This window comes from Thiopseudomonas sp. SA1F2-1K, from assembly GCF_057443035.1.
On the sequence record NZ_CM172014.1, the window covers coordinates 1576530 to 1633834 of the forward strand.

Genomic DNA, 57305 nt, shown 5'->3' on the forward strand with positions numbered 1-57305 from the left:
ACTTTCCCCAATGCCTCCACTCCGCTTCTGCTCCATCGCCTCAGCCGCTGCCTTGCGCACTAGCTGCTCTTTCGCCGCCTTACTTAACTTCTTAATTGCTAATTCACGCTTGAGCGCCGTGGATTTATCAGCACAAGCTTCTAGATAGACCATAGCCACTGCCGGACTTAACGCAAAAAAACGGGCGCCCTTGCCAGCTTGATGCTTAGCTAAGCGTGCCTGTGGATTATTACTGATACCGCAATACAGCGCATTGTTTTCTGCCCTAATTAAATACACCCACCACTGCTCTTGAATTGAAGCGGGCGCGGGTGAGCTTGTGCTAGGGGCTGATTGTTTAATTTCCATAAAGCTCTAAACTACGACTTTGGCTGAATTCTATGACAGAATGCCTATTCTTCTTGATTTGAATGCAATAACTGATGGCTATACAGATTATTACTACCGGTGGCACCTTTGATAAGGTTTACTTTGATGCCTTATCTGAGTTTTCTATTGGCGAGCCACAAGCCGCCAACATCTTACAGCAAGCTAAGGTCAACTGCCGTTACCAGCTGACCAGTCTGCTCAAAAAAGACAGCTTAGAGCTTACGGCTACTGATCGCGCCTTATTGAGCCAAACCATTGAGCAAGCGGATGCCCAACAGATTGTGATTATCCACGGCACCGATACCATGAGCTTAAGCGCCAACTACCTTAATCAAGCCAGAACCGCTTACCCCGATAAAACCATCGTCTTGACCGGGGCGATGCAGCCTGCTCTGATGCAACACAGTGATGCCCCCTTTAATCTAGGCTTTGCCCTAGGGGCCGCACAATGCTTAGCCGCAGGCATTTATATCGCGATGAATGGACAAATTTTTGCTGCTGGCGCAGTACAAAAAAACCGCGCGGCGCAATGCTTTGAAGCTTTGGAGCACCTGACACCATGTTAGACGCATTGATTGTTGAACCCCTGCAAACAGCTGACTCGGCAGTAATTTGGCTCCATGGCCTTGGTGCTAGCCAAACCGACTTTGAGCCGGTAGCACAAATGCTGCAGCCTAAGCTGCGCAGCACGCGCTTTATTTTACCCCAAGCCCCAACCCGGCCAGTCACGGTCAATGGCGGCTATGCTATGCCGAGCTGGTACGACATTTTAGAAATGAGCGCCAATAAACGCGCGATTAATCAACAACAACTAGAGCAATCGGCCGAAGGCGTAATGCAGCTGATTGAGCAGCAACGCGATGCTGGCATTGACCCTAAACGAATTTTCTTAGCCGGTTTTTCCCAAGGTGGCGCGGTAGTCTTACACACTGCCTACTTACGCTGGTCAGGCTCCCTCGGTGGCGTACTGGCGCTGTCCACCTATGCACCTACCTTTAGCCCTGAGTTGCAGCCCATTTCCACGCAGCGCCCTGCCTTTGTTATGCACGGCTTATTCGATGGCGTCGTCCCCCCTGCCATGGGACAAGCTGCCTTTCAGCAGCTGCAAGCCTGGCAAGTTGAAAGCCGCTGGGCAGACTACCCTATGCAGCATGAAGTGCACCCCCAGCAAATTAAAGATATTGAGTCTTGGCTCGAACAACACCTCAATTAAGCTACTTACTTTGGCATTAATTGATATTTCATCAACCTAGGGACTGACGTAAAATCCAGCTACCTTTCACACTATAATGAGAACGCCGTGCTCAAAGCACTTAAAAAACTATTTGGCATGCCCACCGATCCTGCCGCTAAGCAAGCGCCATCGACTGCTGCAAGCCATACCGAAACTAGCGCTGCTGCAAATAACAGCAAGCCGCGCTCGCGTCATGCTACGCAAAGCGAGCCAAACAAATCCACTGCCCCACGTAAAGCCCGTCCAGCTAAAGCTGCCCCAAAAAAAGCGGCTTGGTCACTCAGTGACTTTCAGGTTGAACCTGCAGCAGGCAAGACTCGCTTCCATGATTTCCCCTTGTCCGAACCATTGATGCACGCCATCCATGACCTTGGCTTTCCTTACTGCACACCGATTCAAGCGGGTGTATTGGGGCACACAATCGCCGGTCGCGATGCCATTGGTCGCGCCCAAACTGGTACTGGTAAAACTGCGGCCTTTTTAATTTCAACCATTACCCAATTACAGCAAGTGCCTCCCCCCAAAGAACGCTACATGGGGGAGCCACGCGCCCTAATCATTGCGCCTACTCGCGAACTCGTAGCACAAATTGCCCAAGATGCGATTAACTTAACCCGCTACACTGAGCTCAACGTCATGAGTTTTGTCGGCGGCATGGACTTTGACAAACAACTCAAAGCACTAGAAAAAAACTACTGCGACATTTTGGTAGCCACCCCAGGCCGTCTGCTAGATTTTCAACAACGTGGCGAAGTCTACCTGGATATGGTCGAAGTCTTGGTGCTTGATGAAGCAGACCGCATGTTAGATATGGGCTTTATTCCTCAAGTACGCCAAATTATTCGCCACACGCCACCCAAGTCCGAGCGACAAACCCTGCTATTTTCAGCGACCTTCACCGATGACGTGATGCGCTTAGCAGAACAGTGGACGGTTAACCCAGCCATTGTGGAAATTGAACCTGAACAAGTCGCTAGCGATCACGTAGCGCAACAAGTCTATGCCGTGGCTAACAGTGATAAATACCGCCTACTGCGCAACCTAATTCAGCAAAATGACTGGTCACGGGTGATGGTTTTTGCCAACCGTAAGGACGAAGTACGACGCATTGAAGAGCGTTTACGTAAAGATGGCATTAAAGCTGCGCAAATGTCCGGCGATGTTCCACAAAACAAACGGATGCGCGTACTTGAAGACTTTAAGCAAGGCAAACTACAGGTCTTAGTCGCCACTGATGTCGCTGGTCGTGGGATTCATATTGATGGCATCAGCCATGTAATTAATTACACCCTGCCAGAAACCCCAGATGATTACGTGCACCGGATTGGTCGTACTGGACGCGCTGGCACTGAAGGTGCTTCGATCAGCTTTGCCGGTGAAGATGATGCCTTTGCCCTGCCGCCGATTGAAGCTTTACTGGGCAAAAAAATCGACTGCGAGATTCCGCCCGAGCATTTATTAAAACGCTAACCCGTTAACTGGTGTTTGACACCCAAGAACGCTATGCACGACTGCAGCTCGGCATAGCGTTTTTTATGGCTTATTTTTGTCTGACGATTTTTTCTAGACTTAAGCTGAGCGCTCAGCCACAGCTTACTATTTAGCCGGCACGGCAACTAGCAAAAGTGCGCTAAGCGTGGCCCAATCAGGGCTAGAAAAACAATCCACACATTCTGTGGATAACTCTGTTTATATCAGTTTAAGAAATTGCTACAACCCACTAAACATGCCGCCTCTCTACAAATTGTTGTTTTTTTCACCAGAAAATATTTCTTTAATTTTCAACAACTTACAACGAGTAGTGAGTCAACTCCATTCTACCCAAGGGCAAAAAAGGTTTTTTAGTTGTCAAGCCTTTATGTTAATAACTTAGAAAATAAACAGGTAAAAAATGCAAATTTCGACTTGCTTCTTTACCTGTTTTTGTTTAGCTAGGGCTAATGCCAAGCTAATTAGCACTCACCAAATAAACGCAGCGCCGCTTCACGGTATTTTTCTGCGGTCTTAGTGATGACTTCCTCGGGAATAATCGGCGCCGGTGCTTGCTTATTCCAGCCACTGGCTTCTAACCAGTCGCGCACAAACTGCTTATCAAAGCTCGGCGGGTTAGTGCCTTCTTGATAGCTTTCTTGCGGCCAAAAACGGCTCGAATCAGGCGTTAATACCTCATCCATTAAGGTTAAGTTACCCGCTTCATCTAAGCCAAATTCAAACTTGGTATCGGCGATAATAATGCCGCGACTGGCTGCATACTCAACCGCTGCCTTATACAACTGGATTGAGACATCCCGCACTTGCTCGGCCAGCTGCTCACCAATAATGGCTTGGCACTGGGCAAAGGAAATGTTCTCGTCGTGATCACCTACTTCAGCTTTAGTTGATGGGGTAAAAATTGGCTCAGGTAGTTTAGCCGCCTCTTTTAAACCCGCTGGCAGAGCAATACCGCACACCGTGCCGTGCTGCTGATACTCTTTCCAACCTGAACCCACTAAATAGCCACGCACAATGGCCTCAACCGCCACCGGCGTTAAGCGCTTAGCCACTACCGAGCGCCCTTCCACTAAAGGCAATTCTTCAGCGCTCACCACATCCGCCACCTGATCCCCAGTAAAATGATTCGGAATCAGATCTTTTAGTTTTTCAAACCAGAAGTTAGAAATACTGGTTAAAATTTTGCCTTTATCCGGAATCGGCTGCTCTAAAATCACATCGAAGGCCGAAAGACGATCACTGGCCACCATCAGCATGCGCTGCTGGTCAATCTCATACAGATCACGAACTTTTCCAGAATATAGTTTTTTTAAGCTTAAAGCGTTTGAATCAGTCATCGCTTGCTTAGCTCCACACTGGCTACAGAATAAAAATAAAACAGGCGAAACCGTGGTTTCGCCTGGATAAACAATCGGCCGAGTTTAACTTAAACTGGCTTTTAAACGCTGTAAGATCGACTTCGCTTTGACCTCTGTTGCAGGCTCTGCACCATCCATCACCCGCACTTCAACTTGGCGACCCACTGGCTGCAGCTGAATTTGATACAGCTCGGGCTTTACTTTAGCGGGATCTTTAGTAAAGGTGCGCTTAAACCAGCCGCGTTTTTGCGTTTTAGGCGCAACGGCTAAGTTAATCTCATACTGACTAGCGCTGCGATTAAGGTCTTCAATGGCAATATTGGCTTGCTCTAAAGCACGCCCAACACTCGACCAAGCTCGATCAAAGCTGGTATCTAAGACTAAAACTGGCAGACCATTGACCTCGCGCAAATTAACCTTATCTGGCGTATCAAACTGACGATTCGCTGCCAATAAGGAAACACTTTGCTGCTGATCTTGGTTCTGCACTAAATAGGTACGCAGTGCATCCAGCAATGTTTTCTCAAAAGAGCCGTGGGTCGTTTCAACGGAGGCATTTCCCTCAAGTTGACGCAGCTGCGGCTCTAGAAAAATCTCACTGGTGTTACGTTGCACACCTGGCTCAATCCGCACTAGCACCTGAGCTTGCATCTGCGCAGCGGCCTCGCCAAAGCGTGCAGCCAAAGGTGCTGAGGTATTCGCCAAGGTTTGCCACTCGGTGACAAACTGTCCAACCTGAGGCGACTCAGACTGAATCTGAAAGCCCTGGGCCATAAAATAACCCATCACGTTGGACCATACCTGCGCTGGAATTTGCTGAGCCACAATCCACTGCGACTGCCCACTCTGATGCAAGCTGTAGTCATCCACCAGTTTTTTCTCAGTGGCGACGGTTGCCCGTGGGACAGCAAACTCTGTTTGCTCAATATTACTGACATGCGTGGGAATCGGCATCAAAGGATCTAAACGCTTGGTTTGTACCCCTTGTGGTAGCTGCATTGGCGAGCCCTGATCGGCCTGCAAATAATCACTGCCACGATCACGAAAATAACCTTTATCGCCACCAATCCAACTGCAGCCACTTAAGGCGGCAAGCGAAAGAGCAATCAGGGTAAAACTTGGCAACTGTTTCATGCTGTTAACCTTTAGTAAACGCATTACAAATTAGGCTATCAGTTTGCACTGACGCAAAGTGGCCACTAAAGGCGCACGTAAAGCTTCGCTCAGTGGCGTTAAAGGTAAACGAATGCCGGTATTTATTAGCCCCATTTCATGTAAGGCCCACTTCACCGGAATGGGGTTAGCTTCAACAAACATCGCGTTATGCAGCGGCATTAAGGCATCATTTAAAGCCCGTGCTTCTTCAGCTTTACCCTCTAAAGCCAGACGGCACAGCTCTGCCATGGCTTTTGGCGCAACGTTAGCGGTAACTGAAATATTACCTTTACCACCCAGCAAAATTAGCTCCGCAGCCGTGGCATCATCGCCCGACAACACAATAAAATCAGTGTCCACTAAATCCAGCACTTGCTGGGCGCGCTCAAGGCAGCCAGTGGCTTCTTTGATTCCAATAATATTCGGAACTTTCGACAAGCGCGCCACTGTTTCTGGCAGCATGTCACACACCGTACGCCCCGGCACGTTATATAGAATTTGTGGAATATCTACCGCTTCAGCAATGTGCTTGAAGTGCTGATACAGGCCTTCTTGGGTTGGCTTATTGTAATAAGGCGTCACTAATAAGCAGGCATCAGCCCCGACTTTTTTTGCATTCTGGGTCAGGGCCACCGCCTCACGGGTGCAGTTAGCACCGGTTCCGGCAATTACCGGAATACGGCCATTGACTTGCTCAACCACACGGCGAATAACTTCTACGTGCTCTTCAACATTGAGGGTTGCAGACTCACCAGAGGTACCTACAGCCACCAGTGCGTTAGTGCCTTCGGCCAAATGGAAGTCGACCAGCTTGGTCAGCGCCTGCCAATCCAAATTGCCCTGCTCGTCCATTGGTGTGACTAACGCCACCATACTGCCTGAAATCATGCAACTGCTCCTGCTAGGATAGAAAAACGAAATACCGCTAATGGTACTAATCAGCCTTATTTAGCACAAGCACTCTGCTATTAAAGCCTAAGTTTTGTGCAATTTAGCTGGCTTTTTTCATTCTTTTAGATTTTATGCGTATATTAGGCTCTGACATTTAACGCGCACTGTTACTTTCGATTGTAGGAAGCCTGTATGAAAACCCCTTATTCTCCACGCAATCAGTATTTAGTGATTAGTGCCATTGGCCAAAATCCGATTGAGCTGACCAACGCGCTGTGCCGCGCCTGCTTAGAAAGCCGCTGCTCGGTTGTCAATAGTCGCCTAACCCGCCATGAACAACACAGCGCCTTAGTGGTGCAAGCAGGAGGCAGCTGGGATGCGTTAGCGCGGCTTGAAGTCAGCCTGCCTAATATTGCCAAACGGGAAAATATTCACCTAACGGTGGTGCGCACTGAGCAACAAGACAGCACCGAGCAAGCGTTACCCTACATTGTTTATGTGAACGCGCTGTATCGACCCGATATTTTGGCGGAGCTCTGTCAGTTTTTTAGCGATCAGCAGATCAATCTAGAAAATATCGCCTATGAGTCATATATCGCGCCGCAAACTCAAACCATGATGCTTAACGCAACCATTACCGTGACCTTGCCGATCACTGCGCAAATTAGTTGGATTCGTGACCAGTTTTTAGACTTTGCCGACTCGCTTAATTTGGATGCGCTGATTGAGCCTTGGCGCCCTCAGTTAATTTAATCTTGCTTGAAAGGAGAATCGATATGAGCCTTGAATTGCAAAAAGCCGTACCTAATTTTATTGCCCAAGCGACCGCCGATACTCAGGTAGAACTTGCTCAACTACAAGGTAAACAAGTGGTGATTTACTTTTACCCAAAAGACAACACGCCAGGTTGTACCACCGAAGGCCAAGAGTTTCGAGATGCCTACCCTGAGTTTCAAGCGGCTAACACGGTGGTGTTTGGTGTTTCACGGGACAGCTTACGCACCCACGAAAACTTTAAAGCCAAACATGGTTTTCCATTTGAACTTATTAGCGATCCCGAAGAAACCCTTTGCCAGCAATTTGCGGTCATTAAGCTTAAAAAGCTCTATGGCAAAGAGTACCTTGGCATAGAGCGCAGCACCTTTTTAATCGATGCCAACGGTGTATTGCAACACGAGTGGCGTAAAGTCAAAGTTAAAGGCCACGTCGCTGAAGTTCTCGCCGCAGCCCAACAGCTTAATCAAGCATCCTAATCCTTTGACTAAGCCTTAGCTAACCAGTAGCTGAAGACACCGTCCTGTTGCTGCTGGTTAACTAAGCGATGCCCTGCCAACTTAGCAAAACTCACCACATCGCGCTGTGAGCCGGCATCGGTGGCCAGTAATTGAATAACTTCACCGGAAGCCAACTGATTTAACCCCAGCTTTAATTTGAGTAGCGGTAACGGGCAAGCCAATCCCGTAGCATCCACTACCTGCACTGCATTAAATTGATTATTCATCTTGTTCTTCTGTCTATTGTTGTTCTAATTAAAGGTGGGCATTTTTATAGCATACGCCGTTGAAGATTCAAGTTTTATCGAACTAAAAAGGCTGGTTCAGGGTCTGGCTTAGCGTTCTAGGCGCAGCGCCTGAACCCCCACTAAACAACGCTGCAATAACTGTAGGACTAGCTGCCAGTCTCAGCCAGTTAAGCTACACTCAATATCTCTTTGATTGACCATTAAGGACTGACTCCATGGGGCTACTTCGCGTCTCTTTACTGTCTTTATCACTGCTCTGGGCACTGCCGAGCACTGCCTACGAGCTGCCGGCTTTAGGTGATGCAAGCTCGGCGCTTATTTCACCCGAGCAAGAGCACCGTCTAGGCCGTGCCTGGTTAAGTATTTTGCGCGGCCAAGTCAAACAGCTGTCAGATCCTTTAATTAAGCACTACGTTGAAACCAGCGTGGCGCGTCTAGCAGAAACCAGTCAGTTAAGAGATCGGCGCTTAGAATTTATTTTACTAGCCAGTCCCGAACTGAATGCCTTTGCCGCTCCTGGCGGCATTATCGGAGTCAATGCGGGGTTAATTCTAAACGCCCAAACTGAAGCAGAATATATTTCGGTGATGGCCCACGAACTGGCGCACTTATCCCAGCGCCACTTTGCCCGTGGGCTTGAAGCACAAAAGCAAATGCAAGTGCCAATGATGGCCGCCATGTTAGCCGGGATTGTCGCCGCGGCAGCCGGCGGCGGCGCCGACTTAACCATGGCAGCGATTGCTGGCTCGCAAGCTGCTGCTTTTCAGGAGCGCCAGCGTTTCTCGCGGCAAAACGAGCAAGAGGCCGATCGCATTGGACTAGCTAATATGGAAAAAGCCGGCTTCGATCCACGGGCCATGCCGCAAATGTTTGAGCGCCTGACGCGCCAGTATCGTTACGATAAGATGCCACCGGAGTTTTTACTGACTCACCCAATCACCGAGTCACGGATTGCCGATACCCGCAACCGCGCCGAACGTGCAGCTCAACACGGCAAAATTGATAGCTTAACCTATCAGTTATTACGGGCGCGGTTACAACTCACCTTTGAAGAAACCCCGGGGATTGCACTCAAGCGTTTTCGCGCGCAACTACAAGAGCAGCCCAATAATGACGTAGCGCGCTATGGCTTAGCGCTGGCGCAAATCCGCGCCCAGACGCTCAAAGAAGCCCAACAAAATCTCGATTTACTGATTAACAGCGCTCCGCAAAATAGCATTTATCAACTGGCTTATGTCGATTTAGAAATCAGCCTAAAACACTACGCAGCTGCAGAGCAGCGCTTAAAGCGCTTATTACAACAGCAGCCTGAGTACTTTCCAGCTCAGCAAGTATTGGCCAACTTTTACTTACAACAAAGCCGCGCCCAAGATGCCGAGCAGCTGCTCAATAAGCTGGTCCGCAAACGCCCTTATGATCCCGATATTTGGTTTCAGCTGGCTGAAGTTCAGGGCCTGACCAACAATATTATTGGCTTGCACCAAGCCCGTGCAGAATACTTCGCCTTAGTTGGCGAGTATCAGCAGTCCTACGAGCAACTGATTTATGCCAAGCAACGTGCGGCTAATAATTACCCCTTAGCCGCTAAAATTGATGCCCGACACCGCGCGCTACAAGAAGAAGAGCGCAGCATTAAAGAGTTACTAAACTAGCCAGCGCGCCTAGCAGCATCAGCTGCAAGGTTAAGGCAGCGGCTAGTAATAACGGTTTAATTCCGGCCTGCTTAAGGTCGCGCCAACGGGTACCTAAACCTAAAGCGGCCATCGCAGTGGCAAGTAATAAATCATCCAGCCAATAGGCCCATTTAGCTTGCGCTAGCGACAATGGAAACCAGGTATTTAGCAGCATGCAGGCGATAAAGCCAAAGACAAAGACAGGCATGGGCACCTGTACTTTTTCGCTGCTAGTGACCCCAGCGTCTGCGTGACGGCGCAGCCACCACCAACCCAGTAATAAAATAAAGGGCGCCAGCAACAACACACGAATTAACTTACTGACTAAAGCAGCTTGGGCGGTGGCCTCTGGTAAAGCGGTGCCAATCGCCACTACCTGCGCCACCTCATGCACCGTTGCCCCAGTAAATACGCCAAAAGCGTGATCATCAGCAAAAAAGCCAAGCTGTAGCTGATACAACCACGGGTACAGCAGCATACTCAGGGTGCCAAAAATCACCACGCAAGCCACGGCAATCGCCACCTGATTATCTTTCGCTTTAACCATACCGCTGCAGGCCAACACCGCCGCGGCACCACACACTGCGTGACCACTGCCAATCAGCAAGGCATCAACCGTTGATAAACGCAGTAGTTTGGTCCCCAGCCAAATCGCTAACACAATGGTGCTCAGCATCATCAGCGCATCCACCACTAGCGCGCCAATTCCTACTTGCAGCACCTCACTTAAGGATAAGCGCAAGCCAAATAAAGCCACGCCAATCCGTAATAAACGTTGCTTACTAAAGTTCAGCCCTGGCGCTAACTGGCTATGCCAGTGGTTGGGCAATAGATTGCCCAGCAGCATGCCTAAAATTACTGCTACCGTTAAAACCCCCAAGCCATTCGCGGCTAACACTGGCCATTGACTCAGCAGCGATGCAGCGATGGCTAACGCTCCAGCTAATAAAATACCGCTGAGCATTGACCCTTTTGCCCAAACTGCTGTCACTTTAACCCCCATCTATCATGCCCCTGTTATGCCATGCTGGCAGTAGCTTATATTGATCCAAGCAGCATATTACCTGAGGAACTATCGAAGTGACATTTTGCTATCGATAACTCGCTAAACGGGTTAACCTAGCAACAATTAAGAATGATTCACATTTAATTCACCTGAGAGATTCAATGACCCACGTCAGACCTGCTACTCGCCTCAATTGGCAATTGATTATTTTACTGGCATCGCTCAGTGCCATTGTCGCTACCGCCATTGATATGTACTTACCGGCATTTCCTGCGGTTGGCGATAGCTTTAATATTTCTGCCGGCCAAATACAACAAACACTGACGGTGTTTTTAATTGGCCTAGGTGTCGGTCAAGGCCTGTATGGCCCTCTGTTGGATCGTTTTGGGCGTAAGCTGCCACTGCTTCTAGGCATTAGTATTTTTACCCTAAGCTCAATCTTTGCCGCCACCACAAACAGCTTTGAAGGCTTGCTACTAGCGCGTTTCTTTCAAGCCATTGGCGCTGCAGCCGGTGCAGTAACGCCACGGGCCGTGGTGGCCGACACCTGTGATGTGCAAGACTCGGCACGAATTTTTTCGATGCTGATGCAAGTAATGATGATTGCCCCCATTACTGCCCCCTTAATTGGTGGCCTGATTTTACGCTTTGGCGAGTGGCACAGTATTTTCTGGACTTTAGCCGCCGTCGGGGTAATTTGCTTCGCCTTCAGCTGGCGCTTACTGCCGGAAACCTTGGCCCCGGAAAACCGCTTACCCTTAGCTTTCTCCAAGGTTTTGAAAAGTTATGGCGAGCTGCTGGGTAACCCTAAATTTTTGCTCTTTACCCTCGCCACTGGCGGCACCTTAGGTGCACTTTTTAGTTACATCAGTAATTCGCCGTTTGTCTTTATTAGCCATTTTGATTTCACTCCCGAGCAATTTAGCTACTTATTTGCTGCCAACGCTGGAGTGATGATTGTTATCAGCCAAATGAACCTGCGCTTACTTAAAGTCATGCAGGTGCATCGGATTTTTTACCTAGGCATTGGCTTATTTATAGCGCTTGCCATTAGCTTAACGGCCACTGCGCTGCTGAGTGAGATTTCTGCCCTCAGCTACGCACTGTTGTTGGGCTTGGCCATGGCCATGCTGGGTTTAGTCACAGGTAACCTTACTGCTTTAACGATGGCCCAAGCCCAGCAACATGCCGGCATTGCTTCTTCTTTAATGGGTATGATGCAGTTTGTAATTGCTGGGATTGTTGGGCTGATTGTCAGTCTCTTTCCGCAAACCTTAAGCACCCTGCCGATCGCCCTAACCGCCTGCGGCAGCGTGGCCTTAATGCTCAGTAAAGCAGCGCTTAGCTTTTCTTCTACCCGAGCAAATTAAAGCGATCGACCTTGGCTAAGGGCTCGAGTCAGTTGTGCGCCCTTAGCTAAGGGCTTATTTCTTATGGCTTTTTTAGCCTCAATCAGTAAAATACGGCGCGCACGGAAGCACTTAATGATTTTACCTTGAGGCTTTCGTGAACCAAATTTTCCAACTGTTAAAAGACCTAGTCACCGGCAGTGGCTTGCCACGCCCGATTAACTATCTATATCAAGCGGCCTTAATCGGCCTCTTGACGCTGGCGCTGTTAATTCAACCTAATTTTTCAAATTCGCGGTGGCTACAAACGGCACTGCATTATGCACACTGGCTTGAGCCGTATTTTCCTGATTTAGCAGAGTACTTACCGCGCGCACCTACCACTCCCTCTAAGCCAAGCCCAAGTATTCAACCAGGCAGTTACCCAGACTTTCCAGGGAATAAAGCGCCCCATCAACTGAGCAGTTTTGCCCAAGCCAAAAATCAAGCATGGAAAATCTACGCGGTTAACCCCTTCAATCCAGCACAACCGGTGAAAGACTTTTACTGTGGCTGCGATATCCATGGCAACCGTTTGGACTTAAAGTCCTGCGGTTACGTGCCACGCAAAAATGCTAACCGCGCACAACGGGTTGAGTGGGAACATATCGTGCCGGCTTGGACCATTGGCCATCAGCGGCAATGCTGGCAAGACGGCGGGCGTAAAAACTGCGCAGCCAATGACCCAGTATTTCGGGTCGCTGAAGCCGATCTACACAACCTGGTGCCGGTAGTGGGTGAGGTCAACGGTGATCGCAGTAATTTTGTCTTAACCGAGTGGCGGGAAGCCCCTAGTCAGTATGGTCGCTGTGAGTTCGTGGTGGATTTTAAACAGCGCAAAGCCATGCCACCTGAACATACCCGCGGCGCCATTGCCAGGTCTTATTTATATATGGCCGATACCTATCAGCTGCGTTTATCCAAGTCTGATCGGCGCATCTATGAAATCTGGCATAAAAAATACCCCGTTAACGCTTGGGAAAAGTGGCGAAATCAAGCCAATGCTTGTGTGCAAAAAAATGCCAACCCCTATGTTGGCCCTGTTGATTTACGCCGTTGCGAGTCCTAATCTAGGGCTTTCTTTACTTACCAACTAGGCCATTGTGATGCCGGCTCAGCCTCTCACCCCACGGATTCGGTTAGCCATTAGCAGCTGCTTAACTGGCGCTAAGGTGCGCTATAACGCGGCGCATAAATACAGTGCGCTGTGTATGGAACACTTGCAGCCATGGGTTGAGTGGTTGCCTCTTTGCCCAGAAATGGCCATCGGGTTAGGCACGCCACGTCCACCGATTCAACAGCAACAACCTAGCGCCAAGGCCATTACCGCCTTAGATGTAGTCAACGTCCAGCCCCCCAGCATTAGCCATGGCGTAGCCCTTCAGCACTATGCGCAGCAGGTGGCCCAACAGCTTCAACAGCACGCGGTGGCCGGCTATGTATTGATGCAAAAATCGCCTTCTTGCGCTCTCAACTCTAGCACCATCTTTTATCCTCAAGGCCAACTGTCTGCGCAACCTGGATTTTTTATCCGTTGCCTACAAAAACACCTGCCTTTACTGCCAATGATTGAGCAACAACAGCTAGCGCAGCCAGAGTTACAACTGCACTTTTTCTATCGGGTACAGTGTTATTACCAATGGCAACAATTAATCCAACAACCACTGCAACCTGCAGCGCTCTATCACTTTCATAGCTGCTACAAATATCTGCTGATGGCGCGGGATCCTGCCTGCTATAAACGGCTTGGCCAACAACTGGCAATGGCCGCTAAACAACCACTGAGCGGGGAGTTTTTAGCACACTATATTCACCAGCTGCTACAAGCCTTGGCTTTACCCGCCCAACGGGGGCGTGAATATAACGCACTGCTGCATATTAAAGGTTACTTAAAGCAACTCACAGCCAGCGAGACACAACAGCTTGATACAGCGCTGAGCGCCTTTCAGCAGCAACAGCAAACACTACCTCAGGTGCTGCTGTTGTTTCAGCAGCTATTGGCTCGCTACCCACAACCCTACCTCCAGCAACAGGTGCTGCTGTTTCCCTGGCTGCCGCTACTTAGTTAGCTGCACAATAAAGCCACTAGAGCACATAAATAAAGATGCTAATAAACTGCATGATGCTGCCGGCTAAAACAAATAAGTGCCAAATGCCATGTCCATGCTGAATTTTTTCATCTAGAACAAAGAAAACCACCCCCAAACTATAGGTCACTCCGCCGGCCACTAGCCACGCTAAACCCGCCACGGGCATGGCTGCAACCAAAGGTTTTAAAGCAATCACAATTAACCAGCCCATTACTAAATAAATAATGAGCGATAGCACGCGGGTTCGCTTTCCTAACCAGAACTCTTGAATAATGCCGATCACAGCAAGGCTCCAGTTAATCCCAAACAAGGTCCAGCCCCAGGCTCCTTCTAAGGTAATCAAGGTAAAGGGGGTGTAACTACCGGCAATTAACAGATAAATCGCACAGTGATCCAGTTTTTGAAAAATCTGTTTCAGCCGCCCACTGACCGAGTGATACAGCGTTGAAGTGGTGTAGAGAGTCACTAAGCTGCCACCATAAACACTGGCACTGACTATTTCTTTCACTGCGCCCTGCCAGGCACTACTAATCACCAAACATACACAACCAATCAGCGCCAGCACCGCCCCGACACAATGACTGATGGCATTAAAGCGCTCACCGTAATACATGGTTAACCTCCGGTCTCTGTCGCCGCTTGCTGCGCCGCATAAGCGGTTGGATTTAAGCTCGGCTCAGCAATTTTATACAAGTGATTATGATCCGTATGGGCAAAAGGCTCGGCTTGTCCAGGAATAATCAAGGTCGTTTCTTGACGGTAAGACCAGCTGCCATCAGCATGGGTTTGTACTTCAATTACATAGCGCTCAGTCCGAAAGGCATGCTCTAAAAATGGATTAGAAGAAATTCCATTGGTTAACGAGCCGCGCACCGCCTCTAAACGAAACTCTCGCGCCTGCGCATGGGTTTGCCCTACCGCCATCGCGGTTTGCCCACGGGGAATGGTTAAGGTTTGAATAATGCTGCCGCTAGCCGGTTCCCACAACCAATAGCCCACCTGATCATGGAAGGTTTGGTTGTCATCGGGTTTAAAAATACGAGTGTGATAGCGCAGGCCGTAATACAGTTGTGGGCCATTGGTTTGCCCATCAATTGGCTGTAACTCGATTTGCTCAATAAATGCTTGATGCTCGGCGCCTTGTGCTTTGGGACTTACATCCATCCCCAATTGGCCTTGCCAAATACCGGCCATAGCACGTAAAGGACCAAGGTTGGCTAAGGTGTCGCTGTCTGGCTGGGGTTCGGTATAGATATCTTTGGGAAATTTCTGCATACATCTCACCTGTTTTGATTCGCTTCTTCTGCAGTTACCACTCATGCAGTCACGCGTATCCTATTAGGGTATACCTATCGCCCACCACTGCTAAGCATTTTTGCCAAAATAGCTGCGCTTATAACACCGGACCAATAGTGGCAATCACGTTATGCCATACCCGCCGCTTATAGCTCCAACTTAATACTTGCTCCAGCGCCACTGGCTCTGAATCTGCTATATAGGCTAGCTGACGCTGTTCAATGGCTTGGGTGAGCGGTGCATCATAGAGCAAGATATTGTTCTCATAGTTCAAGTCAAAACTACGTAAATCCAAGTTAGACGAACCAATTAAACTGACCTTATCATCCACAGTTAATGTTTTGGCGTGCAGTAACCCTGGCCCATGCTCGTAAATTAAACACCCAGCGTCTAGTAAGCGGTGGTAATAACTGCGACTGGCAGCAGCAACAATCCAGCTGTCATTTTGCTTGGGAAAAATCAGTTTAACCTTAACCCCACGATGCGCTGCTGCACATAAGGCTTCAATCGTGGTGGTATCGGGCACAAAGTAGGGAGTGGATAAAATGATGCTGCGCTCGGCACTGGCAAACAAATTAGTAAACAGCTGCGGCGTGGCACCGCGCCGTTCGGTGGGGCCGCTGCCCATCACCTGCGCCGCAAAACCTGATTCGTAATGGGTAGCTTGCAAAGGAATCAACTCTAAGGGCTCTTGGGTGGCCTGCATCCAATCACTGGCAAATAACAACTGATTTTGCGCCACTATCGGCCCTTCAAAGCGCAACATAATATCCACCCACGGCCCGTATTGCTGTTTCACTAAAAATTCAGGGTCTGCCGCATTTTGGCTACCACAATAGGTAATCTTGCAATCAATCACGGTGATTTTACGGTGATTGCGCAGATCAATCCGGCTGGCAAATAAGGTGCGCACTAAGTTGCTATAGGGCAACGCCACTACTGCTTGCACTCCAGCTTGCTGCATCTGCCACCATAAGCCTGAGCCAATTAACGCCCGTGAGCCCATGCCATCAGCCAGTGCGCGGCACTTGACGCCACGCCGCGCCGCGCGCATTAACGCTTCCGCAATTGCGGTGCCGGTATGATCATTTAACCAGATGTAATACAACACATGCACGTGATCAGTGGCGGCATCAATATCGGCAATCATTTGCTGCAAGGTCGCAGCGCTATCACTAAATAAGTGCGCTCGGTTTCCGCCTTGGGTATGAAAACCATTAATTGAGCCGGCATAGTGAAAGGCTGGGCGATACACCCGCTCAACCAGTTGTTCTACCTGTTCTGGCTGGCCCATAAAAGCCGCAGCTTTACGCTGAATTTCGGCAAAAATTTGATCGTGACGCTTTTTTGCATGCTTACCAATATCCACCTCACCAAATAGAAAGTAAATCATACTCCCCAAGTACGGCAGCACGTTCAGCACAATAAACCAGGCCAGACGCCCCGAGGGCTGCAGATCATCACGTAATAAAATCCGCAGGGTAAACGACAGCACTAAGAGTGCGTGCAGTATAAAAATAATCGACATCAACCCACCTAGTAACTGCCTTAAGCGTGAAATAATCGCAAATAGTAAAGCTCTGAGTAAAATTATCCAGTCACAACGCCGCTGCTTTTACTCGATGACTACAAAATGCCGACTAATTTAGGTACCTTGCCCTTAACCTATCGTCATTTCATTAAAAAGGAAACTAACCTATGTCCCATGACCTGTACCAAAAAGGCATCCGTAAGATTCAAGAGCTGACCAATTCACCAGATGATGATCCTACTGGCTTTATGGATATTGGTGAGGCCTTTAGTGATATTGCCCCCGATCTGAAAAATTATGTGGTCGAGTACGCCTTCGGTGGCATTTACTCGCGCCCTGGGCTAGATAATAAACAAAAGGTCTTGACCACTATTACCGCGCTTGTGGCACAAGGCAAACCACAAATTGCGATGCACATTAAAACCGGCTTAAGCGTTGGCTTAACTGGCGAAGAAATTGTGGGCTGCATTATGCACCTGATTCCTTACGTGGGTTTTCCCAGCGTAATTAATGCACTAACCGTCGCCCAGCAAGTTTTTAACGAGCAAGGCATCAGTGTCGACACCTCTGCAGTCACTGCAGCCAAGTAAGTTTTTAACACTACACAAAAAAGCCCCAACAGCGGATCGCTATTGGGGCTTTATTTTAGCTAAGTGAAATCAGACTATTATTTTATCTTTAGCCATTACTGGCACGCTTTTGCGGCTTAGTTAGGGTCAGATTTAAAAAATGCTCTAGGGAGTCATCCAAAATCTCTAGCCACGGCTGTGGTAGCTCTGGGGCTAAGGTATTGGTTAAAGTTGAGCGATAGGATTTTTCACGAAAGCCCATAATGTTGTGCTTTTTATCCTGCTGCCACTGTTTAAAAATCTCGGCCTGCTTTTCTACCGCAAATTCTGGATAATCAGTAGGTTGCGTCAGATCACGAATGTATTTAGCCTGAAAATCAATTTCTTGATCGGCATTTTGTAACTGCTCAAACTCCGCTAGCCACTTTTGCTCGTCTGCTTCACGCTCAGCAAGCGCTGGTAAAGGCAACTTACCTAGCATTACATCGCGCGCATACCACGCTTGGGCGTCAAACATATTAAAGGTGAAGTATTGATCCTGCATACCCAGATAAATTAGCTGGGGATTGGGCTGCCAGAAAATACCCTTATATAAGTTAGCAGGATACAAACAGTTATGGGTTTGTAAGCGTAACTCATCCGGCAAAAACGGGAAATGAAACATATAGCCCGTGCACATAATCACTGCATCAAAGCGCTGGCTGGTTCCATCTGCAAAGTAGGCAATATCATCTTCAAAGCGTGTAATTAGCGGTACTTCTTTAATTGATTCTGGCCACGCATAACCCAGTGGCTTGCTGCGATAACTAATGGTGATCGAGTTAGCGCCGTATTTATAGCACTGAGTACCAATATCTTCGGCAGAAAAACTGCCACCGACCAATAGAATATCTTGGCCTTTAAACTCTAAGGCGTCACGAAAATCATGGGCATGCATCACCCGCCCAGTAAACTCTTCTAAACCTTCAAAGTACGGCATATTTGGGGTTGAAAAATGCCCTGTCGCTACCACCACATAATCAAACTCATCGGTTTCTTGCTCGCCGGTTTTATGGTTCATCACGGTGACGGTAAACTTTTTTGTGTCCTCATCAAAGGTCACCCAGCGTACAGGACACTCAAAACGGATGTACTTACGGATCTCTTGTTGGTTAATCCGCCCCATGATGTAGTCTTTCAACACTTCCCGCGGTGGGTAGGAAGGAATTGGCTCGCCAAAGTGTTCTTCAAACGAATAGTCAGCAAACTCTAAACATTCTTTGGGACCATTTGACCACAGATAACGATACATACTGCCATGCACTGGCTCACCATTACGGTCTAACCCCGTACGCCAGGTGTAATTCCACATGCCACCAATATCGTTTTGCTTTTCATAGCAGATAATTTCTGGAAGATTTTTTACACCGACTAAACGCGCCGCTTCAAAGGCACGTAACTGAGCTAATCCACTAGGACCGGCACCTAAAATTGCAATTTTTTTATTAGTCAAAACTTTCTCCATCAGTTAATCAACTGATGATTATAACATTTTTCGAAAATTGACGTTTTTACTGCAAATTAGCCGCTTCTTTACCACTTTTTGCTATTGTGTTTCACTGCAATTGACAGACCAAATACAGCTGATCAAAGTGCTGGATGCCCTGCTCAAACACAGGCTCGGCATAGTGTTCAAGAAAAAAGTTTTTTCTAATTTGTTCAACCCTAAACCCCTGACGCTGGTAAAAGCCAAGCTGATAACCAAAGCAACCGGTAGCCACTGCGAGCTGCTGTGCTCCTTGCTGGCGATAGTAATCCAGCAGCCAGCGCAATAATAAACTGCCATAACCTTGCTGCTGAGCCTCAGGCTGTACAGCAATCGCCATGATTTCATACTTACTGTCGCCCATGGGCTGAACTAAGGCAGCCCCCAGCAGTTGCTGTTCTAGCTGCAAACTAATGCCTTGGCAGGCGGGTAAATAACGCTGAATTTGCTTAGGCTCGGGGTCGGCCAGCAGCAATAACTCCAACGGTAAATGCTGGGCAGGACAAAGGATAACCATTGGTAATGCGCACATAACAACTGCTCGCTCGGCTAAAATCGCGCAGTGTACCCTAGCTGGGTTTAGCGCTGCATGCTAAACAATTCATCACCCACCACCATCTTGTATTCACTGTGCAGTGTTTGATCATCTAGCTTTAGCTCTCGGCTCAAAATCACTGCTTGTGGTCGATAAGCATATAAATAACCATAGCTGCTGCAAGTGAGGCTCTGGCCATCTTCAAACAAGATGGTGCGGCCTTTTTTACAGCCTTTAAAGGCGCTGTCTTGGCTGCCATCGGCATCTACCCAGCCTTTAATTTGCTTACGCTCAACAATGTGGTAGCCGGTAAGTTCGCCTAAGGTATCCACTAACTCTGCTTGGGCCTGCATACTTAATAAACCTAAGCCCATACCTAACCCTACCATCCAACGCTTGTTCATTCACTACCCACCTAGTTTCTCTAAATCACCAGTTGTATGGAGGGGCAAGCGCTGTATTAGTTCAAAGATACCCACTAACCATTTGATTTATAATAAAATTATTCAACCCAAAAGAATCCAACAGCAGTTAGGCACATGGGGATTTCGTATCTATTTCAGCGCACAACAGCCGAATCAGGTAGGATTTAGCTCTTTTACCACTGAGTGAACTAGGATAGTGGCCGCTGTGTTTGCGATTTTTCTCACCTGCGCTATAGCGCTGCTGCTTGATCTACTGTTAGGCGAGCCGAAAAAGTGGCACCCGCTGGTGGGTTTTGGCCGCCTTGCACAAGCCCTTGAGACCCGCCTTAATCTTGAGCGTTACTCTGCCAAGCAGCGTCTAATACGCGGCGGTATAGCGCTACTCCTGCTCACCTTACCGGTACTGGCCGGATTAATTTTTCTAAGTGCGCAGCTCAGTGGGTTCTGGCTAATGGCACTCAACTCGCTGATCCTTTGGTTGGCTATTGCTTTACGCAGTTTGCGTGAGCATGGCCTTGCCGTTGCTGTGCCTTTACAAAATAATGATCTGGCCCAAGCCCAGCAGCAAGTTAGCCGTATTGTCAGTCGTCAAACCAGCGCGCTAGATCAACCGGCAGTGGCCGCCGCAGCCACCGAGTCAATCTTAGAAAATGGCGCCGATGCCGTCTTTGCTAGCTTGTTTTGGTTTATTGTCGCTGGGGCGCCTGGAGTGGTGCTGCACCGCCTAGTCAACACCCTAGATGCGATGTGGGGTTACCGTACGCCACGCTTTTTATACTTTGGCCGCTGCGCAGCACGCCTTGATGATCTACTTGGCTGGCTCCCGGCTCGCCTAACGGCCCTCACCTATTGCCTGCTTGGTCAGCGGCGCAGCGCTTGGCACTGCTGGCAACAACAAGCCAAACAGTGGGATAGTCCAAATGCTGGCCCGGTCATGGCCAGCGGTGCGGGAGCGCTGCAAGTTCGGCTAGGCGGTCCAGCCCCTTACTTCGGAGGCATCAAGCAGCGCCCATGGTTAGGCACTCAACAGCCAGCCAGCGCGGCCAGCATTTATGCGGCCATTACCTTGATCCGGCGCGGCACTTGGCTGTGGCTGGCAGTCCTTGCTGGCCTATGCCTGCTGAGTACACTGGGAGGGAGCTAAGATGTTGCTCAAACACGGCGGCAGCCTCAATGCTGCAGCTACACGCTGGGGCATTGCCCGCGAACACTGGCTGGATCTTTCCACTGGAATTAATCCCCATGGTTGGCCAGTCCCTAAGATTCCTGGCGCAATCTGGCAGCGTTTACCTGAAGCCGATGATGGACTCGCAGCGCTGGTGCGCCAGCAGCTGCAGCTACCGCAAGCAGCAGGCTGTGAACTCTTAGCGGGTAGTCAGGCAGCCATCATGAATTTACCCCGCCTGCGGCCCCGCTGCCGAGTAGGCGTACCGCGCATCGGCTATCAAGAACATGCCTGGCAATGGCAACAAGCCGGCCACACAATTGTGTGGCTAGATAATGCGCTGTTTAGCGCAGAGGCGGCAGAGGAGACGACCTGGCTTGAGCAACTGGATGTCTTAATTTGGATTAATCCCAATAACCCAACCGGACAACGCGTACCCACCCAGCGTTTATTACACTGGTTACAATGCTTACAACAACGCAATGGCTGGCTGATTGTCGATGAGGCGTTTATCGATGCCACGCCCGAACACAGCCTATGCCCACAGGCTGATGCTACGGGACTGCTGATTTTACGCTCGCTAGGTAAATTTTATGGGCTTGCTGGCGTGCGCGCTGGTGCCATTGTCGGTGACCCAGCTATTTTAGCCGAACTGCCTTCACTGCTCGGCCCTTGGACGCTCAGCGGCCCCAGCCGTTATTTAATGGCGCGCGCCTTGTCTGATCAGCGCTGGCAACAGCAGATGCGCCAACTCCTTGCTAAAGACAGCCAGCGCTTACGGCAGTTACTGCAACAACATGGCCATTCCGTACTCGGGGGCTGCGCGCTATTTCAAACCATTCACTGCCCACAACCACAGCACTTAGCCGATGCCTTGGCTGCCCAAGGGGTTTTAGTGCGACAGTTTGGTCAGCAGCAGTTAGTCCGCTTTGGTCTGCCTGCAACTACCTCGGACTGGCAGCGCTTAGCCAAGGCGCTGGCCGACTACTCAGCAAATTAACGATTGACCCTCGCCAGTGCCCTTGTTAGCCTGCGCCAGGTTTTCAGGTGTTGCCTAAATTCGGTGTTGGGCAATGAAACTGGGAAGCTGGTGCAAATCCAGCACTGCCCCCGCAACGGTAACTAAGCCTCGCTTTAGTAGTCCGGAGACCGGCCTGTTAACACACCAAACGCTGCGGTGGGCAGTCGCGGTGGCACGCCTGCGTTTAGCAGCCAGTTTGCTACTGGCCAACCAGCCCCTGCCGCCCGTCTTAACCTGCGCAGTGATGCAGCTACCTTGCTGCCCCATACTGCGGAGTTCCTATGCGCTGGCTGTCTTTACTGTTTCGCTGTTGTTTGCTGAGTCTGTTTGGCTCAAATTCGCTGCTGGTGATCGCGGCTGAGCGTTGCGTAACCGACGATGCCCAGCAAACGCTGTGTTTAACTGCTCCTGCCCAACGCATAGCCACCCTCTCTCCGGGCGCCACCGAGTTAATGTTTGCTGCGGGTGCAGGCGACTCGGTAATTGCTGGCGTTAATCACAGCGACTATCCGCCAGCCGCACAAAAACTGCCGTTGGTTGGCAATCATACGCGGATTGATCTTGAAGCCTTGCTAGCCCTACAGCCTGATTTAATTATCACCTGGGTAAGCGGTAACCCGCCGGCGCAAATCAGTCGCCTGCAAGCTCTGGGCCTACCTATTTTTAGTATTGAGCCGCGTACCTTTGAAGGGGTGTCCAGCGCCATTGAACGCCTGTCGGTATTAGCTGGGACCGAACCCGCAGGTTTTGCTGAAGCCGAGCGCTTTCGCCAAGCCATGCAGCAACTAGCAGAGCAGTATCAAGCAGCTACGCCGGTTAGTGTGTTTTATCAAGTCTGGGAAACGCCCTTAATGACCATCAATAATCAGCACCTAATTGGCAAGGTATTAAAGCTCTGTGGCGGTGAGAATCTATTTGCCGATCAGCCGCGCCTAGTGCCACGCATTAGTCCAGAAGCAGTGCTGGAGAAAAACCCACAGGTGATTATTACCGGCGCCGTTGAGCAACTGCCGGCCAACCAACTGGATCATTGGCAGCGCTACCCTAAACTACGCGCGGTTGCTGAGCATAATCTGTTATATACCCCGGCCTCGCCAATTTCTCGCCCCACTCCCCGCTTGTTAGAGGCAGCCCGCGATATTTGTCAGCAATTAGATCAGGTGCGTAGCAAAACCCATGCTCCCACCCACTCAGCCAAGGGACACTAGCCGATGCTACGCACGCTTTTAGTACTGGGCTGCCTTGCCCTGCTTGCCCTCGGTTTAGCCCTCGCCATTGGCAGCGTGACTATTAATCCAGATGCGTTATGGCTAGCGTTACAAGGGCAAGGTAATCCACTGCATCAGACCTTGCTCTGGGAGTTACGTCTGCCTCGTGCCCTCGCGGCGTTTGCCACCGGAGGCTTATTGGCCGTGGCCGGGGCGTTAATGCAAATTTTACTGCGTAATCCCTTAGCCGATCCTTATGTACTGGGCTTATCTGGTGGCGCTGCGGTTGGTGCATTATTGGCTATGCTGGCTGGACTAGGCGCAGTCTTAATTTCAGGCCTGGCTTTTACTGGTGCGATGCTAGCGATGTTATTGGTGTTTGGCCTTGCCCAAGGTAGCGGCAGTTGGACCGCCTCGCGCTTGCTGCTGACCGGGGTGGTGGTGGCCGCCGGCTGGGGAGCAGTGATTACCCTGATCTTAGCCTTGACCCCCTCCTACAAATTACCCGGCATGCTGTATTGGTTAATGGGCGATGTCTCTTATGCGCGCTCCCCTTGGCCGGCCTTAGGCGTACTGGCAGTGGCCAGCCTGCTGATTTTACCGCTAGCACGCAATCTTAATGTGTTGGCACGCGGTCCCTTACAAGCCGCCGCCTTAGGCGTAGCCGTTCGCCCCTTGGAATGGAGTATTTATCTCATCGCCAGCCTACTCACCGCCACCGCCGTGACCACCGCTGGCAGCATTGGTTTTGTCGGACTGATCGTGCCGCATATGCTGCGTTTAGTGTTGGGCAATGACCAGCGCTTAATTTTACCAGCCAGCGCCCTTGCTGGCGGCAGCCTATTAGTCCTGGCCGATACCTTGGCGCGCACCGTGATTGCCCCCGAGCAATTACCGGTCGGCGTTATTACTGCCTTACTGGGCGTGCCGACTTTTTTGTATCTCTTGCACCGGAGTCGTTAATGAGTGCTTTAGCCTGCGTTGAGCTACAGCTAGATTTGCCACGCCCTGCTGGCACCGCCCTAGACCTAAACTTTGCTGCGGGTCAAAGCTGGGGCATTTTAGGTCCTAACGGCGTTGGCAAAACCACCTTGCTGCATACCTTAGCCGGTTTAAAGGCAACCCACAGCGGCCAGATTCTGCTGCAGCAGCAACCCCTTAAGCAGTTATCACGTAAGCAAATAGCACAGCAATTAGGTTTGGTGTTTCAAGAGCGCCAAGACAGCTTTCCCGCCACTGTCTTAGAAACTGCGCTGATGGGCCGGCACCCATGGCTGGCGCCTTGGCAACAAGAACAAGCACTTGATCTGCAACTGGCACAGCAGGCACTAGCTGCCCTAGACTGCCAACCATTAGCGCCTCGTTTGCTCAGCAGTTTATCTGGCGGTGAGCGGCAACGGGTCGCAATTGCTACACTAATGACGCAAAACCCTGCTATTTGGCTGCTCGATGAGCCAACGAATCACCTAGATTTACAGCATCAAGTGCAGGTGATGCGCTTATTAACCGCCCAAGCGCACTCCGGCAAAACGGTGATTATGTGTCTGCATGATCTTAACTTAGCCGCGCGCTGGTGCAGCCATGTGTTGTTACTGTATCCCGATGGCAGAGCCCGCTGGGGCGAGAGCCAGCAGCTGTTACAGGTCGACACCTTAACCGAACTCTATCAACAGCCTTTAACCTCAACCTTGGTAGAAGGCCATCACGTATTTATTCCGCTGGCCTAACTACCTGGCCTGCGTGACCCAAAGGAGCAGTCCATGTCTCGTAACAGCAACCCTGAACGCCATGCACAACGTATGGCGATTAAACAAAAAATTATGCAGCAACGGATTGCCCAAGCGCAAAAAGAACAAGGCATTCTCTTGGTCTTAACAGGGCCAGGCAAAGGCAAAAGTAGCTCGGGCTTTGGTATGGTCGCCAGAGCGCTGGGCCATGGCATGAAAGTAGGCATCGTACAATTTATTAAAGGGGCTTTTAGTACAGGCGAGCAGGCTTTTTTTAGTCAGTTAGCCAATGTCGATTACCATGTGATGGGCCAAGGCTATACCTGGGATACCCAAGATCGCGAACAAGATATGGCCGCCGCCAGCGCAGCTTGGGACGTGGTAGCCAAGATGCTGCAAGACCCAAGTTACGATTTACTACTGCTTGATGAGCTAAATATCGCCCTGAAATATCAGTATCTGGATCTTGATCGCGTGCTGGATGATCTGCAAGCGCGCCCAGCTATGCAGCATGTGATTGTTACCGGCCGTAATGCGCCACCCGAGCTGATCGAGTTAGCAGATACCGTGACCGATATGCGCGCCCTCAAGCATGCGTTTAAAGACCAAGGAATTAAGGCGCAAAAAGGGATTGAGCTGTAAATGACCACACTGATGGTGCAAGGCACCACCTCGGATGCGGGCAAAACTACAGTGGTCGCAGCCCTGTGCCGTTGGTTAGCTCGTCAAGGAATTTCGGTAGCGCCGTTTAAACCGCAAAATATGGCGCTCAATAGCGCCCCTACCTGTGATGGCGGTGAAATTGCGCGCTCGACAGCATTACAGGCGCTCGCCTGTGGGATCGAGCCGCACAGTGATATGAATCCAGTCTTGCTCAAGCCGCATACCGATTGTGGAGCTGAGGTGCTGATTCGCGGGCGACACTATGCCCAGCTAAATGCGGTGGATTATCACGCCTATAAAGCCCATGCCATGCAATCGGTGATGGTGGCTTGGCAGGCATTGAGTGAGCGCTATCAGGTGATTATTGCCGAAGGTGCTGGCAGTCCCGCCGAAATTAATTTACGCCACCATGATATTGCCAATATGGGCTTTGCCGAAGCCGCCGACTGCCCAGTATTATTGGTCGGCGATATTGATCGGGGCGGCGTATTGGCACAATTGGTTGGTACGTTAGCGCTACTTAGCCCCAGCGAACAAGCACGTACCCAAGGCTTACTGATTAACCGTTTTCGTGGTGATCTCGCTCTCTTACAGCCAGGCTTAGACTGGCTAAGCCAACATACCCATAAGCCGGTCATTGGCGTGCTGCCCTACTTAACCAATTTGTTATTGGATGCTGAAGACGGATTAGCCAGCAGCCAGCACTCTGCTAAGGCCACATTTAAGGTGCTGATTCCTTTAGTGCCACGCATGACCCAACACAATGAGTTCGATCCCCTGCGCTTACACCCAGCGCTGGATGTATGCTTTAGCCATCACCCAGCCGAAATACCTGCTGCGGATTTAATCATTGTGCCCGGCAGCCAAAACCCGATCGCTACCTTAGCTTGGCTTAAGCAACACAGTTGGCTAACGGCCATTCAGCGGCACCTGCGCTATGGCGGCAAGCTCTTGGCTTTAGGCAGCAGTTTTCCGCTCCTAGGCCAATCCCTTAGTTATGGCGCAGCAAGCCAACCACAGACCGAACCGGGCTTAGGCTTAGTCGCTTTGCATACGCAGCTTGCCCGTATCACCAGCCTAGAAAGCGTGCAGGGCAACCTCTGCTTACCCCAGCATGCAGGATTAGCCTGCAGCGGGTATCGCCTAATGCAAGGCAGTCTGCAGGGTAGCGCATTGGATACACCGCTGTTACAGCTGAATGGCCAAGCCGAGGGCGTCCTCAGTTTAGATCAGCAAGTAGCGGGCTGTGCAGTGCACGGTTTATTTGAACAGCCGCAGGTGGCAGAGGCTTTGTTAGACTGGGCCGGTTTAAGCCAACCGGGAGCCGCCGTGGATTATCAGCAACATCGTTTAAAGGAATTAGATCGCTTAGCCGATCTGATTGATCAGCACTTAGATACCCAGTGGTTGTATCAAGTCTTAAACCTTAACCCGCAAGGACTCCTGCATGTCTGAGGTTAATCGCCCCTTTACTGCCGAGCAATTAGCTGGGGTCTATCGCGCCATCTATGAGCGCCGTGATGTGCGCTCGCAGTTTTTAGCCGATCCAATTCCTCCTTCAGTTTTAGCGCGTTTACTTAAGGCGGCGCACCACGCACCTTCGGTTGGTTTTATGCAGCCGTGGGATTTTGTGGTAATTGAAAGCCCTGCCATTCGCCAGCAAGTCTTGGCTAGCTTTAATCAGGAAAATGCTAAAGCAGCCGCTAATTATCAAGGCGAGCGTCGACAACACTATCAAAGCTTAAAGCTGCAAGGGATTCTTGATAGCCCGATTAACCTGTGTATTACCTGTGATCGCAGCCGAGGCGGCCCCCATGTCTTAGGACGCAACTCGGTGATGGAGATGGATCTGTTTAGCAGTTGCTTAGCGGTGCAAAATCTGTGGCTAGCGGCCCGTGCCGAGGGCATTGGCGTGGGTTGGGTTAGTATTTTAGATCCACAGCAGCTGGCTACTATTTTACAACTGCCAGAATCGGTCTACCCTTTGGCTTATCTGTGTTTAGGCTATGTCAGTGAATTTCTCGATCAACCTGAACTTGCCAGTAAAGGCTGGCGCTCGCGCCTGCCTTTAACCCAGTTGGTGCATACAGATACTTGGGGAACGGCCGTTAGCAATCAGCAACTGCTAGAGCAGTTAATACTTAACCAGAGCGATGAGTAATTGCGCTGTACTATGGCAAATTAACTAGCCAGGTACGCTGGGGTCAAAGGCGAGTATTAATAGCCTTTGACCTTATCTAATATATTCAGCTCTTCAATATCCTTAATCTCGCTTAAGCGGATCAGCTGAGGGAAACTAAAGTTTGTCCAGGTATCCTTAAACACCGGCTCTAACTCTTCTTCATTTTGGTGAATGTTTTCTTTTTCCAGCATTTTTCTCGTGGAGAAATTAATGCTTATTTCAGAAAGCACGGTGGGTCCGCGCGTAGAGTAAACATCAAAGCCAATCAACTCAAAGTCGTTATTTTGATGGCGAAAATTATAGGTCCAATTGCCATAGCGCCCATGGCTATAGGTGGCATAGAGATTACCGCGCTTTATCGCTAGCTCTAAATCAGGTGCAAAATATACACCGCCATCTTCATTTTCCGATGCAAAGACTTCGGGATTAGTTAAGGCTAGCTCATAGCCTTGGGCTCGATTAAATACAATCACTAGTCCGCGTCGGTTACGATCTAAGGTGCCACGATACTCATGCTCAATCACCCGCCGCGGATCAGTGCCCTTTACCATAAATACGTAATCGGGCCGCCCATCTTTATTTAAATCCCCTGTCAGTTCTTCAACCACGACATAACCTTGGGGAATAAAGGCTTTAGGATCAGTCGCCAGCTGCGTCGCAGCCTGCACTCCCGTAGCCAGTGAGCAAGCAGCCAATGTTAAAGCTAATGCGAGTTTATGCATAACATCCTCTAAAAATTGTTACGACTGATAGTCCTTTTTATTGATTCGATAACGGTACTGCAGCTAGAGCTTATTGGGTTAATTAAGGGTCGCTATTGAGCCAGATCACCGCACTGATTTATCGCGAGACTATTTATCGCGAGCCTAAGGCTTTTTCAATTTTCTTATCTGTTTTGTATTGGCTTAAGGCATAAACCGACCAAATAGCGGCTGGAATCCAGCCAATTACCGTGATTTGCAGCAGTAAACAAATAATCCCTGCAAAGGGGCGGCCAATAGTGAAAAACTGTAACCAAGGTAAAAAGATGGCAAGTAATAAACGCCTAGTGCTGTCCTTTAAATGACTTAAGTAAGTGGCTAACTGATAACAGCTGAGCTGTTTGAAACACTAAAGTATTGCCCATCTGCTTGCAACTATCAGAAAGGTCTCATGCTTATAAGCTGATGGTTCCACTTAAATACTGCACCGCCCTACCAGAAATAATCACTCTATCCCCTATAACCGAACACTTAAGCACGCCGCCACGCGCTGAGGCTTGATAAGCCAGCAGTTCATTTTTGCCTAAGCGCTCAGCCCACAATGGCGCTAACCCAGTATGGATTGATCCCGTCACTGGGTCTTCATCCCCGCCATTAGCTGGCCAAAAGTATCTTGAGATAAAATCGTACTCTGCTGATTCAGAGCGGCAGGTAACTACTACATCCAGTGGTTTTAATTGCTTGAGCTGTGCATTGTCGCGCTCGACCGCTAACACCTCGGCCTCTGTGGGATAAATCACAAAATAAGCTTGTGAGTTGCAATAAACTTCTTTGGGTGCAATAGACAGCCCCGCGCTTAGTTGCTTAGGGATAACTTCTAATTTGCCAGGCTTGGTATTAGGAAAATTCATCTTAATGTCGCCTGCAGCCGTCTGTTCAACCAGTAACTCTCCCACTGCCTGAGCAGAAAAAGTGAGTGCACTTAACTCAGGTTGCTGCTTAAACAAAACAAAGGCGGAAGCTAAGGTGGCATGCCCACAAAAATCAATTTCGGTTAACGGTGAAAACCAACGAATCTGGTAACACCCCACCCCCGTTGGCACCACAAACGCTGTTTCTGAAAGGTTATTTTCTGCTGCAATGGATTGCATTAAATCATCAGCCAGCCACTGCTCGGTAATAATCACCGCCGCTGGATTGCCTGAAAATACTGCATCGGTAAACGCATCGACTATAGTGATGGCTAGTTGCATATCAATTGACCTGAATGTCTATGCCAAAATTAAGCGCCAGTCTGAAGCCGCTAAACGGCATAAAACCAATCGCTAAAAGTGGTTTGTTAGCTGTTAATAATTAATGTCAACGGCACATGGTCACTTATGGAAATCCATTCTTCATGAAAACCGACCTGTAAATTACAGCTTTCTGAAAAGTCAGATGAAGTAAAAATATAATCAATATGGTGAGCTTTCTCTCGGTTTCGATACAAGAAAAATGTTGGGTTTGTCTCTTCGCCCTGCTCTTCATTAAAGACACGATGATACTGACTTTCAAAACCAATCTCGCTTAGCTCATTGACTACATCAGAATGATTCCACCACCGATCTGGCTTATCCCAACGCGTACTGCTATTAAAGTCGCCAAGAATAATAGTTTTATTATGGCTAAGTTCTTGGCGATGAATTTGAAGATATTTCCAGAGTTGCCCTATATACCCAAATACTTCGTCATTTCGCCCTTTCATCCAGACAGCAAGCACCGTGAAATCTCTATTGATACTGAAAGGGAGAAACAATCGGAGTTCTTCAGTACGCCAGCTCAGTGCTTTACTTTTGCTGAACAATTTAGGGATAGAAAAACTGCCGCTCCAATCTAATCTTTCAACCCTATGACCATTTCTAGGAAAAATGCCAATACCACGATTTTTTGATTCTCCTACCCACAGATATGAACCAGCCCAGTCTCTATATTCAGGAGTCGATAACGCAGGATCTTCACATTCCTGAACCACCAAAACATCTGCTTGTAAGCTATCTGCATTTGTAAGCTTCCGTCTGAGAGCTCCATTACAGTTCCAAGTAACTATTTTCATATATATAAATATCTTGTAAATACCCCATTTATAACACAGCAATCTCGTAGAGAGCTTATGCCGCATTTAAATACTCTAACGGCGTCATGTCATTGAGTGAATCGTGCGGTCGTTCAGCGTTATATACCTCAGGTCGTATCACAGTCTATTTTTAAATTCTATACGCATGGATATACACCAAAAATTTACGCAGCCACGCAAACTTCTTTTATCCCCAAAATAAAGCTATTTTTGTTTCTTAGCGCATAATGAGGCAATCTAAACTCATTTCTTACCTTCATCAGTTTTCCTCATCTTGTTACCTAAGGGATGCTCATGCTCGAAATCCGTCATTTAAAAACGCTTCAAGCCTTAAAAGAAGCTGGCAGTTTGGTCGAGGCGGCTGAGCGTTTGCACCTCACCCAGTCGGCCCTTTCCCACCAATTTAAAGAATTAGAAGAACGCCTAGAAACCAGCTTATTTGTCCGTAAAACCAAACCGGTGCGCTTTACCAGTGCTGGTCTTCGTTTGCTTAAACTAGCCAACGAAGTATTGCCCTTAATGCGCGCGGCCGAGCGCGATCTGGCGCGTTTAATTGGTGGTACCGCGGGGCGCTTGCATATGGCGATTGAATGCCATAGCTGCTTTCAGTGGTTAATGCCTACTATTGACCAGTTTCGTAATGCTTGGCCTGAAGTCGAGTTAGATTTAGCCTCGGGCTTTTCTTTTGCTCCCCTGCCTGCTTTAGCTCGCGGTGATCTGGATTTAGTGGTCACCTCAGACCCCATGGATATTAGCGGCTTAAGTTATATTCCGTTATTTACCTACGAGCCGTTATTAGCCGTGGCTAACCAACACCCACTGGCGCAAAAAAGTTTTATTGAACCAAATGATTTAGCCGACCAAACCCTAATTACCTATCCGGTTGATAGGGATCGCTTAGATATATTTACCCAGTTTTTAGATAAAGCCGACATTGAGCCCCTAGCGATACGCACTTCAGAACTTACGGTAATGATGATGCAACTTGTCGCCAGTGGCCGTGGCGTGTGTTGCCTGCCTAATTGGGCGCTGCATGAGTACAGCAGCAAAGGCTATGTAAAAGCGATTAAACTTGGAGCCAAAGGCTTAACCTCTACCCTGTATGCGGCCATTCGTAGCGATATGCTAGACACCCCTTTTATGCAGGATTTTTTACTCACCGCCAAAGACACCTCCTTTACCACTTTAGCGGGCGTTTGTGCAGCTAAGGATTAGCACGTAAAAAAAGAACCAGGGCAGCTTAGTTCACACACCGCGCTGCCCCAGTTCAAGGCTCAAGGACACCAAAGTTACTTAAAGTTTTTACGGATCAGCTTACTCATCCAGCCCACTAAGCCCGCTCTGAACATCAGGACACAGACCACAAAGATCACCCCAAGAATCACGTGCACCCAATCACCTAAAGGCCCGCTACTTAGATAGGTTTGTAAGGTCACTACAATACTGGCGCCCACAAATGGCCCCAACACCGTGCCCACACCGCCTAGCAAGGTCATCAAAATCACCTCACCGGACATATGCCAGTGCGCATCCGTTAACGACGCCAACTGGAACACCACGGTTTTAGTTGCCCCAGCTAAACCCGTTAGGGCCGCCGATAACACAAACGCCAGCAATTTATGGGCATCCACGTTATAGCCCAACGACACTGCCCGCGGCTCATTCTCACGAATGGCTTTTAACACCTGGCCATAGGGCGAATGAATGGTGCGCTGAATCAACAAGAAGCCGCCAATAAACACCGCCAGCACAAAATAGTACATATTCAGATTGTTCTTCAGATCAATCAGCCCAAACAACTGACCACGCGGAACCCCCTGCAGCCCGTTCTCACCGCCGGTGAAGTTAGCTTGCATATACATAAAGAACACCAGCTGCGCCAAGGCTAAGGTGATCATGGCAAAGTAAATACCTTGCCGACGAATCGCCAACACGCCAAAGATCAAGCCCAGTCCAGCCGAGGCCGCAGTACCGGCTAAAATCCCCAGCTCGGTACTTAAGCCCGAGTACTCAGTCAAGACAAATCCGGTGATATAACCGCCAGTGGCTAAAAACGCAGCATGGCCAAAAGACAATAAACCGGCATAGCCCAACAGCAAGTTAAAGGCACAAGCAAACAGTGCAAAGCACAATAACTTCATTAAAAACACCGGATAAATGCCAAAGGGAGCAATCAACGCCAGCAGCACAAAGGCGGCAAAAAACAGTTTATTACGCCGACTAGCAGCACGCTGACGCTCGCGCTCGACACGAATCCGTTGCTGCTGTGCAGGCTGATTTAATACTTCAGACATACTATGCCTCCTTACCAAATAAGCCGGCTGGACGTATCAAGAGCACCAGCACCATCACTAAGAACACCACGGTATTGGCTGCTTCCGGATAAAACACCTTAGTTAAGCCTTCAATTAAGCCCATACCTAAACCGGTGATAATTGCGCCCATAATCGAGCCCATACCACCAATCACCACCACTGCAAACACCACAATCAGTAAGTTAGCGCCCATGCCAGGTGCCACAGGATAAATCGGTGCTGCTAATACCCCAGCAAAAGCTGCCAAAGCCGCACCATAGCCGTAGGTTAAGGTGATTAATAACGGCACGTTAATACCAAAGGCTTGCATCAGTTTGGGGTTTTCCGTACCTGCCCGCAGATAAGAGCCTAAGCGCGTTCGCTCGATCATGTACCAGGTCACTAAACACACCGCGATTGCCGCTACAATCACCCAAGCACGGTATTTAGGTAAGAACATAAAACCTAAATTAAAGCCGCCTTTTAGTGCATCTGGCATCGGATAAGAACTGCCCGAAACACCAAATAATTTAACGAATAAGCCTTCAATAATCAGCGCCAGACCAAAGGTCAGTAATAGCCCATACAGATGGTCTTCGCCGGCAATTTTGCGCAGCAAGCCTCGCTCAATCGCCATGCCAATTAGCCCAACCATTAATGGGGCTAAAAACAGCGCCAGCCAGTAGTTCACACCGAGGTACTTTAAACTTAATAAGCTGGCAAAAGCGCCCAGCATATAGAGTGCGCCATGGGCAAAGTTAATAATTCGCAATAAGCCAAAAATAATGGCCAAGCCCAAACTCAACAGTGCATAAAAAGCACCATTAATTAACCCCAACAGCAGTTGCCCAAGCAATACACTGAGGGGAATGCCAAATATCATGGTCATGCTTTCACCCAATCCTTAAGGTCGCTGCCTAACTGACAGCGACCCAGTTGCGCCTTGATCAATCAAAAAAGTTGAATTACCGCTCGATTACTGTTTAACCAATTTGCACTGACTATCGGCTAACGGACGATAGGCTTGATCGCCAGGAATGGTGCGCAGGATTTTATACAAATCCCACTCCGACTTAGACTCCGACGGCTTTTTCACCTGCGCTAAGTACATGTCGTGCACCATGCGTCCGTCTTCACGTAACTGACCGTTTTTAGCAAACATATCGTTGATTGGGGTTTCAATCATTTTGGCCCGTACGGTTTGCGTATCATCGGATCCGGTGGCTTTCACCGCATTTAAATAATGCAAAGTGGACGAGTACATTCCGGCGTGGGTCATACTGGGCATACGGCCAACTCGGTCGTAATAGCGTTTAGCCCAAGCGCGGGTTTCATCGTTCATATCCCAATACCAACCCGTGGTCAGCATGAGATCTTGGGTCACTTCTAAGCCCATGGAATGCACATCATTTAAAAACACCACCATTCCCGCTAGCTTTTGCCCCGCTTGGGTTAAACCAAACTGACTGGCGGTTTGCAGGGCATTAACTAAGTCGGCGCCAGCGTTAGCTAAGGCCACTACCTCAGCACCTGAGCCTTGGGCTTGCAAGATATACGACGAGAAATCGTTACTCGGGAATGGATGACGTACTTTACCCACCACGGTGCCGCCCTCAGATTCAACTACCTTAGTGATATCTTGTTCAAGGGAATGGCCAAACGCGTAGTCAGCGGCTAACAAAAACCAGCTCTTGCCGCCTTCTTCAAGGACTGCGTGGGCGGTGCCGTTAGACAATGCATAGGTGTCATAAACCCAGTGAATATGGTTTGGTGAGCAGTACTCGTTGGTCAAGGATGAGGAAGCCGAGGCAGAAATCAGTGCCAACTTATCTTCTTGCTCAACGACTTTGTTGACCGCCATCACCACCGAGGTAGCCGCTAAGCCGGTAATTACATCGACATTTTTTTCATCAATCCACTGGCGTACCGTATTGGCACCCACATCGGGCTTGTTGAGGTCATCGGCGTTAAAGATCACAATTTTTTTGCCATCCACTTGACCGCCAAAGTCTTCAATTGCCATTTTTACCGCTTCTAAGCCACCCGGGCCTGATAGATCGCGGTAGGTACCCGACATATCGGCTAGGTAACCAATACGGATCTCGTTATCGCTAATGGCTGCCTGGGCAGTGGTGGACAATAAACCGGCGGCAACAATACCGCTAATTGCTTTTGCTAAACCTTTCATAGAACACCTTCGTCTTTTATTGTTGTTGTCGCATTCAGTGATAATGATTTGGATCGGGCTTAAACCCCTAAGCTTTGACTTAAAAACTCCTGTTTACTGGGCAGCTCGGCTGCACTGATTTCATCGATAATTTTGCCGTGCTCCATTAAGTAATGGCGATCTGCCAAGGGGGCTGCAAATCTAAAGTTTTGCTCAACCAGCACAATGGTTAAGCCTTTTTCTTTTAATTTAACCAATACCTCCCCTAGTTTTTGCACAATAACTGGCGCTAAGCCCTCGGTAATTTCATCCAGTAACAGTAAATTGGCGCCGGTGCGCAAAATGCGCGCCATAGCTAACATTTGCTGCTCCCCTCCCGACAGACGCGTCCCCTGACTAAAGCGCCGCTCGTAGAGGTTCGGAAACATTTCATAGAGTTCATCCAACCCCATACCACCACTGCGTACCGTTGGCGGTAACAATAAGTTCTCTTCAACATTCAAACTGGCAAAAATCCCCCGCTCTTCAGGACAAAAGCCAACGCCCAGTCGAGGAATTAAGTGGGCAGCAATGCCCATGGTTTCAGTGCCGTTAATCATGATCGAGCCACTGCGCTTACCGACCATATTCATAATTGCCCGTAAGGTGGTGCTGCGCCCTGCGCCATTGCGCCCTAAAAGAGTGACCAACTCACCCCGGCGCACCACCATATTCACCCCATGCAAAATATGCGATTGACCGTAATAGGCATGCAGGTCTTCAATTTGTAATTGCTCACGGCGTGCAGGATGGCTCATGGGCTAACCTCCGAATTGTTTTCAGTGCCCGTGGTATCACTGCCTAGATAGGCCTCACGTACTTCTGGATTGGCTGAAACGGTGGCGTAGTCGCCTTCGGCAAGGACCGAGCCACGTGCCAACACTGTAATCTGATCACACAAACGGCTAACCACACTCAAGTTATGCTCAACCATTAATACGGTGCGCCCTACTGCGGCGCGGCGTACTAAATCTACCACCATGTCCACGTCCTCATGGCCCATGCCTTGAGTTGGCTCATCGAGTAATAGCATCACCGGATCTAATGCCATGGTGGTGGCCAGCTCTAAAGCACGCTTGCGGCCATAAGACAATTCATTGGTCACGGTATCGGCAAAGCCACCTAGATCCACTTCCTCAAGTAACTCCATGGCGCGATCATTAAGGCGATTTAGGCTGTGCTCTGACTTCCAGAAATGAAACGAATTACCCACCTTGCTCTGTAAGGCAACGCGCACATTCTCCAGCACCGTCATCTCACCAAACACCGCAGAAATCTGAAACGAGCGGACCAAGCCTAATTTAGCAATCTGATTCGCTTTCATGCCGGTAATGGCGCGGCCTTGGTAAATGATCTCACCACGGGTCGGCGGCAAAAAATGGGTCAATAGGTTAAAAAATGTGGTCTTACCCGCCCCATTGGGGCCAATCAGTGCGTGGATGTGGCCCTGCTGAATACTGAGATCCACATTATTCACCGCGGTAAAGCCCCGAAACTCTTTAGTTAAGCCTCGGGTTTGTAAAATAATGTCTGATGACATGTGCAGCCCTCTAACCCTGATTATTGTTGTTGGTTATTAGCTTTAGGTCCTCGACCTTTACGTTAACGATAACAAGCGTTTTTAACGTTTTACAAGCACCTTAAGCACAAAGTCTTAGCCTGCATTGTTTAGCCTTTTGCAAACGGCAAAAAGCCCACGAATGTGCGTGTAATTATTTGATTTATAAGTATTAAACCTAGTGCGAGCGAGCCCGCACTAGGCTGTTAGCGCGCTTGTATTACCACAAATTAACGGTGTAATTAACAATTACGCGGTTTTCATCAATATTGGTGGTATGGCTACCGCGATACATCACGTTGCGCACCAACAGACTGACATCTTTTAATGGGCCGCTTTGAATGGTGTAGCCCAGATCAATATCGCGCTCCCACTCTTTCGCGTTGTTATTACCAATTTTGAAGTTATCGCCCCGTACATAACGCGCCATAAGGTTTAACCCAGGAATACCGACCTCAGCAAAGTTAAAGTCGTAACGGACTTGCCATGAGTCTTCTTTAGCGCGTAAAAAGTGGTGATAGGTTAAGGTGTTCATGGTCCATGGATCAGTACCGCCACCGATAAAGGGCGTTCCGGTTTTACCGCTGGCGTCTTGGTAACCTAAACCAAACCAATGGCCTTTATAACCTAAGGAGAACATACCGCTAGCTAGACGGTTATCAACATCGGTCTTACCTTGATCAGTGCTCTTAAAGTAACGCAAATCTGTTTTAAACTTCAGATCACTGGTTAAGTCGGTCAGGTACTGCACGTTGACATGATGCTGACGATAATTATCTTTTAACTGAGCAAAGAAATAAGTCCCAGTTAAGCCAGGTACAAACTGATAGCTGGCTCCAGCATAATTAAAGCGATTGGACTCTACCCCACCCTTAGAGCCATCAGCAAACATCGTCATATCTTGGTTATTAGTAGAGTCGCGTAGATTGGTTTTGCGAAACTGTCCGGCGGTCAAGGTGAGGTTTTCAACCTCTTTAGAAACTAACTGCGCCCCTTGAAAGGTTTGCGGTAACAAACGGGTATCGTTACGAAAAGCGATCGGCAGCAAAGGCTCGTGGGTGCCGACAGTCAGCACTGTATCAGAGAGTTTGGCTTTTGCCGTTACCCCAAAGATGCCATGGCTATCGGCCGACTTACCGCTGTGACGGCTACGCACTAACGCTCCCGTGCCTCCCGTACCACCGCCTGAATCCAGTTTAATTCCCACTAAACCCAAAGCATCTAGCCCAAAACCAACTGTTCCCTCGGTAAAGCCCGACTGCAAACGAAATATAAAGCCTTGGCCCCAATCTTCAGCTTTTGACTGTCCATCTCCTTGCCGAAAGTCACGATTCATATAAAAGTTACGCAGCTGCACTGAGGCCTTACTGTCCTCAACCAAGGCCGCTTGCGCCAGCATCGGCATCGCCATTACCGCGGCTAAGGTGCTGAGTAAAAATACTGGTTTTTTATTCTTTACTGCTTGCATAAATAGAGTCTCTCTTGTTGTTATTAACGACTACTTTTTTATTCACTAGTCAATGCGCTAGTTTAGGTCTTGCGTGGCATCCTACCCATTAGATAGAACTCAGGATTAGGTGGCGTACCAGCCATGGACACCAACCGGTTAGACAGCCCAAAAAATGACGCTATTGCACCAATATCCCAAATATCGTCCATACTAAAGTTTTGCTCCTGTAGACTGACCAACCAGTCATCCGTGAGTACACCACACTCAATGGCTAAATGGTAGGCAAAATCCAACATCAGCCGTTGTCTTTTAGTAATAGGTGCAGTGCGAAAATTAATCGCCACTTGATCAGCAATCAGTGGGTCTTTGGCATAAATTCTTAGTAAGGCACCATGGGCTACAACGCAATATAAGCACTCATGCTGTGCGCTCATGGCAACCACAATCATTTCACGCTCAGCCAAACTTAACGTCTCTGACTGACGCTCCATCAAAGCATCGTGGTACGCAAAAAACGCTCGAAACTCAGCGGGACGATGGGCCAACATTAAGAACACATTAGGAATAAATCCGGCTTTTTCTTGCACCGCCAAAATGCGCTGCTGCAAGTCATCGGGAAGCTCGGCGAGGGTTTCGGGAACAGGGAAACGGCTAATTACACTCATCAAATCACCCTTTTATTTTTATTGTGCAGGGTTGGAAAGTTAAGGAGGCGTTAACGCCTCCTTAGATTATGGCGTCTTGGTTAACGTCTTAAGTGATTCGCTTAAGGCGCTTCGATGCCGAGTTCTTCCATGCTAATTTCACGCATTCTGAACTTTTGGATCTTACCGCTGATAGTCATGGGGAACTCATCAACAAACTTGATGTAGCGTGGCACCTTAAAGTGCGCAATTTTACCTTTGCAGTACTCTTTTAATTCATCTTCAGTCACCGTATCACCTGGGTGCAACTGGACCCAAGCCACAATTTCTTCTCCGAACTTTTTGCACGGTACGCCAACCACTTGCACATCGGCCACACACTCATGGGTATATAAAAACTCTTCAATTTCGCGCGGGTAAATGTTTTCACCACCACGAATAATCATGTCTTTATTACGCCCAACGATTTTCACATAGCCTTCATCATCCATAATGGCTAAGTCACCGGTGTGCATCCAACGCGCTTCATCAATCGCTTCTTTAGTCGCATCGGGGTTATTCCAATAACCCAACATGACGCTATAGCCGCGAGTGCATAACTCACCAATTTCGCCACGGGGTACAATTTGCCCCTCTTCGTTAACGATTTTGGTTTCAAGGTTAGGCTGAGTGCGACCTACAGTCGTAGTACGGCGCTCTAGATCATCGTCTTTCGCCGTTTGGGTGGATACGGGACTGGTTTCTGTCATACCGTAAGCGATCTGCACTTCTTTCATGTTCATTTCTGAAATCACGCGCTTCATCACTTCAATCGGACAAATGGAACCGGCCATAATCCCCGTACGCAAACTGGTGAGATCAAGGCTTGGACGCTCTTCACTGTCGAGCATGGCGATAAACATGGTCGGCACGCCATATAAAACCGTAGCTTTTTCTTCTGCCACGGTACGCAGCGTAGTCACTGGATCAAATGCAGCACTTGGATAAATAATAGTACTGCCATGGGTCAGCGCCCCTAGGTTGCCCATTACCATTCCAAAGCAGTGATAGAGCGGAACTGGAATCACCATCCGGTCATGTTCAGTCAGACCTAAGCTTTCACCCACCATATACCCATTATTTAAAATATTGTAATGGCTGAGGGTCGCGCCTTTCGGGAATCCAGTAGTGCCTGAGGTGTACTGAATATTAATTGGCTCATCAAACTGTAGCTTGCTGCTGACTTCTGCTAGCTGCTCATCAGTCACCGTACGCGCGCTAGATAACACAGTTTGCCAGGCAATCATGCCAGGGGCGGGATGATCACTTAAACTAATCACACCACGTAGCTGTGGTAAACGCGGACTTTCTAGCTTGCCCGGCGCGGCTGGCGCTAACTCTGGCAATAGATCGCTAATCATTGCGTGGTAGTCCGATGACTTAAAGGACGCCGCACTGATTAACCAAGCACAGCCCGACTGCTTCAAGGCATATTCCAGCTCATTGGTGCGATAGGCTGGGTTGATGTTGACTAAAATAGCTCCGACTTTAGCCGTAGCAAACTGGGTAACTAACCATTGCACGCAGTTAGGCGACCAGATACCAACCCGATCACCCGGTTTAATATTTAACGCAAGTAAGGCACGGGCTGACTTATTAACTAGCTCCGACAGTTCAGTCCAGGTCATGCGCAGATCTTGCTCACGTGCGACTATGGCTTCACGCTCCGGGAATCTTGCTACCGTTTGGTCGAAGGCTTCACCAATGGTCATTGCTAGTAATGGTTTGTCCTGCGGTCCGCAGGTATAGCTCGGAAGACTCATGAAAGAATCCCTCTGTTTTATGTTTGTTATTGAGGTTGCTCTCTTAGTATTAGCTGCGCTTTAAAGTGTTGACAGCTAATCCAAGGTTGGTTTACGTTAACGTAAAGGTCATATCCATGGCAACAACATACAACGCAACCGAAGACGATGTAAACACCTACAAAGCCCTTCTAAGACGTTGATATAACACACACAAAAATTTTTAAACTAGGCACTACGCCTCTAACAACAACTACAAAATCAGCTCAAGGGTACTTACACATGACATATACCAGCCTAAATTTTGCTCTTGGTGAAACCGCCGACATGCTGCGCGATCAGGTGCGCGGTTTTGTACAAACTGAAGTAGCGCCACGCGCTGAAGCCATTGATCAAGAAAACCTATTTCCAGCCGATATGTGGCGCAAATTTGGTGATATGGGGCTGCTAGGTATTACCGTACCTGAGCAATACGGCGGCGCTGAGATGGGCTACTTAGAGCACGTCATCGCGATTGAAGAAATCAGCCGTGGCTCAGCCTCAGTGGGTTTATCCTACGGAGCGCACTCGAACCTTTGCGTTAACCAAATTAACCGTAATGGTACCCACGAGCAAAAGCTCAAGTATTTACCCAAACTGATCTCCGGTGAGCACGTTGGTGCTTTGGCAATGAGTGAGCCAAATGCCGGCTCTGACGTGGTATCTATGCGTTTACGCGCTGAACGTAAAGGTGATCACTTCGTATTAAACGGTAGCAAAACCTGGATCACCAACGGCCCAGATGCTAATACCTATGTGATCTACGCCAAAACCGAACTCGACAAAGGCCCACACGGTATTACCGCGTTCATTGTTGAGCGTGACTGGAAAGGCTTTAGCCGTGGCAATAAGTTCGACAAACTCGGCATGCGTGGCTCCAACACCTGTGAGCTGTTCTTTGATGACGTTGAAGTGCCGGTTGAAAACGTACTGGGCGAAATCAATGGCGGCGTCAAAGTTCTAATGAGCGGCCTCGATTATGAGCGCGTAGTACTGGCTGGCGGCCCTATCGGCATTATGCAAGCCTGTATGGATGTGGTGGTGCCTTATATCCACGACCGTAAGCAATTTGGTCAAAGCATCGGTGAGTTCCAGTTTATCCAGGGCAAAATTGCCGATATGTACTCGCAAATGAATGCTAGCCGCGCGTACTTATATGCGGTGGCGAAAGCCTGTGACCGTGGTGAAACTACCCGTAAAGACGCAGCTGGGGTGATTCTGTATACCGCTGAAACAGCCACCAAGATGGCTCTCGAAGCGATTCAAATTCTCGGCGGTAACGGTTACATCAACGAATTCCCAACAGGTCGCCTATTACGTGACGCCAAACTCTATGAAATTGGCGCTGGCACCAGCGAAATTCGTCGCATGTTAATCGGTCGCGAGTTATTCCGCGAAACCAAATAATACGTCTCTAACTACGCCCCTTAGCCGCCTCTGCTGCGGCTAAGGGTAGCTACAACAATAACAGTAGAGGACCAGCCAATGGCCACCCTGCACACTAAAATTAATACCCGCTCTCCTGAATTTGCTGCCAATGCACAAGCGATGCAAGAGCAAGTCGATGATCTTCGCGCCTTGTTAAACACCGTCAGTCAAGGTGGTGGTCAAGCCGCTCAACAACGCCATGAGTCCCGCGGCAAACTATTAGTGCGCGATCGAATCAATGCCCTACTCGATCCAGGCTCGGCTTTTTTAGAGGTTTCGCCCCTCGCTGCTTACGAAGTCTATGAGGATAATATTGCTGCCGCTGGCGTAGTGGCCGGTATTGGTCGCGTAGAAGGCGTTGAGTGCATGATTATTGCCAACGATGCCACGGTAAAAGGCGGTACTTATTATCCGCTAACCGTTAAAAAACATATTCGCGCGCAAACCATTGCTCAGCAAAACCGTCTGCCATGCATTTACTTAGTGGACTCAGGCGGCGCTAACCTGCCCAACCAAGACGAAGTGTTCCCAGACCGCGAGCACTTTGGTCGAATTTTCTTTAACCAAGCCAATATGAGCGCCCAAGGTATTCCACAGATTGCCGTGGTGATGGGCTCTTGTACCGCAGGTGGTGCCTATGTTCCGGCCATGGCCGATGAAACCATTATGGTGCGCAACCAAGCGACTATTTTCTTAGCTGGCCCGCCATTAGTAAAAGCTGCAACCGGTGAAGTAGTAACTGCTGAAGAATTGGGCGGCGCTGATACTCACTGCCGTATTTCAGGCGTGGCAGACCACTATGCTGAAGATGATCACCATGCCTTAGCCTTGGCGCGGCGCTGTATTTCTAATCTTAACTGGAAAAAACTCGGTGAGATTCAAACCCGCGCCGTCCAAGCGCCGCTGTATGATGCCCAAGAGCTGTATGGCGTAATTCCAGCAGATGCTAAACAGCCCTTTGATGTGCGCGAAATCATTGCTCGCCTAGTTGATGGCAGCGAGTTCGACGAGTTTAAAACCTTATTTGGCACCACCTTGGTCTGTGGCTTTGCTCACTTACATGGTTATCCGGTAGCGATTCTTGCCAACAACGGCATCTTATTCGCTGAAGCGGCACAAAAAGGTGCACACTTTATTGAGTTAGCCTGTCAGCGCGGTATCCCCCTGATCTTCTTACAAAACATCACTGGCTTTATGGTCGGTAAAAAATACGAAGAAGGCGGAATTGCTAAACACGGCGCTAAATTAGTCACTGCGGTTGCTTGCGCACAAGTACCTAAGTTCACCGTATTAGTGGGTGGCAGCTTTGGTGCCGGTAACTATGGTATGTGTGGTCGCGCCTACGACCCACGCTTTTTATGGATGTGGCCCAATGCACGCATTGGCGTAATGGGTGGCGAGCAAGCCGCTGGGGTATTGGCTCAGGTTAAGCGCGAGCAAACCGAGCGTGCCGGCGGTACGTTATCGGCTGAAGAAGAAGCAGCCATTAAACAACCGATTTTAGAGCAGTATGAGCGTCAAGGTCACCCTTACTACTCTAGCGCCCGCTTATGGGATGACGGTGTGATTGATCCCGCACAAACCCGTGAAGTGTTAGGCCTAGCCTTATCCGCCACCCTCAATGCACCGATTGAGCCGACCAAGTTCGGCGTCTTCCGCATGTAAGGAGCAGCAGTCATGGCTTATCAAGAAATACAATTAGAACGCGGTGAGCATGGGATTGCGACCCTATGGCTAAATCGTCCAGAAAAAAATAATGCTTTCAACGCCGGAGTCATCAGTGAACTGATTGCTGCACTGGCTGAAATCAAGCAAGACCCAAGCATTCGCTTAGTGGTGTTGCGTGGCCGTGGTAAGCACTTCTCCGCAGGCGCGGATTTAGGCTGGATGAAAGCCTCCGCCCAACTGGACTATGAGGCTAACCTTGCTGACTCCCACGAACTCGGCGAGCTGATGCATCAGCTCTATCACCTACCCCAGCCAACCTTGGCAGTGGTGCAAGGCGCTGCCTTTGGTGGCGCGGTTGGCTTAATTGCCTGCTGTGATATGGCAATTGGCGCCGAGGATGCAGTGATTTGCCTCTCGGAAGTACGCATTGGTCTAGCGCCGGCAGTGATTAGCCCCTTTGTGGTAAAAGCCCTCGGCCAGCGCGCCGCGCGCCGCTATGCCCTGACCGCTGAACGCTTTAGTGGCAGCCAAGCCGCAAAACTTGGTTTGCTAGCAGAAAGCTACCCAGCCGCTGAGCTAGAGCAAGCGCTTAATCACTGGCTCGATAATCTACGCCAAAATAGCCCCCAGGCGATGGTCGCCACCAAACAGCTCTTGATCGAAGTTGCTGAAGGCAAAATTGATGCCGAAACCCGCGCTAAAACCGAACAAACCATTGCAGCTTTACGCGTCAGCCCTGAAGGGCAAGAAGGCTTAAATTCCTTCTTTGATAAACGCTCACCTTCTTGGCAGGAGACACGCTAATGAACCGTCACATTGATACTTTATTAATTGCCAACCGCGGTGAGATTGCTTGCCGCATCATGAAAACCGCTAATGCCCAAGGCTTAAAAACTGTGGCGGTTCACAGTGAAATTGACCGTGATGCCCGTCATGCGCGCATGGCTGATATTCGCTACAACCTAGGCGGCGCTAAACCTGCCGATAGCTACTTATTAATAGACAAAATCATTGAAGCGGCAAAAGCCACTGGTGCCCAAGCGATTCACCCAGGCTATGGCTTCTTAGCTGAGAACAGCGACTTTGCCCAAGCGATTGAAGATGCTGGCCTGATTTTTCTTGGCCCACCTGCCAGCGCGATTATCGCCATGGGCAGCAAATCTGCAGCTAAAAGCCTTATGGAAGAAGCCGGCGTGCCTTTGGTTCCAGGCTTCCATGGTGATGAGCAAGACTACGAAACCTTCCGCGCGGCTTCTGAGCGTATCGGCTACCCAGTGCTATTAAAAGCAACCGCTGGTGGTGGCGGTAAAGGCATGAAGGTGGTTAAGAAAGAATCTGAGCTCAAAGAAGCACTAGAATCCGCTCAACGTGAAGCTAAATCAGCTTTTGGCGATCCCAAAATGCTGGTCGAGAAATATGTGCTCAAGCCACGCCACGTAGAAATTCAAATTTTTGCTGATATGCACGGCAACTGCGTGTACCTCAATGAGCGTGACTGCTCGATTCAACGCCGCCACCAAAAAGTGGTAGAAGAAGCGCCAGCTCCAGGCTTAACCCCAGAACTACGCCAAGCTATGGGTGAGGCGGCAGTCAAAGCAGCACAAGCCATTGGTTACGTGGGTGCCGGTACCGTTGAGTTCCTATTGGATGCCCGTGGTGAATTCTTCTTTATGGAGATGAACACCCGCCTCCAGGTTGAGCACCCGATTACCGAACTGATCACTGGGCAAGATTTAGTTGCTTGGCAGATTCGTATCGCCCGTGGTGAAGCTCTCCCGCTGACCCAAGCGCAAATTCCATTAAATGGTCATGCCATTGAAGTGCGTCTCTATGCTGAAGATCCAGACAATGATTTCTTACCTGCAACCGGTACCTTAAATCTCTACCGTGAGCCGGCCGCTGGTGAAGGTCGCCGTGTGGATAGTGGTATCGAAGAAGGCGACAGCATTTCACCCTTCTATGACCCAATGATTGGCAAGCTGATTGCTTGGGGTGAAAACCGTGAAGAAGCACGGCAACGTTTACTGTCGATGCTGGCTGAAACCCGTATTTCTGGAGTGCGCACTAACCTTGCGTTCCTCAGTCGTATTCTGGCGCACCCAGCGTTTGCCGCAGCTGAGCTGGATACCGACTTTATTCCACGTCACGAACAAGACTTATTTGTTACCCCAAGCGAGCTACCAAGCGAGTTCTGGCAGTTAGCGGGTAAAGCTTGGGCACTCACGCAAGCAGATCGCGTACGTCACGATGACCCTACCTCGCCTTGGGCAACTGCTTCGGGCTGGCGCAGCGCGCAACCTCAGCGTTATGTACTTAACCTGCAAACGGGTGAACAACAGCAAAAGGTCGTGGTCACTGATGCCGAGCTAGCCAATGCCTCCATCGCTGGCGATCAGCTGGTGCTTGAGCAAGCAGGTATTCGCCAGCGTTTTCCAGCACTACGCGTTAACCACACGCTCTATTTAGAGTGGCGTGGTGAACTGCACGCCATCACTGAAGTCGACTTTATTGCCCAAGCAGCTGCTGGCTCTCAGCAACAAGGTGGCCTCACGGCACCGATGAACGGCAGTATTGTGCGGGTCTTAGTTGAGCCGGGCCAAGCGGTAGAAGAAGGTGCCACCTTAGTGGTACTCGAAGCCATGAAGATGGAGCACAGTATTCGTGCCCCGCATGCTGGCACGGTACAAAATATCTTCTGTGCCGAAGGCGATATGGTCACCGATGGCATGGTACTCGTCGAGTTAGACGGAGGTGAGTAATGAGTTTCCCCTCGCATGTTCGTTTAGTTGAAGTTGGCCCACGGGATGGCCTACAAAACGAGAAGCAACCGATTAGCGTCGCCGATAAGGTGGCGCTCATTGATGCCCTAAGTGACAGTGGCTTAGCCTATATTGAAGCGGGCAGCTTTGTGTCACCCAAATGGGTGCCACAAATGGCCGGTAGCGCCGATGTGTTTGCACAAATCCAAAGCACCGACCGCGTAACCTATGCGGCCCTCACGCCTAATATGCAAGGGTTTGAGGCCGCAATGGCGGCAGGCGTGCGCGAAGTAGCGGTGTTTGCCGCGGCTTCCGAGTCATTTTCGCAAAAGAATATTAACTGCTCTATCAGTGACAGCCTCAAACGCTTTGAGCCGGTAATGGAAGCCGCTAAGCAACATGGCGTTCGGGTCCGCGGCTATGTTTCTTGTGTGCTCGGCTGCCCCTATGAGGGAGAGATTGACCCAAACGAAGTGGTCTCGGTAGCCAATGCACTGTATCAAATGGGCTGCTATGAAATTTCTTTAGGTGACACCATTGGCGTAGGCACGCCCCATAAAGCAGCGGCGCTGTTTAATGCGGTGGCTAAAGATATTCCGCGCTCAGCATTAGCCGGTCATTTCCATGACACCTATGGCCAAGCGCTGGCCAATATTTATGCCAGCTTGTACGAAGGCATTGCCGTATTTGATAGCTCAGTGGCTGGCTTAGGCGGCTGCCCATACGCCAAAGGTGCAAGCGGCAACGTGGCCACTGAAGATGTACTCTATATGCTCAATGGCTTAGGTATTAATACCGGTGTGGAGCTAGATAAAGTTATCGCCGCCGGCTTACAAATTAGTCAGGTGTTAGGTCGTGAAACCGGTTCGCGGGTCGCACGGGCTTGGCAACCAAAGGCACAATAATTCTTGAGGTCACAATGAACAAAGTATATGCATCTGCCGCCGAGGCAATGGCGGGCGTAATTGAAGACGGTATGACCTTAGCCGTAGGTGGCTTTGGTTTATGTGGAATTCCCGAAGCGTTAATTGATGCGCTACGCGACACGGGTAAAAAAGAGCTCACCGCGATTAGTAATAACGCGGGGGTGGATGGTTTTGGTTTGGGTAAGTTACTGGAAACCCGTCAAATCAAAAAAATGATCTCTTCCTATGTGGGTGAAAATAAAGAATTCGAGCGCCAGTTTTTAGCAGGCGAGCTCGAGCTCGAGTTCACTCCTCAAGGCACACTGGCAGAAAAATTGCGCGCCGGCGGTGCGGGTATTCCAGCGTTCTTTACTAAAACAGGTTACGGCACCTTAGTGGCTGAAGGTAAAGAAACTCGCGAGTTTGATGGCGAGTGGTATGTCATGGAACGCTCATTAGTAGCAGATGTGGGCTTAGTCAAAGCCTGGAAAGCCGATAAGTCCGGCAACCTAATGTTTAATAAAACCGCCCGCAACTTTAACCCACTGGCAGCGATGGCCTCTAAGCTATGTATTGTTGAAGTGGAAGAAATTGTTGAAATTGGCGAATTAGATGCTGACCAAATCCATTTACCTGGTGTTTATGTGCAGCGCATTGTATTAAACGCCACCCCAGAAAAACGCATTGAACAACGTACGGTAAGGAGCTAATCATGGCTTGGACACGTGAACAAATGGCACAACGTGCCGCCCAAGAGTTGCAAGATGGTTTCTACGTGAATCTCGGCATTGGCTTACCTACCCTAGTAGCTAACTACATTCCAGATGGCATGAACGTTTGGCTACAAAGTGAAAATGGTCTCCTCGGAATTGGCCCTTTCCCTACCGAAGACACCATTGATCCTGATCTTATCAATGCCGGTAAACAAACCATTACCGCCCTGCCCGGCGGCAGCTTCTTTGATAGCGCCACCAGCTTTGGCATGATCCGCGGTGGTCATATTAACCTCTCGATTCTGGGCGCGATGCAGGTCTCCGAACAAGGTGACCTCGCCAACTGGATGATTCCCGGCAAAATGGTCAAAGGCATGGGCGGCGCGATGGACTTGGTCGCGGGAGTTAAGCGCGTGGTGGTGCTGATGGAGCACACCGCACGCAATGGCGATCAGAAAATTTTGAAAGTGTGTGATCTACCGTTAACCGGAGTGGCAGTGGTTGATCGGATTATCACTGACCTAGGCGTTTTAGATGTGACCCCTGAAGGGCTAAAACTAGTCGAGTTAGCCGATGGCGTTAGCTTTGAACAGCTCCAAACCGCCACTGGCTGTGAAATTCTGCGCTAAAGCCTTACCATTGCATTACGTCTTACCCCTTTTTACGCGGAACTTAGTTTCCGCGTTTTTTTGCCTAACGTATGGCTAGCCATGAGTTAAGCGGCTAGCTATACGCTAGGCAAGACTGCCTAAGGAAATTTGTATGAGTCAAAAACCACGTACCTTTAGCATTTCAGAGCTAGCCAGCGAATTAGATATCACCACCCGTGCCATTCGCTTTTATGAAGAACAAGGGATGCTGAGCCCTGCCCGTCGCGGACAAGAACGGGTTTACAGCCCGAAAGATCGGGTGGCCTTAAAATTGATTTTGCGTGGCAAACGGATTGGCTTTTCCCTGGCTGAATGCAAAACCCTAATTGAGCTGTATGATCCCCAAGCCGGTAATCAAAAACAGTTAAATATTATGCTCAATATGATTAACGAGCGCCGTTTACAGCTTGAGCAACAAATTCTAGATATTAAACAAATGCAGCTTGAACTGGATACTGCTGAAGAGCGCTGCTTAACAGCCCTTGAGCAAACCAAACAAGCAGCCGCTAATTAAGGAGTATTTCATGAGTCAGTCCCCCGTTGCCGCTAACACCGTCCGCCGTGAAGTTATGGGCGATGCCTTTGTTGATCGCGCTATGAACAACGCCACTGAGTTTACCCAACCCCTGCAAGACTTTATTAACCAACATGCCTGGGGCTCAGTCTGGGAGCGTGAAGGGCTCAGCCGTAAAGAGCGTAGTTTAATTACTATTGCTGCCTTAACTGCACTCAAAGCCTCGCAAGAACTTAAAGGTCATGTGCGTGGGGCGCTAAATAATGGCTGTACGGTTGAAGAAATTCGTGAAGCAATTTTACACTGCGCGGTGTATGCGGGTGTGCCTGCTGCTGGCGAAGCCTTTCGCGCGGCGCAAGAAGTGATTGAAGCAAAAGCCTAAACTAAGGTTTTAACGCCCAGTGAACGCAGCACTTTTCTGCGTTCACTGGTACGAGTACACCCTAGAGTCGATAATTAGAAAGCTGCCGCTAAGTTGTTAAATAATGCTCGCGACATGCCTGTAATAGTCAGAAAACGCTCTAACTCTCCGCGTAAAGTATCTTCTGAGTAAGACTTTTGCATAACTAGCTGACTAAAACCACATAGCGCAATCATCGCCTTACTGGCAGCCAAACGAGTTTCAGCATCGAGCGAACTTTCTTTTGCTAGCACTTCTAATAACTCTTGTTGAATCAAGGCCATACCAGAGGTCATAAACTCTACTGGCAACTTCACTTTCACGTGAACTTCACCAATGTGGTGCATCCACTGAGTGTATTTAGCATCGATTTCCTGAGTGAACAGACTTTCTAACCACTGCCTATGTGTTTTCTTTAAGTGTTCAACACGTCCTTCAAGCAAGGCTGCGGTAGAAGGCACATCTTGTAAAACCTCATAAAAACGATTAGTCACTCGATCCAGGTGCGGAATAATTTTAGGCTCGATTTGACGAATCAGCGCTTCTCCTTCAGCAGTTAAATGCACCAGTTTCTTACTTTCTTCACATACTTCGTTAAAATCAACACTTTCCGCAGTCATCATCAAACCTATATATCGAAAATTTTTTAGTTACTGCTTCTGCCGCACGTTTCACATCTAAGAAAATCAGCCCTAACTTAGCATTTGCTTTGAACAGGCTCAAGAACTTGCTACACAATGGCTTTGGACTTATAACAACGAACGCCCTCACACTGCTATCGGAGGAGTACCGCCAAGGCAGCTATTACAGGCAGCTTAAATTCTACAAATGAGCACTGTGGAAAATGGGGGGATTACAGACAGGCTACGATACCGGAAGCTTCGCACCACTATGCTCTCACTCAACAAGAGATAGAGAAGTAGTTGAGCGATATCGAAACCGGCATGGGAATCACCCTGAAGGCCAATCCCAAGAATATTGCAGAGTAGATGAAGCCCTTCTTCGTGAGCTCAAATAAGCCCACGACGAGGCGAGGCGAGGCGAGGCCAGAATTCAATTTCCTAAAACAGCTGCAGCGCCATCTCGAATCGAGCGACGAATTATTGAATAAGTTATTACCGAGATGGTAACCGATGACAATGGGTAACGGTGATTCAGTCACGGCTTAGTTACTACCGTTCCACCAAAGCCAAATATCGAATCAACTAAATTCCAGTCACTAACACTGAGACCACTGGCAAGCACTACAACGAACAACGAACAACGAACAACGAACAACGAACAACGAACAACGAACAACGAACAACGAACAACGAACAACGACATCATTAGGCACAGGGGATGAAAACACCCAGCAAGGTTTATCGACAATTAGCGGCTTGAGCATGCCAGTTACGCTGCAACAATAGATATTCCAATGCTTAACTTGTGATATCCACGAACTACTTTTACTTTAAATTCAGGTGAGCACTTAAATACAAAAGCCCCCAAAAGTTAGTCCAACTTTTGGGGGCAGTTCATACAATCATTGTACGAGTTTTTTTAGTTAACAGCTTAACTTAGCTTTTTTTCGGTGCAGCAGGTGCTGCTGCTTTTGCCGCATTTTGCGTCGCTTGGTTAGCAGCTTGGGTGGCCGTAGCTAAGCTGCTTTCTGCAAAGTCAGCGACTTGCTGAGCTGCTTGCTGGGCGTTCTCAAACAGCGTGTTGGCATTTTCAAAAGCTGTTTTCATTACCTGGACCACAGGCTCGCTACCAGCTGGCGCATTCTTAGCAAGGTTTTCTACTGTTTCTTGAGCGGTTTTAACGCCCTCAGTAACTTGCTTACCAGCTAATTGCTTAATTTCAGTTTGTGCTTGGTTGATCACATCATAGGCTTGACGATTTAACTCAGCTAAGCGCTCGGCTTGGGTCGCTGGGTTAAATAAGCTGGTTTGCAACTCAACCAGTGATTGCGCATCAGTAACAGCTAATAATTTACGTGCATTGGTTAAGGTGTCTTCAGTGGCTGCACGCATCGCTTTTAACTGCAATTGAGTCAGTTGCTCTACGCTTGACAGCATCGTTTGGCTTAATTGCTGCAGTAATTCTAAGTTAGAGTTTTGTGCTTTTTTCAGTGCTTCATTATCAAAAAAGTTTTGCATGGCGCTTCTCCATCCCAGTGGGGGTTAATTTTTAAACTGAGTCCATGATACCAAGCTAAAAATTAGATGCAACTATTATTTTGCACTGCACAAAAAATCCTTCCATATTTCTCTACAGCCTGTAGAATGCTTATAAACGCAGCATTGCCACTGCCTTTAACGATGAATTTCTTTATCCAACTCCAGGTAAACCAATGCAAAACTCTAATTTTATTGCAAAGCAACAAGCCTCTTTTGCTACTGCAAAAGCCGTTAACCAACACCTGAGTCAGCTATCAAATACCCAAACTCAGCATTTTTTAAGCGCCCAACAGCAGCGTCAGCAGCAATTACTAAAACCGCTTAAAGAACACGCACTAAAAATCCCCACCCTAAATGACTGGGGCAACTATTTAGGCGATCTTAGTCAGCGCTGGGTTTTATTTCTTGATACCCTGCGCCAGCGTGGCGATAACACCCTCGCCCATGCCGCCGCTGGCTACCCCGTGCTCTTAAAATTTGACTATGAAGTTATTTTAGATGGCCTAAATTTTAGCCGTCCGGTGAACTACTCATTACTTAAAATCACCCCTCGCGCTGAAGATAAAATTGATCCAACCCTGCCACCGGTCATCGTGATTGACCCGCGCGGTGGCCATGGCGCCGGCATTGGCGGCTTTAAAAAAGACTCTGAAATCGGCGAAAGCTTAAGAGCCGGCCACCCTACTTACTTTATTGCTTTTGGCCATAATCCAGCGCCAGGCCAAACCTTAGTCGATATCGCCAATGCTCAGGTGCAATTTATTCAGCAAGTCATGCAGCTGCACCCTGAGGCCGATAAACCAGTACTTATTGGCAACTGCCAAGCTGGCTGGGCATTAATGGGTTTAGCCGCTACCCGCCCAGAATTACCTGGCGTGGTCATCATCAATGGTGCCCCGCTGTCCTACTGGGCAGGTGAGAATGGCAGTAATAACCCAATGCGTTACAGTGGTGGTCTCTTAGGTGGCGCTTGGATGACCCGCTTTGGCAGTGATCTTGGCAACGGCCGTTTTGATGGCGCTTGGTTAGTCAGCAACTTTGCTCACTTAAATCTGGCTAACACCTATTGGACCAAGTATTACAACCTATTTAGCCAAATCGATACTGAGCCTCCGCGTTTTCTTGATTTTGAACGCTGGTGGGGCGCACCGAGCCTACTCAATGGTGAAGAAATCGAAGCCATTGTTGACGAGTTATTTATTGGCAATCGCTTAGCCGGACTCAATGATGGCCGCGGTAACCTCGTTGATCTACGCCAAATTAAAGCGCCCATCGTGGTCTTTAGTTCCTATGGCGATAACATTACTCCGCCACAGCAGGCACTCAATTGGATTGCTGACCTCTACCCCGATGATCTGGCTTTGCGCGCTTCTGGGCAAACCATTGTTTACTTAAAGCACGACACCATTGGCCACTTAGGCATTTTTGTCTCCGGTAAGGTGGCACGCCGCGAGCACCGGGAAATGATTGGGGCCATTGAATCAATTAAAGTGCTACCGCCAGGTTTGTTTGAGCTGATTATTGATGACGTGGAAAACCAGAAAACTCAAGAACTCAGCTATAAAGTGCACTTTGAACCGCGCTCCATTATCGATCTTCGCCCCACCGACTGCGTTAAATGCGATGACGAGCAAGAATTCATCCAGGTTGAGCGCGTATCCAGCATGACCAGTAACCTATATGACTGGACCCTACGCCCGGTGATTCGCCAACTCATTAACGAACCAAGCGCCAAGCTGATTCGCGAACTGCATCCATTTCGCTTAGAGCAAACCTTTTTTAGCAGCTTAAATCCTCTAATGAGCTGGCTGCCGGGTATGGCGCAATTGGCCAAACAGCAACGTCGTCCAGTTAATCCAGATAACCCGTTACTGGCTTGGCAAAACTTTTACTCCACTTGGATTGAGTCTTCACTGAATACGGTGCAAGAAGTCATTAACTCGACCCAAGAAATGGCCTTCCATGCCCTATATGGTGCCCTCGGCGCCCTTGACGATCGCAGTGCAACCCAAGCCGCGCTGCAGCAAATGAGCGAAGAAAAAGGCTTATCATTAATGGAGCAACTCGAGCAGCAAATTGATCAAGGCGGCGCTTTGGAGGCTACCTTACGCATTTTACTGCTATTTGCCCGCGCAGAAGGACGAATCAATAAAGAGCGCTTAGAGTATTTGGAAAGCAGTTACCGTAAGCTGTTAGCCGATAGCCCTGAGCTGCCTAACCGCGAAACCATTAAGGCTGCGATGCATCAGCAAAACCTCATTGTGTTTGCTTACCCCGAAGAAAGCCTAAATGCGTTACCGAAGCTACTGGGTGATGAAAAAACGCGCCAAACGGTGCTCAATATTGCCCGCGAAGTAGAGCCTGTTTGGCAAAAAGACGATGGCGAGTTTGGTAAGCTCTGGGCCAAATTATATAAGGTGCTCAATCAGCCCAATTTATTATTTGGCCAAAGCTTAGAAGCTCCAAAGCCAACTGCGCCAGCGTCAGGTTCAACTGCGGCAGAAAAACAACCCGCAACCAAGCCTGCCTCTGCTGCAACGGCAACCCATACGGCTACTACCGGTAGTAAAACCACTGCCAGTCAACCGGCAGCTAAAGCAGCCCTGCGCACAACCCGTAGCCGTAGTACAACACGTACCGCACGCAAACCAGCGCCTAAAGCAACAACACCAACTGCTAAACCAAGCTCAACGACTACCGAGAGTGATAACTAAGCACGCTGTAAAAAACAAACTGAAAGAGCACATGTAGCTGACAAACCCCGCCTTTTTTGGTGGGGTTTGTCGTTTTATACACTTCAATGCCGCTTTTGGGGTAAGTGTTCAAAGAGCGAAAGTCTTTGCTCCAAGGTCTTAGAAAGCAAACTGGGCTTAAGTGAGCGTGTAAACAGACATTTAGAGGACAAGAGGTTTACAAAAGCGGCATTATTCTGCCAATAGTACGGTGTTCTGAGACTGTAATTAAATCTGTGTAACTGTTTATCATTGACCCCTAACGGGAAGGATAAACAGACGATGAACAAAAAAGACCTCGAAGCCTTTGCACGCGAAGCGGCAAAAGGTATTAAAACTGAAAAAGACCTGACAGACATGCGAGCCATGCTCACCAAAGTGATGGTTGAAGCAGCGCTTAGCGTTGAGCTTGATGAACATTTAGGCTATCGCAAGCACGAGCAGTCCAGCTCAGAAAACAGCCGCAACGGTGTCACGCGCAAAACCGTGCGCACTGAAGACGGCCAGTTTGAGCTGGATACGCCACGTGACCGACAAGGTGATTTTGAACCGCAGCTGGTGAAAAAGCACCAAACTCGCTTTACCTCGATGGATGATAAAATCCTTTTTCTCTATGCCCAAGGCATGACGACACGAGAAATTGTCGATACCTTCAAAGAAATGTACGGCGCAGATGTGTCTGCAAGCCTCATATCTAAAGTCACTGATGCCGTTATTGATCAGGTAGTTGAGTGGCAGTCACGGCCACTGGATGCGGTTTACCCCATCGTTTATCTGGACTGCATTGTGGTTAAAATCCGCCAAGATAAGCATGTTATCAACAAAGCCGTTTATCTTGCTCTAGGCGTGAATATGGAAGGCCAAAAAGAGCTATTAGGCTTATGGCTGTCTGAAAATGAAGGCGCTAAGTTCTGGCTTAATGTGCTCACTGAGCTTCAAAATCGGGGCGTAAAAGATATATTAATTGCCTGTGTTGACGGGCTAAAAGGCTTCCCTGATGCCATTAATGCGGTCTTCCCTGAGACTCAAATTCAGCTTTGTATCGTTCACATGGTACGCAACTCAGTCAAATATGTGCCCTGGAAGGACTACAAGGCCGTCACCGCCGAGTTAAAGCAAATATACCAATCAGTCACCGAAGAAGAAGCCTTGCTCGCCCTGAACCAATTTGCTGAGCACTGGGACGACAAGTACCCACAAATCAGCAAGTCATGGCGGACGCACTGGCATAACCTCAATACCCTGTTCAATTATCCTGCTGATATCAGAAAGGTGATTTACACCACCAACGCCATTGAATCGCTGAATAGCGTGATCCGCAAAGCCATCAAAAAACGTAAATTGTTCCCAACCGATGACTCGGCTAAGAAAGTCATCTATTTGGCAATCCAAAATGCGTCCAAGAAGTGGACCATGCCGATCAGAGATTGGAAACCGGCATTGAATCGATTTATGATTGAGTTTGAAGACCGCTTAAAAGATTATATTTAACCTTGGCAGTTACACAGAATCATTTACAGGGTCGGTGTTCTTGATGTTTTTTGCTGTAGCAGTCATCAAACTCTCCTCCTCGGCCGACTGATTGATGCTCACTGCGAATACCGAATAAGCGGTATTGATACGAATAAAGCGCCCGTCGCTGCCGATTATCAGTTACAGTAAATGGCATCTAACTTCACTGTGTTTCTGCTTATTATTTTTGGCTAGCCCAGTTATGACAAACTACCGTCACACCATTGGCTTTTATGGCATCACGCTACTTTGCAGCGCGCTGTACTTGCTTTTGTTAACCCCTGAATTAATCACCTTTAACAGCATCAGCAGCTTCGAGCTTCCCGATGAGCGGCTGCGCGCTGTGACTTTCCAAGAAATTTTGTCAAATAGCCCACTGCTTAAAGGCTTCTTATTAGGTACCGGCGCAATTCTTACTGCCTACAACTTAACGCGTTTGATTATGAACCGAAACTTTCAGTACCTGTGGCTAATTTTAATTCAGCTGATGCAGATTGTGTTTTTACTCAGCTTAAGTGACACCTTTTCCTTTTGGCATCATCCCTCATTTAATGCCTACAACTATGACTTTCACTTTCCAGCTATTATTATTTTTACCCTCACACAACTGCTGGCACTACACATCACCTACAATCAACACGATTTTAGTCAAGCCTATAAGCACCTGATTGTACATCTGGCACTGACTGCACTATTAGCTATTTTGATGCTGGTTAGCGAACATTCATTGATTAGCACCCTCAGTTTTTTGCTACTGACTTGCTTTACTTTATACCCAGCAGTCCTGTTTTTTATACATGCCTCCAGCCGCCCCTACCCACCCGCTTTCTTATTAGCCAGCGGCTTATTGATGCTTAACCTACCCTTATTGTTAAGCTGGCCGCTATTAAGCATCTCGATTAGCAATACCTTAAATATTTTTATCTTAATCTCTTTGCTCTGCATTCCCTTTACCGGTTACCTACTGAGCTTAGCCCTCACTACCCACGATTATAATTTACTGCTCAAGCGTTACAAAAAACTGCAGCACACAGATATGCAACAGACTTATA

56 protein-coding genes, 2 pseudogenes and 1 riboswitch (2 of these 59 cut by a window edge) are annotated in these 57305 nt (G+C 48.9%); of the genes and pseudogenes, 32 read left to right on the forward strand and 26 right to left on the reverse strand.

Features of this window, described 5'->3' with window-relative positions; all coding sequences use genetic code 11:
* A protein-coding gene (locus AC2T15_RS07685; RefSeq protein ID WP_486777956.1) for a GIY-YIG nuclease family protein crosses the window boundary here: on the reverse strand, positions 1-348 show its 5' portion. Its footprint begins 18 nt before the window's first position; 348 of the gene's 366 nt are visible here — the first part of the coding sequence; its start codon is at positions 346-348; its stop codon lies off the left edge, out of view.
* A gap of 74 nt (positions 349-422) precedes the next feature.
* On the opposite strand from AC2T15_RS07685, the gene AC2T15_RS07690 reads away from it, so the two are divergent.
* The 3 genes from AC2T15_RS07690 (at position 423) to rhlB (ending at position 3073) form a co-directional block, all read left to right on the forward strand.
* Positions 423-935 carry an asparaginase domain-containing protein gene (locus AC2T15_RS07690; RefSeq protein ID WP_486777957.1) on the forward strand — a complete coding sequence of 171 codons (513 nt, stop codon included), beginning with the start codon at positions 423-425 and terminating at the stop codon, positions 933-935.
* A complete protein-coding gene (locus tag AC2T15_RS07695) occupies positions 929-1582 on the forward strand; it encodes an alpha/beta hydrolase (RefSeq protein ID WP_486777958.1) in 654 nt (217 codons plus the stop codon). The genes AC2T15_RS07690 and AC2T15_RS07695 overlap by 7 nt, the downstream gene beginning before the upstream one ends.
* Positions 1583-1669: 87 nt before the next feature.
* A complete protein-coding gene (rhlB, locus tag AC2T15_RS07700; protein ID WP_486777959.1) occupies positions 1670-3073 on the forward strand; it encodes an ATP-dependent RNA helicase RhlB in 1404 nt (467 codons plus the stop codon).
* Between the two features lie 482 nt (positions 3074-3555).
* Here the strand turns inward: rhlB and AC2T15_RS07705 are convergent, their stop codons facing one another.
* The 3 genes from AC2T15_RS07705 to dapA form a co-directional block, all read right to left on the reverse strand.
* On the reverse strand, positions 3556-4431 hold the full coding sequence (locus AC2T15_RS07705; RefSeq protein WP_486777960.1) for a phosphoribosylaminoimidazolesuccinocarboxamide synthase: 876 nt from the start codon (positions 4429-4431) through the stop codon (positions 3556-3558).
* 84 nt (positions 4432-4515) lie between these two features.
* Positions 4516-5586: an NlpB/DapX family lipoprotein gene (gene bamC, locus AC2T15_RS07710; protein ID WP_486777961.1), complete on the reverse strand. Its 1071-nt coding sequence runs from the start codon at positions 5584-5586 to the stop codon at positions 4516-4518.
* A 30-nt stretch (positions 5587-5616) separates the two neighbouring features.
* Positions 5617-6495: a 4-hydroxy-tetrahydrodipicolinate synthase gene (gene dapA / locus AC2T15_RS07715; protein ID WP_286638962.1), complete on the reverse strand. Its 879-nt coding sequence runs from the start codon at positions 6493-6495 to the stop codon at positions 5617-5619.
* A gap of 195 nt (positions 6496-6690) precedes the next feature.
* Here dapA and AC2T15_RS07720 point away from each other — a divergent pair, with 195 nt between their 5' ends.
* Both AC2T15_RS07720 and AC2T15_RS07725 read left to right on the forward strand, forming a co-directional pair.
* On the forward strand, positions 6691-7251 hold the full coding sequence (locus tag AC2T15_RS07720) for a glycine cleavage system transcriptional repressor (RefSeq protein ID WP_053099838.1): 561 nt from the start codon (positions 6691-6693) through the stop codon (positions 7249-7251).
* A 23-nt stretch (positions 7252-7274) separates the two neighbouring features.
* Entirely contained in the window at positions 7275-7751 is a 477-nt protein-coding gene (locus AC2T15_RS07725) for a peroxiredoxin (protein WP_053099839.1), read from the forward strand.
* A gap of 8 nt (positions 7752-7759) precedes the next feature.
* On the opposite strand, the gene AC2T15_RS07730 is transcribed toward AC2T15_RS07725, so the two are convergent.
* Positions 7760-7999: a sulfurtransferase TusA family protein gene (locus tag AC2T15_RS07730; protein WP_053099840.1), complete on the reverse strand. Its 240-nt coding sequence runs from the start codon at positions 7997-7999 to the stop codon at positions 7760-7762.
* A 236-nt stretch (positions 8000-8235) separates the two neighbouring features.
* Here AC2T15_RS07730 and AC2T15_RS07735 point away from each other — a divergent pair, with 236 nt between their 5' ends.
* Complete coding sequence (locus AC2T15_RS07735) at positions 8236-9672, forward strand: M48 family metalloprotease (RefSeq protein WP_286638964.1); 1437 nt, start codon at positions 8236-8238, stop codon at positions 9670-9672.
* On the opposite strand, the gene AC2T15_RS07740 is transcribed toward AC2T15_RS07735, so the two are convergent.
* Positions 9653-10684, reverse strand: coding sequence for a YeiH family protein (locus AC2T15_RS07740; protein ID WP_486777962.1), 1032 nt, complete (start codon positions 10682-10684; stop codon positions 9653-9655). The genes AC2T15_RS07735 and AC2T15_RS07740 overlap by 20 nt on opposite strands.
* Positions 10685-10860: 176 nt before the next feature.
* On the opposite strand from AC2T15_RS07740, the gene AC2T15_RS07745 reads away from it, so the two are divergent.
* The 3 genes from AC2T15_RS07745 (at position 10861) to AC2T15_RS07755 (ending at position 14156) form a co-directional block, all read left to right on the forward strand.
* Complete coding sequence (locus AC2T15_RS07745) at positions 10861-12069, forward strand: multidrug effflux MFS transporter (RefSeq protein WP_486777963.1); 1209 nt, start codon at positions 10861-10863, stop codon at positions 12067-12069.
* A gap of 385 nt (positions 12070-12454) precedes the next feature.
* Positions 12455-13156: an endonuclease gene (locus AC2T15_RS07750; protein ID WP_080995576.1), complete on the forward strand. Its 702-nt coding sequence runs from the start codon at positions 12455-12457 to the stop codon at positions 13154-13156.
* Positions 13157-13193: 37 nt separating this feature from the next.
* The gene (locus AC2T15_RS07755) at positions 13194-14156 is read left to right on the forward strand and encodes a DUF523 and DUF1722 domain-containing protein (RefSeq protein ID WP_486777964.1); all 963 of its coding nucleotides are present in this window, start codon (positions 13194-13196) and stop codon (positions 14154-14156) included.
* A gap of 16 nt (positions 14157-14172) precedes the next feature.
* On the opposite strand, the gene trhA is transcribed toward AC2T15_RS07755, so the two are convergent.
* The 3 genes from trhA to cls form a co-directional block, all read right to left on the reverse strand.
* On the reverse strand, positions 14173-14790 hold the full coding sequence (trhA, locus tag AC2T15_RS07760) for a PAQR family membrane homeostasis protein TrhA (protein ID WP_486777965.1): 618 nt from the start codon (positions 14788-14790) through the stop codon (positions 14173-14175).
* A gap of 2 nt (positions 14791-14792) precedes the next feature.
* Complete coding sequence (locus tag AC2T15_RS07765) at positions 14793-15452, reverse strand: FABP family protein (RefSeq protein WP_486777966.1); 660 nt, start codon at positions 15450-15452, stop codon at positions 14793-14795.
* 118 nt (positions 15453-15570) lie between these two features.
* Positions 15571-17001 (reverse strand): cardiolipin synthase, encoded by a 1431-nt coding sequence (cls, locus tag AC2T15_RS07770; RefSeq protein ID WP_486777967.1) that lies wholly within the window; start codon positions 16999-17001, stop codon positions 15571-15573.
* Between the two features lie 170 nt (positions 17002-17171).
* On the opposite strand from cls, the gene AC2T15_RS07775 reads away from it, so the two are divergent.
* Complete coding sequence (locus AC2T15_RS07775; protein WP_053107917.1) at positions 17172-17594, forward strand: carboxymuconolactone decarboxylase family protein; 423 nt, start codon at positions 17172-17174, stop codon at positions 17592-17594.
* Positions 17595-17682: 88 nt separating this feature from the next.
* Here the strand turns inward: AC2T15_RS07775 and AC2T15_RS07780 are convergent, their stop codons facing one another.
* The 3 genes from AC2T15_RS07780 to AC2T15_RS07790 all read right to left on the reverse strand — a co-directional run bounded on the left by AC2T15_RS07780 (position 17683) and on the right by AC2T15_RS07790 (position 20037).
* The gene (locus AC2T15_RS07780; protein ID WP_486777968.1) at positions 17683-19065 is read right to left on the reverse strand and encodes an NAD(P)-binding domain-containing protein; all 1383 of its coding nucleotides are present in this window, start codon (positions 19063-19065) and stop codon (positions 17683-17685) included.
* A gap of 103 nt (positions 19066-19168) precedes the next feature.
* Entirely contained in the window at positions 19169-19630 is a 462-nt protein-coding gene (locus tag AC2T15_RS07785; RefSeq protein WP_486777969.1) for a GNAT family N-acetyltransferase, read from the reverse strand.
* 47 nt (positions 19631-19677) lie between these two features.
* Entirely contained in the window at positions 19678-20037 is a 360-nt protein-coding gene (locus tag AC2T15_RS07790) for a hypothetical protein (protein WP_486777970.1), read from the reverse strand.
* 217 nt (positions 20038-20254) lie between these two features.
* On the opposite strand from AC2T15_RS07790, the gene cbiB reads away from it, so the two are divergent.
* The 8 genes from cbiB (at position 20255) to bluB (ending at position 28003) form a co-directional block, all read left to right on the forward strand.
* Positions 20255-21202 (forward strand): adenosylcobinamide-phosphate synthase CbiB, encoded by a 948-nt coding sequence (cbiB, locus tag AC2T15_RS07795; protein ID WP_486777971.1) that lies wholly within the window; start codon positions 20255-20257, stop codon positions 21200-21202.
* A gap of 1 nt (position 21203) precedes the next feature.
* Positions 21204-22223: a threonine-phosphate decarboxylase CobD gene (cobD, locus tag AC2T15_RS07800; protein ID WP_486777972.1), complete on the forward strand. Its 1020-nt coding sequence runs from the start codon at positions 21204-21206 to the stop codon at positions 22221-22223.
* A 28-nt stretch (positions 22224-22251) separates the two neighbouring features.
* Positions 22252-22395: riboswitch (cobalamin riboswitch) on the forward strand.
* 130 nt (positions 22396-22525) lie between these two features.
* Positions 22526-23452 carry a cobalamin-binding protein gene (locus AC2T15_RS07805; protein ID WP_486777973.1) on the forward strand — a complete coding sequence of 309 codons (927 nt, stop codon included), beginning with the start codon at positions 22526-22528 and terminating at the stop codon, positions 23450-23452.
* A gap of 3 nt (positions 23453-23455) precedes the next feature.
* The gene (locus AC2T15_RS07810) at positions 23456-24415 is read left to right on the forward strand and encodes a FecCD family ABC transporter permease (protein ID WP_286596340.1); all 960 of its coding nucleotides are present in this window, start codon (positions 23456-23458) and stop codon (positions 24413-24415) included.
* Complete coding sequence (locus AC2T15_RS07815) at positions 24415-25179, forward strand: ABC transporter ATP-binding protein (protein ID WP_486777974.1); 765 nt, start codon at positions 24415-24417, stop codon at positions 25177-25179. The genes AC2T15_RS07810 and AC2T15_RS07815 overlap by 1 nt, the downstream gene beginning before the upstream one ends.
* Before the next feature lie 33 nt (positions 25180-25212).
* Complete coding sequence (gene cobO, locus AC2T15_RS07820; RefSeq protein WP_053099857.1) at positions 25213-25821, forward strand: cob(I)yrinic acid a,c-diamide adenosyltransferase; 609 nt, start codon at positions 25213-25215, stop codon at positions 25819-25821.
* Positions 25822-27297, forward strand: a complete 1476-nt coding sequence (locus AC2T15_RS07825; RefSeq protein ID WP_486777975.1) for a cobyric acid synthase — start codon at positions 25822-25824, stop codon at positions 27295-27297.
* The gene (bluB, locus tag AC2T15_RS07830; protein ID WP_486777976.1) at positions 27290-28003 is read left to right on the forward strand and encodes a 5,6-dimethylbenzimidazole synthase; all 714 of its coding nucleotides are present in this window, start codon (positions 27290-27292) and stop codon (positions 28001-28003) included. Before AC2T15_RS07825 ends, bluB begins: the two co-directional genes overlap by 8 nt.
* A gap of 56 nt (positions 28004-28059) precedes the next feature.
* Here bluB and AC2T15_RS07835 read toward each other — a convergent pair whose 3' ends face one another.
* The 4 genes and pseudogenes from AC2T15_RS07835 to AC2T15_RS07850 all read right to left on the reverse strand — a co-directional run bounded on the left by AC2T15_RS07835 (position 28060) and on the right by AC2T15_RS07850 (position 30817).
* Complete coding sequence (locus tag AC2T15_RS07835) at positions 28060-28746, reverse strand: hypothetical protein (RefSeq protein WP_486777977.1); 687 nt, start codon at positions 28744-28746, stop codon at positions 28060-28062.
* Positions 28747-28879: 133 nt separating this feature from the next.
* A pseudogene (locus tag AC2T15_RS07840) lies at positions 28880-29056 on the reverse strand (YqaE/Pmp3 family membrane protein); the annotation flags it as partial.
* A 124-nt stretch (positions 29057-29180) separates the two neighbouring features.
* Positions 29181-29978, reverse strand: coding sequence for a PhzF family phenazine biosynthesis protein (locus tag AC2T15_RS07845; protein ID WP_286596338.1), 798 nt, complete (start codon positions 29976-29978; stop codon positions 29181-29183).
* 86 nt (positions 29979-30064) lie between these two features.
* Positions 30065-30817 carry an endonuclease/exonuclease/phosphatase family protein gene (locus AC2T15_RS07850; protein WP_053103625.1) on the reverse strand — a complete coding sequence of 251 codons (753 nt, stop codon included), beginning with the start codon at positions 30815-30817 and terminating at the stop codon, positions 30065-30067.
* A gap of 315 nt (positions 30818-31132) precedes the next feature.
* Between AC2T15_RS07850 and metR the strand changes: the two genes are divergently transcribed.
* Positions 31133-32053 carry a transcriptional regulator MetR gene (metR, locus tag AC2T15_RS07855; protein ID WP_486777978.1) on the forward strand — a complete coding sequence of 307 codons (921 nt, stop codon included), beginning with the start codon at positions 31133-31135 and terminating at the stop codon, positions 32051-32053.
* A 74-nt stretch (positions 32054-32127) separates the two neighbouring features.
* Here the strand turns inward: metR and AC2T15_RS07860 are convergent, their stop codons facing one another.
* The 8 genes from AC2T15_RS07860 to AC2T15_RS07895 form a co-directional block, all read right to left on the reverse strand.
* Complete coding sequence (locus tag AC2T15_RS07860) at positions 32128-33132, reverse strand: branched-chain amino acid ABC transporter permease (protein WP_486777979.1); 1005 nt, start codon at positions 33130-33132, stop codon at positions 32128-32130.
* A 1-nt stretch (position 33133) separates the two neighbouring features.
* The gene (locus AC2T15_RS07865; protein ID WP_053099864.1) at positions 33134-34021 is read right to left on the reverse strand and encodes a branched-chain amino acid ABC transporter permease; all 888 of its coding nucleotides are present in this window, start codon (positions 34019-34021) and stop codon (positions 33134-33136) included.
* Positions 34022-34108: 87 nt separating this feature from the next.
* A complete protein-coding gene (locus tag AC2T15_RS07870) occupies positions 34109-35320 on the reverse strand; it encodes an ABC transporter substrate-binding protein (protein ID WP_486777980.1) in 1212 nt (403 codons plus the stop codon).
* Positions 35321-35379: 59 nt separating this feature from the next.
* The gene (locus AC2T15_RS07875) at positions 35380-36096 is read right to left on the reverse strand and encodes an ABC transporter ATP-binding protein (protein ID WP_053099866.1); all 717 of its coding nucleotides are present in this window, start codon (positions 36094-36096) and stop codon (positions 35380-35382) included.
* Entirely contained in the window at positions 36093-36878 is a 786-nt protein-coding gene (locus AC2T15_RS07880) for an ABC transporter ATP-binding protein (protein ID WP_053099867.1), read from the reverse strand. The genes AC2T15_RS07875 and AC2T15_RS07880 overlap by 4 nt, the downstream gene beginning before the upstream one ends.
* Before the next feature lie 238 nt (positions 36879-37116).
* Positions 37117-38364, reverse strand: coding sequence for an OprD family porin (locus AC2T15_RS07885; RefSeq protein ID WP_486777981.1), 1248 nt, complete (start codon positions 38362-38364; stop codon positions 37117-37119).
* Between the two features lie 62 nt (positions 38365-38426).
* A complete protein-coding gene (locus tag AC2T15_RS07890) occupies positions 38427-39011 on the reverse strand; it encodes a peroxidase-related enzyme (protein ID WP_053099868.1) in 585 nt (194 codons plus the stop codon).
* 101 nt (positions 39012-39112) lie between these two features.
* Positions 39113-40792, reverse strand: coding sequence for an AMP-binding protein (locus AC2T15_RS07895; protein WP_286593828.1), 1680 nt, complete (start codon positions 40790-40792; stop codon positions 39113-39115).
* Positions 40793-41053: 261 nt separating this feature from the next.
* Here AC2T15_RS07895 and AC2T15_RS07900 point away from each other — a divergent pair, with 261 nt between their 5' ends.
* The 9 genes from AC2T15_RS07900 (at position 41054) to AC2T15_RS07940 (ending at position 49829) form a co-directional block, all read left to right on the forward strand.
* A complete protein-coding gene (locus AC2T15_RS07900) occupies positions 41054-42217 on the forward strand; it encodes an isovaleryl-CoA dehydrogenase (RefSeq protein WP_053099871.1) in 1164 nt (387 codons plus the stop codon).
* Between the two features lie 78 nt (positions 42218-42295).
* Complete coding sequence (locus AC2T15_RS07905) at positions 42296-43903, forward strand: carboxyl transferase domain-containing protein (RefSeq protein ID WP_486777982.1); 1608 nt, start codon at positions 42296-42298, stop codon at positions 43901-43903.
* Between the two features lie 12 nt (positions 43904-43915).
* Positions 43916-44710, forward strand: coding sequence for a gamma-carboxygeranoyl-CoA hydratase (locus AC2T15_RS07910; protein ID WP_053099875.1), 795 nt, complete (start codon positions 43916-43918; stop codon positions 44708-44710).
* On the forward strand, positions 44710-46665 hold the full coding sequence (locus AC2T15_RS07915; RefSeq protein WP_486777983.1) for an acetyl/propionyl/methylcrotonyl-CoA carboxylase subunit alpha: 1956 nt from the start codon (positions 44710-44712) through the stop codon (positions 46663-46665). The genes AC2T15_RS07910 and AC2T15_RS07915 overlap by 1 nt, the downstream gene beginning before the upstream one ends.
* The gene (locus tag AC2T15_RS07920; protein ID WP_486777984.1) at positions 46665-47570 is read left to right on the forward strand and encodes a hydroxymethylglutaryl-CoA lyase; all 906 of its coding nucleotides are present in this window, start codon (positions 46665-46667) and stop codon (positions 47568-47570) included. The genes AC2T15_RS07915 and AC2T15_RS07920 overlap by 1 nt, the downstream gene beginning before the upstream one ends.
* A 14-nt stretch (positions 47571-47584) precedes the next feature.
* Positions 47585-48280 (forward strand): CoA transferase subunit A, encoded by a 696-nt coding sequence (locus AC2T15_RS07925; RefSeq protein WP_053099880.1) that lies wholly within the window; start codon positions 47585-47587, stop codon positions 48278-48280.
* Positions 48281-48282: 2 nt separating this feature from the next.
* A complete protein-coding gene (locus tag AC2T15_RS07930; protein WP_053102638.1) occupies positions 48283-48912 on the forward strand; it encodes a CoA transferase subunit B in 630 nt (209 codons plus the stop codon).
* 133 nt (positions 48913-49045) lie between these two features.
* Complete coding sequence (locus tag AC2T15_RS07935; protein ID WP_286593822.1) at positions 49046-49447, forward strand: MerR family transcriptional regulator; 402 nt, start codon at positions 49046-49048, stop codon at positions 49445-49447.
* Between the two features lie 10 nt (positions 49448-49457).
* Positions 49458-49829 (forward strand): carboxymuconolactone decarboxylase family protein, encoded by a 372-nt coding sequence (locus AC2T15_RS07940; protein WP_486777985.1) that lies wholly within the window; start codon positions 49458-49460, stop codon positions 49827-49829.
* A 74-nt stretch (positions 49830-49903) separates the two neighbouring features.
* Here the strand turns inward: AC2T15_RS07940 and AC2T15_RS07945 are convergent, their stop codons facing one another.
* The gene (locus AC2T15_RS07945) at positions 49904-50467 is read right to left on the reverse strand and encodes a protoglobin domain-containing protein (RefSeq protein ID WP_286593818.1); all 564 of its coding nucleotides are present in this window, start codon (positions 50465-50467) and stop codon (positions 49904-49906) included.
* A gap of 94 nt (positions 50468-50561) precedes the next feature.
* On the opposite strand from AC2T15_RS07945, the pseudogene AC2T15_RS07950 reads away from it, so the two are divergent.
* Positions 50562-50666: pseudogene (locus AC2T15_RS07950) on the forward strand (integrase core domain-containing protein); the annotation flags it as partial.
* A 740-nt stretch (positions 50667-51406) separates the two neighbouring features.
* On the opposite strand, the gene phaP reads toward AC2T15_RS07950, so the two are convergent.
* Positions 51407-51988, reverse strand: coding sequence for a TIGR01841 family phasin (phaP, locus tag AC2T15_RS07955; protein WP_286593816.1), 582 nt, complete (start codon positions 51986-51988; stop codon positions 51407-51409).
* A 194-nt stretch (positions 51989-52182) separates the two neighbouring features.
* Here phaP and AC2T15_RS07960 point away from each other — a divergent pair, with 194 nt between their 5' ends.
* From AC2T15_RS07960 to AC2T15_RS07970, 3 genes are all read left to right on the forward strand, one after another.
* A complete protein-coding gene (locus AC2T15_RS07960) occupies positions 52183-54723 on the forward strand; it encodes a DUF3141 domain-containing protein (protein WP_286593815.1) in 2541 nt (846 codons plus the stop codon).
* Positions 54724-55023: 300 nt separating this feature from the next.
* A complete protein-coding gene (locus tag AC2T15_RS07965; RefSeq protein WP_486777816.1) occupies positions 55024-56232 on the forward strand; it encodes an IS256 family transposase in 1209 nt (402 codons plus the stop codon).
* 223 nt (positions 56233-56455) lie between these two features.
* Positions 56456-57305 carry the 5' end (the start) of a response regulator gene (locus tag AC2T15_RS07970; protein WP_486777986.1) on the forward strand. Its footprint extends 1517 nt past the window's final position, so only the first 850 of its 2367 coding nucleotides appear in the window; its start codon is at positions 56456-56458; the stop codon falls past the right edge of the window.

Excerpts from the sequence above, each read along its gene's own strand:
- AC2T15_RS07690 (WP_486777957.1), top strand. The coding sequence starts at position 423 with ATGGCTATACAGATTATTACTACCGGTGGCACCTTTGATAAGGTTTAC.
- AC2T15_RS07695 (WP_486777958.1), top strand. The coding sequence starts at position 929 with ATGTTAGACGCATTGATTGTTGAACCCCTGCAAACAGCTGACTCGGCA.
- AC2T15_RS07705 (WP_486777960.1), bottom strand. The coding sequence starts at position 4,431 with ATGACTGATTCAAACGCTTTAAGCTTAAAAAAACTATATTCTGGAAAA.
- bamC (WP_486777961.1), bottom strand. The coding sequence starts at position 5,586 with ATGAAACAGTTGCCAAGTTTTACCCTGATTGCTCTTTCGCTTGCCGCC.
- dapA (WP_286638962.1), bottom strand. The coding sequence starts at position 6,495 with ATGATTTCAGGCAGTATGGTGGCGTTAGTCACACCAATGGACGAGCAG.
- AC2T15_RS07720 (WP_053099838.1), top strand. The coding sequence starts at position 6,691 with ATGAAAACCCCTTATTCTCCACGCAATCAGTATTTAGTGATTAGTGCC.
- AC2T15_RS07725 (WP_053099839.1), top strand. The coding sequence starts at position 7,275 with ATGAGCCTTGAATTGCAAAAAGCCGTACCTAATTTTATTGCCCAAGCG.
- AC2T15_RS07730 (WP_053099840.1), bottom strand. The coding sequence starts at position 7,999 with ATGAATAATCAATTTAATGCAGTGCAGGTAGTGGATGCTACGGGATTG.
- AC2T15_RS07735 (WP_286638964.1), top strand. The coding sequence starts at position 8,236 with ATGGGGCTACTTCGCGTCTCTTTACTGTCTTTATCACTGCTCTGGGCA.
- AC2T15_RS07745 (WP_486777963.1), top strand. The coding sequence starts at position 10,861 with ATGACCCACGTCAGACCTGCTACTCGCCTCAATTGGCAATTGATTATT.
- AC2T15_RS07755 (WP_486777964.1), top strand. The coding sequence starts at position 13,194 with ATGCCGGCTCAGCCTCTCACCCCACGGATTCGGTTAGCCATTAGCAGC.
- trhA (WP_486777965.1), bottom strand. The coding sequence starts at position 14,790 with ATGTATTACGGTGAGCGCTTTAATGCCATCAGTCATTGTGTCGGGGCG.
- AC2T15_RS07765 (WP_486777966.1), bottom strand. The coding sequence starts at position 15,452 with ATGCAGAAATTTCCCAAAGATATCTATACCGAACCCCAGCCAGACAGC.
- cls (WP_486777967.1), bottom strand. The coding sequence starts at position 17,001 with ATGTCGATTATTTTTATACTGCACGCACTCTTAGTGCTGTCGTTTACC.
- AC2T15_RS07775 (WP_053107917.1), top strand. The coding sequence starts at position 17,172 with ATGTCCCATGACCTGTACCAAAAAGGCATCCGTAAGATTCAAGAGCTG.
- AC2T15_RS07785 (WP_486777969.1), bottom strand. The coding sequence starts at position 19,630 with ATGTGCGCATTACCAATGGTTATCCTTTGTCCTGCCCAGCATTTACCG.
- AC2T15_RS07790 (WP_486777970.1), bottom strand. The coding sequence starts at position 20,037 with ATGAACAAGCGTTGGATGGTAGGGTTAGGTATGGGCTTAGGTTTATTA.
- cobD (WP_486777972.1), top strand. The coding sequence starts at position 21,204 with ATGTTGCTCAAACACGGCGGCAGCCTCAATGCTGCAGCTACACGCTGG.
- AC2T15_RS07805 (WP_486777973.1), top strand. The coding sequence starts at position 22,526 with ATGCGCTGGCTGTCTTTACTGTTTCGCTGTTGTTTGCTGAGTCTGTTT.
- AC2T15_RS07810 (WP_286596340.1), top strand. The coding sequence starts at position 23,456 with ATGCTACGCACGCTTTTAGTACTGGGCTGCCTTGCCCTGCTTGCCCTC.
- AC2T15_RS07815 (WP_486777974.1), top strand. The coding sequence starts at position 24,415 with ATGAGTGCTTTAGCCTGCGTTGAGCTACAGCTAGATTTGCCACGCCCT.
- cobO (WP_053099857.1), top strand. The coding sequence starts at position 25,213 with ATGTCTCGTAACAGCAACCCTGAACGCCATGCACAACGTATGGCGATT.
- AC2T15_RS07825 (WP_486777975.1), top strand. The coding sequence starts at position 25,822 with ATGACCACACTGATGGTGCAAGGCACCACCTCGGATGCGGGCAAAACT.
- bluB (WP_486777976.1), top strand. The coding sequence starts at position 27,290 with ATGTCTGAGGTTAATCGCCCCTTTACTGCCGAGCAATTAGCTGGGGTC.
- AC2T15_RS07835 (WP_486777977.1), bottom strand. The coding sequence starts at position 28,746 with ATGCATAAACTCGCATTAGCTTTAACATTGGCTGCTTGCTCACTGGCT.
- AC2T15_RS07845 (WP_286596338.1), bottom strand. The coding sequence starts at position 29,978 with ATGCAACTAGCCATCACTATAGTCGATGCGTTTACCGATGCAGTATTT.
- AC2T15_RS07850 (WP_053103625.1), bottom strand. The coding sequence starts at position 30,817 with ATGAAAATAGTTACTTGGAACTGTAATGGAGCTCTCAGACGGAAGCTT.
- metR (WP_486777978.1), top strand. The coding sequence starts at position 31,133 with ATGCTCGAAATCCGTCATTTAAAAACGCTTCAAGCCTTAAAAGAAGCT.
- AC2T15_RS07860 (WP_486777979.1), bottom strand. The coding sequence starts at position 33,132 with ATGTCTGAAGTATTAAATCAGCCTGCACAGCAGCAACGGATTCGTGTC.
- AC2T15_RS07865 (WP_053099864.1), bottom strand. The coding sequence starts at position 34,021 with ATGACCATGATATTTGGCATTCCCCTCAGTGTATTGCTTGGGCAACTG.
- AC2T15_RS07870 (WP_486777980.1), bottom strand. The coding sequence starts at position 35,320 with ATGAAAGGTTTAGCAAAAGCAATTAGCGGTATTGTTGCCGCCGGTTTA.
- AC2T15_RS07875 (WP_053099866.1), bottom strand. The coding sequence starts at position 36,096 with ATGAGCCATCCTGCACGCCGTGAGCAATTACAAATTGAAGACCTGCAT.
- AC2T15_RS07880 (WP_053099867.1), bottom strand. The coding sequence starts at position 36,878 with ATGTCATCAGACATTATTTTACAAACCCGAGGCTTAACTAAAGAGTTT.
- AC2T15_RS07885 (WP_486777981.1), bottom strand. The coding sequence starts at position 38,364 with ATGCAAGCAGTAAAGAATAAAAAACCAGTATTTTTACTCAGCACCTTA.
- AC2T15_RS07890 (WP_053099868.1), bottom strand. The coding sequence starts at position 39,011 with ATGAGTGTAATTAGCCGTTTCCCTGTTCCCGAAACCCTCGCCGAGCTT.
- AC2T15_RS07895 (WP_286593828.1), bottom strand. The coding sequence starts at position 40,792 with ATGAGTCTTCCGAGCTATACCTGCGGACCGCAGGACAAACCATTACTA.
- AC2T15_RS07900 (WP_053099871.1), top strand. The coding sequence starts at position 41,054 with ATGACATATACCAGCCTAAATTTTGCTCTTGGTGAAACCGCCGACATG.
- AC2T15_RS07905 (WP_486777982.1), top strand. The coding sequence starts at position 42,296 with ATGGCCACCCTGCACACTAAAATTAATACCCGCTCTCCTGAATTTGCT.
- AC2T15_RS07910 (WP_053099875.1), top strand. The coding sequence starts at position 43,916 with ATGGCTTATCAAGAAATACAATTAGAACGCGGTGAGCATGGGATTGCG.
- AC2T15_RS07915 (WP_486777983.1), top strand. The coding sequence starts at position 44,710 with ATGAACCGTCACATTGATACTTTATTAATTGCCAACCGCGGTGAGATT.
- AC2T15_RS07920 (WP_486777984.1), top strand. The coding sequence starts at position 46,665 with ATGAGTTTCCCCTCGCATGTTCGTTTAGTTGAAGTTGGCCCACGGGAT.
- AC2T15_RS07925 (WP_053099880.1), top strand. The coding sequence starts at position 47,585 with ATGAACAAAGTATATGCATCTGCCGCCGAGGCAATGGCGGGCGTAATT.
- AC2T15_RS07930 (WP_053102638.1), top strand. The coding sequence starts at position 48,283 with ATGGCTTGGACACGTGAACAAATGGCACAACGTGCCGCCCAAGAGTTG.
- AC2T15_RS07935 (WP_286593822.1), top strand. The coding sequence starts at position 49,046 with ATGAGTCAAAAACCACGTACCTTTAGCATTTCAGAGCTAGCCAGCGAA.
- AC2T15_RS07940 (WP_486777985.1), top strand. The coding sequence starts at position 49,458 with ATGAGTCAGTCCCCCGTTGCCGCTAACACCGTCCGCCGTGAAGTTATG.
- AC2T15_RS07945 (WP_286593818.1), bottom strand. The coding sequence starts at position 50,467 with ATGACTGCGGAAAGTGTTGATTTTAACGAAGTATGTGAAGAAAGTAAG.
- phaP (WP_286593816.1), bottom strand. The coding sequence starts at position 51,988 with ATGCAAAACTTTTTTGATAATGAAGCACTGAAAAAAGCACAAAACTCT.
- AC2T15_RS07960 (WP_286593815.1), top strand. The coding sequence starts at position 52,183 with ATGCAAAACTCTAATTTTATTGCAAAGCAACAAGCCTCTTTTGCTACT.
- AC2T15_RS07965 (WP_486777816.1), top strand. The coding sequence starts at position 55,024 with ATGAACAAAAAAGACCTCGAAGCCTTTGCACGCGAAGCGGCAAAAGGT.